Below are 55,892 nucleotides of genomic sequence, written 5' to 3'. Positions count from 1 at the left end.
GATGCCAGACGCCCCACAGCGGCCCGAGGATCAGCGTGCCGCGCAGCGGGCCGTACTTCGGCTGCAAATGCGGGAGGGCGAAATCGCGCCAGCCGGGTTCTTCGGCGAGGCCGGTGGTGAGCACCTGGAGCACGAAACCGAAGACCCACACCAGGATCAGCGACGCGGCAGGGGCCCGGAGCGCGCCGGCGAACGGCAGACTGGCGAGCGTCAGCACGACGGGAACAGCGAAGAGCGCGAGTGCGTACCATCGCCAGTTCACCCGCCATCGCAGCAATCGACCCGCCCACGCGCGCAGCCCGGGACGGCCTTCGGCGAGCGCGGTGACGATGAACGCGGAGAAGATCGGGCCGAGGTACGCGCCGGGGAGCATGCCCAGGATTTGCGTCGTGCCGAGTACCGGCGGGAATCCGAAGTGGACGATGCCTAGACCATTGTCCGAGAGTACATAAGGAAGCCACGCGAGCCAGCTCAGTGCGATGGCGAGCGTGAAGAAAGCCGTGATCGGGCGTCGGGCGACGAGGGCGGTCATGATGGTCCTTTGTGGACGAGTCAGCGGTGGGTGCGGTAGTTCGCGACGAGCGCGATGCCCGAGGCGAGGGTGACGACGCCGAAAACGGTGCTCAGCACCAGGTTGACGCCGAGGGCCGAGGTGATCGCGTTGGCTGCGGCGCTGAGCACCAGCACGCCCCACAACAGCGCCCGGGGAGGTGATTTCGTCATGCCGGGAACGCTACGAACCGGGGCTCGCCAGGACGATCCCGTGCGCGGGAGGATCTAGGTACAGCAGGCTGTACTCCTTCGCTCCGAGGCGGTGCCGGGGCGGATTTCTGGGCTAGGGTTCGGCGGGGTGGGAGGTGCGATGGCAACCGCAGGCGAACCGACGCCGCGTCCGTGGACCGCGCGCGTCCGGGCTGCTCTCGACGCGCTGGAACACCTCGTCGGCGGGATCGGCACCTCGGTGCTGGCGCTGTTGGTGCTGCTCGGCGTGGCCGTGGTCGCGGTGCTGAGCCTCGTGGGCGTCGGTCTGCTGCTGGCCCGGCCGATGCTGCGCGTCGTGCACGCGGTCGCCGACCGGGAACGGATCCGGCTCACCGCGATGAAACCGGACGTCATCAGCCCCGGCCCGGGCCCTGAACGGCTCGGCGCGGCCCTGCGCGAGCGGACGGTGCAACGCGAACTGCTGTGGGTCGCGATCCACGGTGCGGCGGGTTTTCTGCTCGGCTTCATCGCGCTGACGATCGTGCTCAACACCGCGCGCGACGGGCTTTTCCCGCTCTACTGGTACCTGCTCCCGCCGGACGAGGCGACGGCGTCGCTCGGCTGGCCGGTGCACAGCCTGGCGGAGGCGCTCCCGGTGTCGCTGCTCGGCGTCGCGTGGGCGTTCCTCTCGGTCGCGCTGCTGCCCGCGATGGCTCGGCTGCAGGCGCTGCCCGGCCGACGCCTGCTGCCCGCGGGCTCGGACGCTGACGTCACGCTCCGGATCGCCCACCTCACCGCCACCCGCGCCGCCGCGCTCGACGCGCATTCCGCCGAACTGCGCCGCATCGAGCGCGCGCTGCACGACGGCACGCAAAACCGGCTGGTCGCGGTCAATGTCCTGGTCGGCGCGGCCCGCCGGGCAGCCGCCCGGGGTTCGGCAGACGTCGACGAAATCCTCGGCCGCGCGCAGGACGCCACCGAGACCGCGCTCGCCGAACTGCGCGCGGTGGTGCGCAGTATCCTGCCGCCCGTACTGGCCGACCGAAGCCTCGCCGACGCGCTGACCGCGCTCGCCGCGGACTGTCCGGTGCCGTGCACCATCGACGCCGACCTGCCCGGGCGGTATGCCGTTTCGGTGGAGGCGTCGGTGTATTTCGTGGTTGCTGAGGCGCTGACGAACGTCGCGAAGCACAGCGGTGCCAGCCGTGTTGAGGTGGTCTTGCGGCGAGAGGATGACGTGCTGCACCTGTGCATCACCGACGATGGCCGTGGTGGTGCGGCGGAGTCTGGTGGTTCGGGGCTTGGTGGGATGCGACGTCGGATTGAGGCGCTTGATGGAACTTTCGCGCTGGCGAGTCCCGCTGGCGGACCGACGACTGTGACGGTGAGTTTGCCATGCGGATTGTGATCGCCGAGGCGCTTACGAACATTGCCAAACACAGCGGTGCGGAGGTGGTTTTGCGCCGGGAGGACGATGTGCTCCACCTGCGTATCACCGACGACGGCCGTGGCGGTGCGGCGGAGTCCGGTGGTTCGGGGCTTGGTGGGATGCGACGCCGAGTCGAGGCGCTTGATGGAACGTTTGCGCTGGCGAGTCCCGCTGACGGACCGACGACTGTGACGGTGAGCTTGCCATGCGGATTGTGATCGCCGAGGACGACCCGTTGCTGCGCGAGGGTCTCGCGCTGCTGCTGCGGGCCGAGGGTCTCGACGTCGTCGCGACCACCGACAACCCGACCGATTTCCTTGCTGCGGTGGACAAACACGAGCCGGACACCGCGGTCGTGGACGTCCGGATGCCGCCGACGCACACCGACGAGGGGATCGTCGCGGCGGTCGAGGCTCGGCGGCGGCGGCCGGGGCTGGCGGTGCTGGTGCTGTCGGCGTATGTCGAGCAGGCCTTCGCGACCGACCTGCTCGGCAGTGGCAGCGCGCGGCTTGGGTATCTGCTCAAGGAACGCGTCGGACGGGTCACCGAGTTCATGGAAGCGCTGAACCGGGTGGCCGACGGCGGGACGGCGATCGATCCGGAAGTGGTCGCGCAATTGCTGACCCGGACGCGTGCGGATTCCGGGCTGGAACGGCTCAGCCCGCGCGAAAGGGATGTGCTGGCGCTGATGGCGGAGGGATTAGGGAATGGTGCCATCGCGGAACGGCTCGTGGTGACGGACGGCGCGGTCCACAAACATATTCGCAGCATTTTCGCGAAACTGGATTTGGCACCGGACGACAGCGCGGATCGGCGGGTTACCGCGGTCCTGCGTTATTTGGAAGAAGCACGCCGTTGATCCTTCGCGTGCTTCTGAGTGAAGCGGTGAAGGCTTGACGGCATGCGGCCCGGGAGGGGCTGACGGGCGTCCGGCGAGGGCGAAATGGGCAGCGTTCACCGACATTCGGCCGCGCACAGTTCACCCGGACGAGTGCAGTATCGGACGCACCCCGAACGGGCCTAAGCCCACCCGGGCGCGTGAAAACCGCACCGGAGCTGTCCGGTGCGATCTCGGCTGGGACGAGCCCGCCGGTGTCTATTTGCCCGAGCCGGGCTTCTCCTTCGCCGCGCCCTGGGCAACGTCCTCTTCGGACCAGTCGAGCCCGGCCTCGGCGACCACGCCGTCGAAGATCGGGGTGGCCACGGCCTGTTCCGCGCTCACGACGCGCTCACCACGTCGATGATCGCGTCGGCCGCGATCCACTGCGGATCCGCGTCTCTTGCCTGGCCGTCGACCTGGACCGGGACCCAGGTGACCGCGGTCGCGTCGTCGGTGACCGGGGCTCCGGTGACCACCCCGCGCCGGCACAGCTGGCGCCTGCCGGTGCGCTGGCCGACCAGGTAGGTGACCCGGTGGCCGGTGGACAGTTCGGACCGGTGCTGTTCGCCGTCCATGTGTTCCTCCCTGCACGCCACCCTTGTGGGCGACGCTCGCTTCATCGACGCGACTCGCTCCCCTCGGGTCGATGACGCACTCCCGGTCCGTGATCTGGGCCACAGCGACGCAACGGCCGCGGTGAACGCGACACCCGCATCGAGGCAACCCGACCACAGACAGTCATCCCGCTATACCCAAAGTAACAGGTACAGTGGCGTATCCGGTATGTGACCCGGCGATACACTCGCGCGGATGACGTCCTCAGGTACTCCGCCCGACGGGCGGGCCACCCGGTGGGCAGGGCAGCGCGAACGCCGGCGCCGGGAGTTCGTGGAAGCCGGTATGCGCGCGATCGCCCGGTTCGGGCCGGAGGTGTCCACCGAGCAGATCGCCGACGAGGCCGGCGTCGCTCGCACGCGCATTTACAAGCATTTCGCCGACACCGCGGACCTGCAGCGCGCTATCGCGTTGCGGGCGGCGGAAATGATCGGCGCGCAATTCTCGCCGTTGTGGGGAGTTTCCGGCACTCCGCGCGAAATGGTGCACGCGACGATCGGCGCGCATATCGAATGGCTTTCCGAACACCGCGCGCTGTATCAATATCTGATGCGGCAGTCGGTGACTGGGCCGCGCGACGTCGTGGCGGACGTGAAAACCGCGATCGCCCGGCAGCTGACTGTGTTGTTCGAGTACTACCTCGGCCTGTTCGGCGCGGACCAGCGGGTCGGCGAAACCATCGCGTACGGGCTGGTCGGCTTGGTCGAGTCCAGCACCGCGCACTGGCTCGACGCCCCGCGCGGCATCGACCGCGAGGATCTGCGCCAGTTGCTCGCCCGCTGGGTCTGGTCGATCCTCGACGACACCTTGCGCACGGTCGGCGTCGCGCTCAACCCGGACTCGCCGCTGTCCGATCTGGACTACCGCATCCTCGACTGACCGCGCGAAAGAGCCCCTCGCGGGAATCCCCGCAAGGGGCCCTTCTCGGACCAGCGCGTCAGGCCTTCCGGCCGACCCCGCCCGCGATGCACTCCTGGACCTGGTTCAGCGGCTGGTACCGCGGGCCGTCCGGCCACCAGTCCTCGCACAGCACGAGGCCCGGGTCGACCAGTTCGGTGCCGCCGAACATCCGGCCGATCTCGTCCCAGGTGCGGAAAAGGCCGCTGCCCATCGGGCTGTGCGTGAACTTGTCCTCCATCCGCCGGGCGATCTCGCTGTGCTCGGGCGTCTGCGGGTCGAGGAAGTGCGCGACCACCACGAACGACCCGGACGGCAGCGCGTCGACGTAGGTCCGCATCATCTCCTCGTAGTCGTCGCCGAGGTAGTGGTGCAGGGTTCCGTTGTGCAGCAACGCGATCGGCTTCGTCCAGTCGAGGAACTCGCGCGCGGTCTCGTTCTGCAGGATCTGGTCGGGCTTGAAGATGTCCGCTTCGATGAACCGGGTGTTCTCGTTCTCCTCCAGCAGCGCGCGCCCGTGCGCGAGGACCACCGGGTCGTTGTCCACGTACAGCACGCGGGCTTCGGGGATGATCCGCTGCACGACCTGGTGCGTGTTCTCCGCCGTGGGCAGGCCCGAACCGCAGTCGAGGTACTGGGTGACCCTGCCCTGGGTGGCGAGGAAGCGGCAGGCGCGGATGAGGAAGTTGCGGTTGGCCCAGGCGAGGTCGTTGACCTCCGGGGCCACGGTCCGCACCTGGTCGAGCACCCTGCGGTCGATCTCGTAGTTGTTCGTGCCGTTCAGCGCGGCGTCGTACACCCGGGCAATGCTCGCTCGCGTGATATCGACCCCGACCGGGTGCGAACTGGGCGATTCGACGGCCTCGGTCATTTCTGGCGTCACCTCGGATGTGTCGGACGTCTCTTTGGTCTACTCACCGTAGACCTTCCGGGCTGTCAAGCGACCGCCAGGAGGAGGACAACCGGAGTGGGTGACAGATTCTTGATTCATTCCAGAAAATCGGGCAGACTCCCGGGCATGCCGACGACCACGGACTTCGAGCAGCTGCTGCGCGGAGTGCAGTTGCGGATCACGCGCCCCCGGGTGGCCGTGCTCTCCGCCGTGCACGCCAACGCGCACGCGGACACCGAATCCGTCATCGGCATGGTGCGCGCGGATCTCGGCGAGGTGTCCCACCAGGCCGTTTACGACGTGCTGCGCGCGCTGACCGACGCGGGGCTGCTGCGGCGCATCCAGCCGCCCGGTTCGGTCGCGCGGTACGAGGCCCGGGTAGGGGACAATCACCACCACGTCGTGTGCCGCTCGTGCGGTGCCATCGAGGACGTCGACTGCGCGGTCGGGGAAGCGCCTTGCCTCACCGCTTCCGACGCGCACGGTTACGTCATCGACGAGGCCGAGGTCGTCTACTGGGGCCGATGCCCCGCCTGTTCGACGGCAGCAAACTGATTCTGATTTCCGGAAGGATTCCCGTGTCTGACACCCCGAACGCCGAAGTCGGCGAGATGAATGAGGAGACCGCTGGCGGGTGCCCGGTCCACACGGGCCGCTTCGCGCACCCGACCGAGGGCGGCAGCAGCCGTGACTGGTGGCCGAACCAGCTCAACCTGAAGATCCTCCGGAAGCATCCCGCCGTGGCGGACCCGATGGACGACGGCTTCGACTACGCGAAGGAATTCCAGAGCCTCGACCTCGACGAGCTCGCCCGCGACGTCGACGCGGTGCTCACCGACTCCCAGGAATGGTGGCCCGCCGACTTCGGCAACTACGGCCCGCTGTTCATCCGGATGGCCTGGCACAGCGCCGGCACCTACCGGATCGACGACGGCCGCGGCGGAGCCGGCGCCGGGCAGCAGCGGTTCGCGCCGCTGAACAGCTGGCCGGACAACGGGAACCTCGACAAGGCGCGCCGCCTGCTGTGGCCGGTCAAGAAGAAGTACGGCAAGAAGATCTCGTGGGCCGACCTGATGATCTTCACCGGCAACCGCGCGCTCGAGACGATGGGCTTCAAGACCTTCGGCTTCGCCGGCGGCCGCGCCGACGTGTGGGAGCCGGACGAGGACGTGTACTGGGGCCCGGAGCGCACCTGGCTCGGCGACGAGCGGTACAAGGGCGACCGCGAGCTGGAGAACCCGCTGGCCGCGGTCCAGATGGGGCTCATCTACGTGAACCCGGAAGGCCCGAACGGCAACCCGGACCCGATCGCCGCGGCGCGCGACATCCGCGAAACGTTCGGCCGGATGGCGATGAACGACGAGGAGACCGTCGCGCTGATCGCGGGCGGGCACACCTTCGGCAAGACGCACGGCGCGGCCGACGCGGACGTGCACGTGGGCGCCGAGCCGGAAGGCGCCTCGATCGAGCAGATGGGCCTCGGCTGGAAGAACAGCTTCGGCAGCGGCAAGGGCCGGGACGCGATCACGAGCGGGCTGGAGGTCACCTGGACCCCCACCCCGACGAAGTGGAGCAACTGGTTCTTCCACAACCTCTTCACTTACGAGTGGGAGCTGACCAAGAGCCCGGCGGGCGCGCACCAGTGGAAACCGAAGAACAACGCCGCCGCGAACACCGTGCCGGACCCGGAGACCGGTGACCTCAACCGGGCGCCGAGCATGCTGACCACCGACTTGGCGCTGCGCTTCGACCCGATCTACGAGCCGATCTCGCGCCGGTTCTACGAGAACCCGGACCAGTTCGCGGACGCCTTCGCCCGCGCCTGGTTCAAGCTCACTCACCGCGACATGGGCCCGGTCCAGCGCTACCTCGGCCCGCTCGTGCCGCAGGAAGAGCTGATCTGGCAGGACCCGGTCCCGGCCGTCGACCACGAGCTGGTCAACGACGCGGACGTCGCCGACCTCAAGGCGAAGGTCCTCGAGTCCGGCCTTTCGGTCGCGCAGCTGGTGTCCACCGCGTGGGCGTCGGCCTCGACCTACCGGCACAGCGACAAGCGCGGCGGCGCGAACGGCGCCCGCATCCGCCTCGAGCCGCAGCGCGGCTGGGAGGTCAACGAGCCGGACGAGCTGGCGCAGGTGCTGCGCACGCTCGAGGGTGTCCAGGAAGCGTTCAACAGCGCGCAGACCGGCGGCAAGAAGATCTCGCTCGCCGACCTGATCGTGCTGGCCGGCGCGGCGGGCGTGGAGAAGGCGGCGAAGGACGGCGGCGTCGAGCTCACCGTTCCGTTCACGCCGGGCCGCACCGACGCGACGCAGGAGCAGACCGACGCGGACTCGTTCGCGCCGCTCGAGCCGAAGGCCGACGGGTTCCGCAACTACCGCGGCAAGGCCAACGCGCTGCCGTCCGAGTACCTGCTGGTGGACAAGGCGAACCTGCTCAACCTGAGCGCGCCGGAGATGACCGTGCTGGTCGGCGGCCTGCGCGTGCTGGGCGCGAACTACCAGAACTCGGCGGCGGGCGTGCTGACCGACCGGCCGGGCGCGCTGACGAACGACTTCTTCGTCAACCTGCTCGACATGGGCACCGAGTGGAAGCCCGCCGACGGCGAGGGCCCGAACGCGGAGTCCTTCGAGGGCCGCGATCTCGCCACCGGCGAGGTCAAGTGGACCGGCACCCGCAACGACCTGGTGTTCGGCTCGAACTCCGAACTGCGCGCCGTCGCCGAGGTCTACGGCAGCGACGACGCCAAGGAGAAGTTCGTCCGCGACTTCGTCGCCGCGTGGCACAAGGTCATGAACAACGACCGGTACGACCTGGTCTGAGTTTCCTGATCAGCTGATCGGAAAAGGGCTCCTTGCGGGAATTCCCGCAAGGAGCCCTTTTTTCGCATCACCCGGGTCGCGCGCGACGGTCAGCTCTGGACGAGCTTGCCCATCGCGTTGACCTCGTCGACGTCGCCGGTGTTGAAGAACGACCACGGCACGGTCACGAAACCGCTGTCGCCCCAGCCGGAGCCCCAGCTGTTCTCGATCTTCACGCCCTGGTCGTTGTAGGCCACGATGGTCACCTCGTGCCCGCCGACGACCGGGTCGCTGTTCGAGTCGCCGGGCAGGTACGAGTAGTCGCTCGCGGTCGAGGAGTTCAGGTCCATGAAGCTCTGGTGCACGGTGAACCCGATCGCGACCGGCTCGCCCTGGGAAATGGCGTTCTCGATGTCGGACCGCGCCGCGTCGCCGCTCGTGGACAATTGCGTGTAGCCGGACAGCTTGTAGTGTGCGGCATTCGCTTTTTCGTTCTGGTCGGGCTGAGTCGTGTAGTCGAAATCGCCCTGCCAGTAGTCGGATTTGGTGTCGATGCCCTGCTGCTGTTCCATCGGCAGCGCGACGCTCGCCCAGGTGCCCTGGTCGTTGCCCTTGGCGATCTGGGAGTAAATGAACATCGGGGCCATCGGGCCGCCGCTGATGCCCTGCTCGTTCATCAGCACGCCGTAGCCGGTGTAGCCGGTGGCCCAGGTGACGCACGAGCCGACCTGGCCCTGGTCGCCGGGTGCGTTGGCGTACTGCGTGAGGTCGCCGCTGGAGGGCAGTTCGGCGGTGGTGCGCTGGTGCACGGGGAGCGCGGAGTTCGCGTGGGCGTGCATCCTGGACTGCGCGGCCTTGAGCCCGGCGACGTTCAGCCCGAGGCCGTGCTTCTGGTGCTGCGGGTGGTGCTGGGCGGCGGCCGCGGAGGCCGGGGTCGCGCCCATCGCCGCGGCCATGCCGGCGGCGGCGAGCAGGGAAACGAGTGCGGACGTTTTTCTGATCTGCATTCTCATACTCCTTGTGGGCATGCAGAAAAAGAAATCGGAAAGGGTGGGGAGGTGGATCCGACCACAGCAAAGGTAGATCGGCGGAAATTTTCCGGGAACCTACGAAAGGAGGGAACGTATCAACTGCGGTATTTGCGGGGGATCGATCAAGCGGACATTCCGCCCGTTATCGCCGCTATTCCGGCGTACTGGTCCATTATGGACTCGTGGGAAACCCTTGCCCCCGCAGTGGTTTGAACCATTCGGCGAGGTTTTCTCGTAGTGCGCGGACCATTGCCGGGGAGAGAAGCACGCTGCGCGTCGCGTGCGAAAGCCGCCGCAGCGAACCGCCGGGCGATGCGGGTGCGCTGGTGCGGCGGGCTACCGCGAAGTACGTGAGCGCAACCCGCTACGGAGAAACCTCAGTCCGGCAGCGGGGTCGTGCGCGCGCCGTTGAGGAGGGCGTCGATCGCCCATCGGGAACGTGTGTCCGCGTTGCCGGAGAACAGATTCCCGCTCGCCGCGGCGATGTTCGGATGCGTTTCCGGCGAGAGTCCGCGGACGGTTTCGGCGAGCGCGTCGTGCTGCCGTTCCGCGTCCGGGCGGTCCTTGCGGGTGCTGTGCTCGACCGCGCTGGCGGTGGCGACGAGCAGCAGGAGGTCGACCGTCCACGCGGCGGGGCCGGACGGTACCCCGGCTTCGGCGAGCAGGCCGAGCACGGTGTCGACGACGGCGAGGTAGTTCGGTCCGTTCAACGGCGTCACGAGTGCGACGCGGGCGAGCCCGGGGTGCGCGTACAGGACGTCGCGGTAGGTGGACATGACTGTCCACAAGCGACTCCGCCAGTCTCCTTCGGCGGCGCCGGCGGTGGTGGGGACTTCGCCGAGGAGTTCGTCGAGCACCGCGGCGTGGAGTTCGTCGGTGTCGCGGACGTAGACGTAGAGCGAGGCCGGGCCGGTGTCCAGTTCCTTCGCGAGCCGCCGCATGGTGACGCGTTCGGCGCCTTCGCGGCGCACGACGTCGAGAGCGGCCGCGACGATGCCTTCGCGGCTCAGCGCGGGCTTGGCGGGACGTTCCCGGCGGTTGTAGCCACTCGCGGTCATCCGCCCATGGTAGGCGCACGCCGCCCGAACGGTCTGGACCTTGGCCGGTCTACTCGGCGAGCACGCGGTCCAGGGTGGGCTGGACGTCGGTCCGCAGGATCGCGCCTAGGTAGACGGCCGCGACCCGCTGCTGCTTGTCCACGATCAGCGAGATCGGCACCGCGCTTAGCGGGAGGCCGCGCAGCCGCAGGGCGACCCGGCCGGACGGGTCGAAGATCGACTCGTAGCTGAGCCCGAGGTCCTTGACGAAGTCGGCGGCGTACTTCGGGTTGTCGCGGACGTTGAGGCCGAGCACCCGGATCCCGCGGGCGCGGCCGGAGTCGGCGATGGTCTGCAGAGTGCGCGCTTCGGCACGGCACGGCCCACACCAGGCGCCCCAGAGGTTGAGCAGGACGACGTTGCCGGAGTAATCGGCCAGCGACAGGTCCTTGCCGGGTTCGCGCAGGCTCTGGCCCTTGAGGTCCGCTACCTTTTTGCGCTGCTCCACGGGATAGTGGATGGTCGTCTGCCCGCCCGGCGAGACGAATTCGAACGTGTCCGACTGGCTGACCGCGTCCTTCCCGGTCGCGCACGCGGTGAGGGGCAGCAGTGCCAGCAGAAACAGGCGACGGGCGAGGCGCACACGGCATGGTATCGCTGATACCGCGGGCGGCCTCCGCCCCGGTTTCCTAGGCTGGACCTCGTGTGGGAGAGAGCGCGGGACCGGTTGCGGAGCAGGCTGGCCGACGGCTTGGCCCGGTCCGGGCTCACGCTGCCCTGGTGGGTGCCGATGGGGACGACCGCCTTCACGGTGATCGGGCTGATCGTCGCGGTCGGGCAGCGGGCCGGGTCCGCGCTTCCGGTCGCGATCGGCGGGTTTCTGCTGGCCACGGCGTCGACGCTGCTGTGGGTGTGCACCGGGCGGCTCGCGCCGTCGTGGGTGAAGGCGCTCGGGATGCTCGCCGGGATCGGGCTGCTGCTGACGCATCCGGTGGTGCCGGACTTCGCGCCAATGCCGCTGATCGTGCTCACCGGCGAACTGGGGTCCATCGCTTCGGCGCGGGTCGCGTTCGCGGCGACCGGCGGGGCGATCGCGGTGCTCGGGGCGGCCGCGCTGACCGTCGGGCTGGTCGGGTTCCCGGTGTACATGCTCGCGGTGGTGGTCGGGATGGCTGCCGGGTTCATGTTGCGCTGGTACGTGCGTGCGCTGGACGCCGAGCGAGGCAAGCAGGAGGCCGTGCGCGAACAGGCGATGCTCGGCGAGCGGCAGCGGATCGCGCGCGAGGTGCACGACGTGGTCGCGCATTCACTGAGCATCACGTTGCTGCACGTCACGGGCGCGCGGCACGGGTTGCGCACGGATCGCGACGTCGACGAAGCCGTCGCGGCGCTCACCGAGGCGGAGCGGATCGGACGGGCGGCGATGGCCGATATCCGGCGCACGGTTGGATTGCTCGCGCAGGAGTCGGCGGGGACGCGGCCGTTGCCCGGTGCGGGCGACATCGCGGACCTGGTGGCCGAAACGTGCGCGGCCGGACTGGTCGCGGACTACGAACTGAAGGGCGACGTGACCGTGGTCGACAGCACGGTGGGGCTGGGGCTCTACCGGATCGTCCAGGAGTCGCTGGCGAACGTCGTCAAACACGCACCGGGGGAGAAGGCGTTGGTACGACTGGAGATTGACGCGGCGGACGCGCGGCTGACGGTCCGCAATGGACACAACGGCGCGGCGCGCAACGAGGGTGGTTCGGGGTTGGCGGGCATGACGGCGCGAGCGGATCAGCTCGGTGCGCGGCTGGCAGCCGGACCCGAGGGCGGCGAGTGGGTAGTCGACGTGGCGGTGCCGTTGGCGCGCGGGGCCGCGTCGTGACCGCTGCCGCCGGGGAAACGCGGGTCTTGCTCGTCGACGATCAGGAGCTGGTGCGATCCGGGTTGCGGTTGATCCTGCGTCGCCGCGACGGGTTCGTGGTGGTGGGCGAGTGCTCGGACGGCGACGAGGTCCCGGCCGCGCTCGAAGCGGCCGGCGGGGTCGATGTGGTGGTGATGGACCTGCGGATGAAGCGCGTCGACGGCATCGAGGCGACGCGACAGCTGCGTGCGTCCGGCCCGCGCCCGCCGGTGCTCGCGCTGACCACCTTCGATGACGACGAGCTGCTCGCCGGGGTGCTGCGCGCGGGCGCGGTCGGATACGTGCTGAAGGATTCCTCCGCGGAGGACCTGATCCGCGCGGTGCGAGCGGTCGCGATGGGCGAGGCGTGGCTCGATCCGGCAGTCACCGGACGCGTGCTCACGACCTACCGCGAGGCGGCGGTGGATCGCCCGGCGATGCCGTCCGGATTGTTGACGCCGCGCGAACTGGATGTCCTGACCGCGGTGGCGCGGGGTTTGACCGACGCGGAAATCGCCGGAACGCTGGGGATTTCCGCGAGCACGGTCGAGGCGCATTTCGAGCGGCTGTGCGCGAAACTCCGCCTCCGCGACCGGGCGGCGGCCATCGTCTACGCCTTCGACCACGGCCTGGTCACCCCTGGCACAGCCCCTGCTCCGGTCGATCCGGATTCGTTGCGGTTCAGCGTCCTCGGCCCGTTGCAGGCTTGGCGAGGGCCGAACCTGCTGGACCTGGGCCCGGTGCGGCAACAAGCGCTGCTCGCGGCGCTGGTCCTGCGCCCGGGCGAGACGGTCAGCCCCGGGGAGTTGCTCGACGGCGTCTGGGGTTTGGAGCCGCCCGGCACCGGTGGCCGGGTGGTTCCGGTTTACGTGCACCGCCTGCGGAAATGTCTGCGCGGGGCTGGCGAGCGGACGGAAGACTCGGTCATCGGCAGCGACCGCGGCGGATACCGCTTCGCCGGGGAGCGAGCGCAGCTGGACGTCACCGAGCTGACCGACCGGATCTCGGAAGCCGCGACCGCCACCCGAGGCGGTGACCCGGCAGTCGCGGTCGACGCGTACGACGGTGCGCTGGCCCTGTTCCATGGCGAGCCCTTGGCCGGATTGCCCGGCCCGTTCGTCGAGGGGGAACGCGTGCGCCTGACCGAGCGGCGGCTGACGTTGGTGCAGGAGAAAGCCGTGCTGCAGCTGAAGCTCGGGCGAACCGACGACGTCGTGCACGAGCTGTCGGCGTTGCTGGCGGTGCATCCGCACCGGGAACCGCTTGCGGTGTTGCTGATGCGGGCGCTCCACGGTGGCGGCCGCCGGGCGGACGCGCTGGCGGTGCACCGGCGGATACGGGAACGGCTGCGGGCGGACCTGGATGTCGAACCGGGGGCGGAGCTGGACCGGGAATTGCGGGTGGTGCTCAGCTCGGATCGGGGTCCCTCGTGAGTGCGCACGGGACCCTGCACCATGTCGAGTTGTGGGTGCCGGACCTGGCCCGCGCGGTCGCGTCGCTGGGATGGCTGCTGGAAGAGCTGGGATATCAGCGGTTCCAGGACTGGGAGGCGGGACGCAGCTGGCGGCTCGGGCCGACGTACCTCGTGGTCGAGCAATCCCCGGCGCTGACCGCGGACCGGCACGACCGTTGCCGGCCGGGGCTGAACCACCTGGCCTTTCACGTCAAGGACGCGGCGACGGTCGAGCGGTTGGCCGCCGACGCCGCCCGGCACGGGTGGCAGCTGATGTTTCCGGAGAAACATCCCCATGCGGGCGGCGCGGAGCACTACGCCGCGTACCTGCAGAACGACGACGGCTTCGAGGTCGAGCTCGTCAGCTCTGCTGCGCGGTGCTGACCGGAGTGCGCGGGCGGCTTTGGCTCGGGTACTGCGAATCCGCCGAGTCCGAGTCCGAGTCCGAAGAATCCGCGTACTGCGAAGAAGCCGGATAACGCGACGAAGCCTGCGAAGAAGAATCCGAAGAGCTGGAATCCTCCCCGGAGCCGCCCTTCGACGCCTCGCTGAGCTTCGTCATCAGCTGCGTCGCGGCTTCCAGCCCCTGCGTCACCGAAGTGATCAGCTGCAGCAGGTTGTCCGAGTCCGACAGCAAAACCCCGAGCTTCTGCGCGATCTGCCCGCCGTACTGCGTCGCGATCGCCACCGCCTGCGGGATCGCCGCCGCGATGCTCGCGCCGAAGGTCGCCTGCGCGGCGGCGAACGCCTGCGTCATCAGCTGGATGATCTGCCCGACAGCCTCCGAAATGAGCCCGCCGACCTCCTGCTGCGCCTTCGCGACGACCTTCCCGGCTCCGGTGGCCGCCTTGGCCATCGCGATGCCGGCCTGGCCGACAGCCTCGACGCAGTCCGCGTGCTGGGAGCTGTTGTCGCGGTAGCTCGAAGCAGAAGAACCGCTCCACTCCGATGTTTCCGGACCCGTCGACTGCCGGTAGTCGTCCGCGACGGACGACACCTGCTGGCCGCCGCCCTCCATGCCCTGCGAGTGCGACGACACCGAATCCGGGTTGCCCTGCAACTGTTTCAGCGGTTCTTCCAGGAACCGCACCAGTTCGGTGATCATCCCGAACCCGGCGGAGGTCAACGCGGCGAGCGGGTCCTGCGACGCGCCGAGCAGGTCGAGCGCGGTGGTCGCGCCGCCGAGCCCGGCGGACACCCAGTCGTGGTTCTCGACCGCCTTCGTGGTGGTCTTCAGGTCTGCCAGCAGCTGGCCGGAGTCGGTCACGGCAGGTCCTTCCCGGGCAGCGAAGCCGCGTTGCCCTGGTCGCGACGCTCGTAGCTTTCCGCGGCCTGCGTGAGATTCGCGCTCACTTTGTCCACAGTGGACGACGCGTGCGAGACGGCGTCGTTGGTCTTGCCGACCGCTGCTTGCAGGCCGACGGTGAGGAACTGCACGAAGACGCCGAGCGCCTGGTCGCCGAGTCCGGACGGGGCGCTGCGGGCGACATTGCCGAGCCGGTCGGCCAGGTCGCCGACGGTGGCCGCGTGCCGGCGCAGTTGCGCGGGGTCGACCTCGAAGCCGGCGGTCACGAGATGATCCCCGGGTTCGCGAAGTAGTCGTCCTCGCGCGGCGCGGCGGGAGCGGCCTCGACCGGCAGGTTGTCGCGGACGAGCTGGAGTGCCGGGCCGTCGCCGACGTAGTCGGTCATGATGTCCACGACCTGCGCGCCGGCCTGGCGGTGCGCGTCGTGGACGGTGGCGAGGATGAGCCGGGCGAGCGCGTCGGCTTCCAGCGCGCGGGCGGCGGGGCTCAGCCGCAGGTCGGTCAGTGCGCCGCTCGGGCCCACCTCGACCTCGACCTCGCCGCGCGGGGACGCGGCCCGGCCGCCGACGCGGCTGAGGCTCGCGCTCGCGGCCTCGGCGTTCGCCTGCATCCGGGACAGGTTTTTCTGGTAGTCGGCGAGCCAGGCCGCCGAGTCTTGGATCGGCACGGAAGATCCTCCGGTCGTTTTCGGTGCGGTCATCACGGCCGCCGGGCGGCGGTGGCCAGCTCGCCGAGGGCGAAGCGCAGGTCGGCCGGGCGCAGCGAGTTCACGCTGAGCCAGCCGCCCCGCGCGGGGTTGATCCGGACGCGGCCGCGCGGTCCGTCCATCCAGGACAGTTCGCGGCCTGCCCTGGTGCGCCCGTCGCGGGTCGCGCCGAGCTGGCCGCGGCCGGTCAGCGGGACGACGAGGCCGACGAGGCTGTCCAACGCCGCCGGGTCTCCGCCGCTGTCGTGGACGAGGTCGCGCAGCCGGTGCGCGCGCGAGGCGTCGTCCTCGTCGTCGGTGAGTGCCATCGCCTCCTTGACCGCGTGCGCGGGCAACGTGACCGGCATCGTGCGGGCCGCCTCGACCTGCGGAATCTCCGCGAGCACGGCGTCCACCAGCGCGGTCTCGTCCACCCGGCGCACCGACAGCGTGTCGGCCTCGAGCCGTTGCCGGCAGATCAGCGCGGAGGACCGGTAGACGAGTGCGGTGACGGCGGTCGCCCCCTCGGCGTCCGCCACCACCAAATCGACGATGCCGCGGCGTTCGCGCAGTGCGGTCACGGCTTCCGCGGCGAGGCCGTCCGGTCCGGATTCGTCCGCGAGACCGCGCGCTTGCAGCGCTTGTCCGGCGGTGGCGAACAGGATCTCGCGTTCGCCCTCGATCCGGCCGTAAGACGGCACCTGCAACGGAAACGGCCAGCTCGCCCCGGCGTGCACGGCCAGCAGGTCGGCCTCGACAAGTCCGATGTGGACGGTCTCGTCGCCGGCGCGCGGCAGCACGGCGGTCATTCGGCTTGCCGTTCGAGCCGCTGGAACGCTTCCTGCACCCCGGATTCGTGCTCTTGATAGCGCCGGATGCCCGCCTGCAGCGCCTCGTGGAATCCGGTCAGCTCGGTGTCCGCCGCGCCCAGTTCGCCGGTGAGCCCGGCGTGCCCGGCGGCCTCGCGCAGCCGCTGCGCCAGGTGCAGGGCGGGCGGCGCGGTGCCGAGCTGCGGGAGCCGGTCGGCGAGCCGTCCCGCCGAACCGACGAGTTCCCCGGTCTGCTCGCCGAGTCTGCCCAGCGCGGCGACCTGCCGGTCCAGCGCGTTCGGGGCGACCTCGTGGCCGGTCATCGGAAGCTCCTGTCTTTTTCGGCCGTCACAGCCCGATCACCGGGCTGATGGTCTTGTCTTCGGGGTGCAGGAGCGGCTGGTCGAGGACCGGCATTTTGTTCTTGTGCTCCTCTTCCTCCTCCTGTGCGGCTCCCGCGCCGCGGCCGGGCATCATCCCGTTGCCGCTGGCCGCGCGGGCGGCGGCCATCTCCGCCATCGCCGCGTTGCGGGCGAGCAGCGCGCCCTCCATGCCGAGCGCGGAGCGGATCCCGGCGGCCATGCCCGATTCGACCGGGGCCGCGGTGGTCAGCGCGCCCCACGGCATGCCGCTTCCCGCGCCGGTCCCGGCCCCGCCGAGCGGACCGACGTAGCTCGACGCACTGGTCGACTCGTCCGCGCCGTAGGAATCCGCGGTCGTCGCCCCGGCGGGCGGCGGATTGATCGCGTGCGAGCTCTTGTGCAGGCTGGCTTCGTAGCGCTGCATCACGTGCACCGCTTCGGCTTTCTGTTCGGCCGCCGCGACATTCGCGGCGAACATGCTGGCCCCGCCGCCCGCGACCGCGCCGATCGCCGCGCCCATCAACGCACCCGGACCGGCCCCGATCCCGCCCGCTCCGGCGCCGAGGATCCCGCCGATGACCGCACCCGCACCCGCTCCGGCCGCCGCGGCGGCGACCACGCCCCCGGTCGGGTCGCCCGGCGGTTTCGGCATCGTGTTGCGCGCGACGGCGAGCGAATCGCCCGCGTTCTGGGCCGCGCCGCCGACGGTCCCGGCGCGGTCGCCGATCCCGGACGCGCGCTCGCCGAGCGAACCCAGCCGTCCGGAAGCGCGTTCGGCGGCCTGGCCGCTCCAGTTCTCGTGCAGCGTCCCCTGCTGCGACTTGAGCGAATCGGCGTGCGACCGCATTTCCGAACCGTGCCGCTGCCATTCGGCGGCGACCGTGCTGACGTCGCCGACGTCGGCCTTGTCCCACAGCATCTGGTACAGCTGCTGGTGCGTGTAGGCGTTCCAGTTGGTGCTGCCGGGCGGGATCGGGGCCCCGAAGTAGCCCTCCCACACGTTGCGCAGCGCGGACACGACCGGTTTGGCCAGGTCGCCGACCGGTCCTGCCTTGTCGAGTCCCGCGAGCGCCGAGTCCGCCAGGTTCTCCACCCCTGCCGACGCGGCGTCGACCACTGATCCGGATTCGCCGGTCATACCCCCACCTTCGCCTCTGCCCGGCAGGCTGTCGCCAGGCACTCGCGCACGGTAAGGGGCGGCGATGAAATCACGATGAAAGCTGTGATCACCGGGGCGGGACGAGGTCTCCGCTCTCGATCCGGGCGGCGGTGCGGGCGAGCCACGCGGCGTCGTGCCGGAGCCGCGAAACCAGGAAATGCGCCTCGATCATCTGCAGTTCCGGCAAATCGGCGTTGTCGAGCGTCGCGGACAGTTCGTGCTGCTGGTCGCGGACCCGTTCCGCCCGGTCGCGCAGCAGGGTCACCGCGCGGGCGGGCGGCAGTGCGCCGAGGTAGGCCAGCGCGATCAGGAACCGGGAATCGAGGTTCGGGTCGGCGTCGCGCAGTTGCCGTTCGATCCGCTCGCGGAAGTCGGCGAGGCCCGCCTCGGTCAGCCGCACCGGCTGCGGATCGCCGTCGCCGTCCGGTTCGACGAGCCCGTTCCGGGTCAGCGTGCCGACCAGCGTGTACACGGTCGACGTCTTCGGGTTCAGGAACGGATAGCGGGTGCGCAGCTCGCGCAGGAGCGCGTACTGGTGGCGCGGGGTTTCCACGAGCAAGCCCAGCATCGGCAGCACGAGCGGGTTGTCGAGAGCGTTCGTCGGCACCGGACCAGGGTAGCGCACGTTAGTCGTATACGAGTACATTGCTCGTATACGACTACTGGAGGAGATGCTCGTGATCGTCTTTGGCGTGTGGCCCGGCGTGGTCAGCACGGATCTGGTGCGGCTGGAAACCTTCATCGACGCGCCGCCGGAGGACGTCGAACGGACCGCGGAAGCGCTGCGGGACCTCGCGAAGGGCACGGAACGGTTCTACGTGCGGTGCTACCGCAGTTACCGGGGCCCGCACGCGCCGACGCCGCCGAACCCGGTGCCGTATCTCGGCGACGGGCGGGTGGTCGACTACGTGCTCGGCTACAGCAGTCCGGAGGCCGATCCGGACGGGTTCGCCGACGCGGTGCGCGCCGCGGTTCGCGAGGTCGCCGAGTTAGGCGGCGGGAAACTGCAGGTCTGCGAGGAGGTCAACGTGGCCGCGCCGCTGGACGGCGGCAGTCCTGGTTGCTACGAAGCGCTCGGCGCCGGGCTCGCGGCGGCGCTGGACGAGCGGACGCGGCTCGGGGTCGACGTGGCGATCGGGTTCAACGCCGCGGTCGCACTGCCCGGCGATCCGTTCTGGGCCGCGGTGCAGTCGGCAGTGGCTCCGGAGGTGCTGGCTCGGGTCGATTTCCTTGGCCTGGACTTCTTCCCGGACGTTTTCCGTCCAGTGCCAGCCGACGCGTTGGTCGGTGCGGTGACCCACGTCGTGCGGTCGTTTCGCGAATCCGCGTCGGCGATCGGGATCCCGGCGAGCGTGCCGATTCATATCACCGAAACCGGATGGCCGACCGGGTCGGAGAATTCGGAGGAACAACAGGTTCGGGTGATGGAATCCGTGGCGCGCACGGTGCTCGGGTTGGCTGCCGAGATCGGGGTGGATACCTACGAGATTTTCGGGCTGCGGGACGGATTGTCGAGTGGTCCGCGGGAAAACCGGTTCGGGCTGCTGCGCGACGACTATTCCGCGAAACCGGTGTACGAGACGGTGAAGCGGCTGATTGCCGAGCATTCTTCCTGACTTCCGGATTTGCGAAAGGTGGACATTCCGCCGCGCGCAGGACTCGGTTAGTGCCATCTGGCCCCTGGTCACGGGGAAGGCGAGGCCCGATTCTGGATCGGTCAGAGATCACCAGTGCCTTCAGGGAGATACCGTGCGCAGAAAGAAGTTGGTGGCAGGCGCGTTGGGTGCCTGCGCACTGGTCATGGGCGTGGCGCCAGTGGCCAGCGGCTACGTCGGCGAGCAGTTGCCGGACACCGCCCGGCAGCCGGCCGGTGCGGCTTATCGCGACGGCGATTCCGCCTCCGCCACGCTGAAGGACGCCAACGGCAACGAGGTCGGTTCCGCGTGGTTCACCGCCGACAACCGTTCGCACGCCGTCTGGGTCGAGGTGTACCTCACCGGTCATTTCACGCCCGGTTTCCACGGTATGCACGTGCACGAAAAGGGAAACTGCACTGTCGGCGACCCGAAGAACCCGTTCACCGCCGCCGGCGGCCACCTGATGCCGATGGACCACCACACCGGACTGCCGATCGGGCAGCTGCCGTCGGTCCAGGTGCGGTCGAACGGCCGCGGGTACCTCAAGTTCGTGCTGGACACCTTCACCCTGGACCAGCTGTTCGGTCCTGACGGGACCTCGATCATCGTCCACTCGAAGTCCGACAATTTCGCGAACATTCCCGCCGACCGCTACAGCGTCCGGGGCGACCCGAACGCACCCGTGCCGGACGAGAAAACCAAGGCGACCGGCGACGCGGGCACTCGGTTCGCCTGCGGTGTGATCACCCGGGACCAGAACTGACCGAGTCCTTTGTGGACTCAAGTTCAGCGTGGTCCGTGAAGGGCTCCTTGCGGGAATCTGATTCCCGCAAGGAGCCCTTCACGGACCGGCAGCCGGGGTCGCCGAGCCGGCGGCTACTACGATCGGGGCATGTCTAGTCAGCCGGTCACGCTCTCGCGGCCCGTGCGGTTCTTCAGTTTCGCGTCCGCGGCGAGTCTGCGCTGGACCGGCTTCGGCGGGGTGCTGCTGCTGGCCGTCGCGGTGTACGCCGGGGCCGCCGGGATGTCCGGGGTCCTGCCGTTCGCGGGCGGGATCGCCGGTGTCGGGCTGGTGGTGCTGGCGTGGGCGCTGCTGGGCGGGCGCGTCCTTGCCTCGGACCTCCCCGACGCGGGCTGGCTGAAGCGGACGCTCGCGTTGTGGTGCGGGCCGTTGCTCGTCGTGCCGCCGCTGTTCAGCGGGGACGTCTTCAGCTATCTCGCGCAGGGTGCGGTGGCCGCGCACGGGTTCGACCTCAACGTCGTCGGGCCGCAGCAAGCACTGGGCTCGGCGTCGGACATCGTCGGGCGGGTCAGCGTTTACTGGCGCGAGACGCCGTCGCCGTACGGACCGTTGTTCGGCGCGGTCGAGCGGGTCATCGCGCAGGTGTCCGGCGGGAATCCGATCGTCGGGGTCGCGCTGCACCGGCTGATCGAGGTGGCCGGGCTGGTGCTGATCGCGTGGGCGGTGCCGCGCCTGGCGGCCGCGGCGGGGGCGTCGCCGCGGGTCGCGTTGTGGCTGGGCGTGCTGAACCCGCTGGTTCTGTGGCACGTGGTCGCCGGGACGCACAACGACTCGCTGATGCTCGGCCTGATGGTCGCGGGCGTGGCGATCGCGCTGAACGCGCTGGGCGACCGGATTCGCTGGTGGCCGCTCGCGGGCGGGGTGCTGCTCATCGCGCTCGGCGCGGAGGTGAAGGTGCCCGCGCTGGTCGCGCTGGCCGCGGTCGGCACGGCGATTGCCCGGCGGCGCGGGCGGATCGGCGAGTTCCTGCTCGCCGGCGCGGCGATGGTCGTCGTCTTCGCGGCGGTGGCGGCGGCGGTTTCGCTGGCGTCGGGGATCGGGTTCAGCTGGGTGTCCGCGCTGACGACCTCGGGGGAGGTCAACAGCTGGATGGCGCCGACGAACTGGTTCGGCTTCCTCGTCGGCGGCATCGGTTCGTTGTTCGGCGCGCACATCACGCAGACGATGATCGGTGTCGGCAAGATCATCGGGTACGTGCTCACCGCGGCCGCGATCGTCGTGGTGCTGCAGCGGCAGTGGACCGGCCGGATCAACGCGGTCCGCTCGCTCGGGCTGATGCTGAGCGCGGTCGTGGTCTTCGGGCCAGTGGTCCAGCCGTGGTATCTGCTGTGGGCGGTGATTCCGCTGGCCGCGTCGCTGCCCGCCGGACGCGTGCGGTCCGTGGTGATCACGCTCGTCGCGGTGTTTTCGGTCGTGCTTCCGCCGGTGGGCGGCAACTTCAGCGGGCGCGTCGGGTTGCTGGTGCTCGCGTACGTGATCGGGCTCGCGGTGGTGGTCGCAGCGTTCTTCGCGCTGCGGAAATCCTCCACAGTGGACTAGCGCTGGCGCGGCCGGATAGGTTGCGGTCATGGACATCGAGGTGCTCGTGTTCGACGTGCTCGGCACGCTCGTCGACGAACCGGCCGGAATCCGTGCCGGGATCCGGAAATTCGCGCCGTCGCTCGCCGCTGCGGAAGTCGAAGAGCTGCTTCTGGTGTGGCAGAAGCACGTCGAGCAGGAGCAGGGCCGCATCGTCGCCGGGGAACGGCCGTACGTCGCGAGCGATGCCATCGACCGGGAAGCCGCGCAGGCGGTCGCCGACGCGGTCGGTACCGGCGATGTCGCCGAGTTGGCGCTCGCGGCCCGGCGACTGCCGCCGTGGCCGGACACGGTGGACGGCCTCGCCCGCCTTGCCGAACGATTCCCGCTGGTCGGCCTGTCCAACGCGAGCCGGACCGTGCTGCTCGACCTGTGCGCGAACGCCGGATTGCGGTGGCACACCGTGTTGTCCGCCGAGAACGCTCGCACCTACAAGCCCGCCCCGGACGTCTACCGCCTGGCCATCGACGTCGCCGGTCGCGCGCCCGAGCGGCTGCTGATGGTCGCGGCGCACGCGTGGGATCTGCGCGGGGCGCAGGAAGCCGGGTTCCGCACCGCGTACGTCGGCCGTCCGGTCGGCGATCCGCCGGGTCCCGACGATCGGTTCGACTTCCACGCCGACGGGCTTGCGGACCTCGCCGAGCAGCTCGAACACGGTCGCGACTGAACCCAGGACCAGGCATGATCTCGGCGTGACCGATCTCAGCGACTTCGAACAACGGCTCGTCGAAGCGGCCCGCGAAGGCGAACTGCTCGGCGCCGCCCAGATCGACGTCGCGGACCTCGCCGAAACCGAAAGCCCGGACCACGTCGTGCGCGCGCAGGTCCTCCGCGACCTGCTGCTCGGCAGGCACGGCGACCTCGACCCGCGCGGGATCATGCTCGCCAGGGCCCGGATCACCGGTCTCCTCAACCTCGACGGCGTCTCCGCGGCCGCCGGGCTGATGCTGCTGACCTGCGTTTTCGACCAGATTGTGCTCGCGCGCCAGGCAAGGCTGCCGCACCTGTACCTGATCGGCGGGCGGATGCCTGGCCTGCACGCGTCCCGGGTGCGGATCGAGGGAGACCTGCACCTGTCCGACGGCGTGCGGATCACCGGGGACAGCCCGGACGGGGCGATCCGGCTGATCGGCGCGCACCTCGGCGGGAGCCTGCTGTGCCGGGACGCCGAAATCACGAACCCGGCCGGGCTCGCGCTGGAGGCGAGTTCGGCGGAGCTGGGCAGCGGGCTGTACCTGCACCGGGGAACGCGGATCACCGGCTCGTCGGCCGACGGCGCGATCCACCTCAACGGCGCGTGCATCGGCGGTCCGCTGGAGTGTCAGAGCATCAAGGTTTCCAACGATCTCGGGCCGGCCATCGAGGCGGACACCCTGACGGTCGGTCGCAGCATGCTGATCCGCGACTCGGAGTTGAGCGGCAAAGGCGAGATCGGCGCGGTGCGGTTGCAGGGCGCGCAGATCGGCGGGCAGCTCGAGTTTTCCGCGACCACGCGGGTCACGTCGCCGGAAGGACGGCTGCTCGGGCTCTCCGACGCGAAGGCGACCACGGTGTTCATGCCGGACAAACTCGTGTGTCCCGGCGGCAGCACGAGCGCCGAGTGCGACCACCCCGAACTGGCGTGGCTGGACGGGTTCACCTACGCCGCCATCGATCCGTCGTTCGGCTGGCGGCGATGGCTGCACCTGCTTCGCTGCCACACCGAGTACTACGACGCCACCGGTTACCAGAAGCTGGCGGCCGTCGAACGAACCGCGGGCCACGACGGCAACGCGCGCACCATCCTGATCGCGCAGCAGGACGACCTGCGCCGCCGTTCGCCGGAAGCGCTCGGCGGTCGGATGTCGCGGCTGTTCCACTGGATCTGGGGCACGCTGGCCGGATACGGCTACCGCGCCCGGCGTACGGCGGCGGCGTTGCTGCTCGCCCTCGTCGCGGCTGGAGCGCTCGGATTGTGGGCCGGGGCAACGGAAACCCAGCCCGGACACCACGCGGCACAACGCGTCGCGACCGGTGCGGCGTGCTCCCCGGTCGAGCTGATCGGTCTGGGACTCGACCGAGGCTTGCCGATCGCGCCGACCGGCTTGCGGAGCCGCTGCGACCTCGACACGGCGAGTGTCGCCGGGCAGGTGTTCACCGCGGCGATCTGGGGAGTGCAGATCGCGGTGTGGGGACTCGCGACGCTGGCGCTGGCCGGATACACGAACCTGGTGCGCAAAACCGCCTGACCTTCCGCGCTGCTCACAGCAGATCTGCCGTCGGCAGAGAAGGCGGACGCGACGGGTTCCGCGGCGGCAGAGTCGGGGCATGACCAACGAATCGACTCCGCCGATGTTCGACCAGCGGCTCCGGGAACGGTTCCTGAGCCAGCGGGTCCTCGTACTGGACGGCGTGCTCGACGACGACAACGGGACGGTCCTCGCGACCCAGATGCTGTCGCTGGCCGGCGAAGACCCGGTCAAGGACATCGCGCTGTGGATCCACTCGCCCGGCGGATCGGTCCCGTCGATGCTCGCGATCCGCGACGTGATGCGGCTGGTGCCGTGCGACGTTTCGACGCTCGCCCTCGGATTGGCGTGCAGCGCCGGGCAGTTCCTGCTGTCCGCCGGCACTCCCGGGAAGCGATTCGCCCTGCCGCACGCGCGCATCCTGATGCACCAGGGCTCGGCGGGAATCGGCGGCTCGGCCGTGGAGGTCGAGGTACAGGCCGACGACCTGCGCTACACCCGGGACACCGTGCTGGGCCTCACCGCGCAGGACACCGGTCAGCCGTTCGACCGCATTTTCGCCGATTCCCTGCACGACCGGTGGTACACCGCCGCCGAGGCGCAGGACTACGGCTTCATCGACCAGATCGTCGACCGCCTGGAGCAGGTCGTGCCGGTGCGCACGCACGCGATGGGCCTGGGGGTACGCGCATGAGCACCTACACCATCCCGAACGTCGTGACCCGCAGTCCGGGCGGCGAGCGGATCATGGACGTCTACTCGCACCTGCTGTCCGAACGGATCGTGTACCTGGGCACGGCGATCGACTCGGGCGTCGCGAACGCGCTGATCGCGCAGCTGCTGTTCCTGGAGTCGGACAACCCGGAGCAGGAGATCAACCTGTACATCAACTCCGAGGGCGGCGACCCGGCCGCGATGCTGGCGCTGTACGACACGATGCGCTTCATCAAGGCCCCGGTGGCGACGACCTGCGTCGGCCAAGCGGTGGCGACGGGAGCGGTGCTGCTGGCCGCAGGCGCCGCAGGCCGCCGATCGGTGCTGCCGCACGCACGGGTGGTGCTGCATCAGCCCGCCGCACAGGGCCGCGGGACCATCCCGGACCTGATCCTGCAAGCCGACGAGGTGATCCGGGTCCGGACCCAGCTGGAGGAGATCACGTCCCGGCACACCGGCCACGACGTCGCGGAACTCCGGCACGACACCGACCGCGACCGGGTGTTCGACGCGGCCGGGGCGGTGGAGTACGGGCTCGCGGACCAGGTGATCGAAGCACGCCCGTGAGGCGAGGACGCAGGCCGGTTCTGGGGCTCCGGCCTGCGGCTTCGCGCCCCGGTTCGGTGGGCCGCGGGTGGTTCCGCGGGCTGCCGTGAGCGCTGGTGCGAGCTGCGGCTCGACCGCATCGATCTGCCGGTCGTGCGCGGTGATTTCACAGCCTGGCGCCGGTGGTTCGAGAAATTCCGCGGCCCGGTTCAGGCCGCCATCAGCACCGGACCGGCCGGACGCCGCGCCGGTCGCGGTCCGACCACGCTGATCCGCCGCATGTCCCCGGCGATCCCGCTCAGCAGACCGGCCAGGTTGACCCCGAGCGCCCCGGTCACCGCGGCGATCATCTCGCTCGACGGTTCCTTCCGCCCGCGCTCGATCTCGGACAGGTACTGCGGCGAGATCCCGGCCCGCTCGGCGACGTCGACGAGCCGCTCGCCCTGGTTCTCCCGGGCGGCGCGGAGACTGCGGCCGAGCACCTCGCGCCACAGGGGTTCCGCCTCGTCGTCCCGGGCGGGGGCGCGGCGCTGGTGGAAAGGAAGGATGTCCGCCATAGGCCCAGCCTGGCATCCGCCGGGCCCTCGGCGACAGCGGTTCCGCTCAGGGCAGAACGTCACCCCGCGACTTGGTTGCCGAGCATGATCACACCGAGCACCAGCGCGATCGCCGACACGCCGATGCCCACCCCCGACACCGGCTTCCCCGTACGCCGTCCGACGACGCCCACGAGTCCGAAGGCCAATCCGGCCAGTCCGAACGGAAGTGCGAGGTACGCCCGGATGCCGGTCAGGTCGATCGGCAGCAGCGGCACCACGCAGCCCAGCACGCCCAGTACCAGCGACAACACCCCCAGCCAGACGCCGTTCGCCGGAGCGGGTAGCGGGTAAGGGGCGTAGCCCGGGTACTGCTGGACATTCGGCTGAACCGGCCACGGCTGCCCGGGTCCGGCCGGCGGCATTCCCTGCGGACGGGGTTCGTCAGTCACCGGAAGCTCCTCACCGTGCGAAAGAAACGTTGCCACACCTTAGAGCGCGGACGTGCTCGGTAGGGTGCCGGAGGAAGCACCCAGCGACCGACGAGGTGACGCATGGACCGGCGCGAACTGATCGACCAGGCTCTCCGCGGCGTCGAGGCCTGGGAGCGCAAATGGGGTCCGTTCACCCCGTCCCCGGCCAGCGAGCCGGACGTCGATCTCCCCGCGCTGCTCGAGACCTACGCCGCCCGGATGGACGCGTCGTTCCCCTTCTTCCACCCCCGCTACGCGGGCCAGATGCTCAAACCGCCGCATCCGGTCGCGGTCGCCGCCTATCTCGCCGCGATGGTGGTCAACCCGAACAACCACGCGCTCGACGCCTCGCAGGCCACCTCGCCGATGGAGGTCGAGGTCATCGCGGACCTGGCGCGGATGTTCGGGTTCGCGCAGCCGTCGCTCGGCCACCTCACCTCCAGCGGGACGATCGCGAACCTCGAAGCCCTCTGGGTCGCCCGCGAACTGGCCCCGGGCAAGGCAGTCGTCCACTCGCAGGACGCGCACTACACGCACGGCCGCATGTGCCAGGTTCTCGGCGTGGAATCCCGCGCGGTGCGGGCACTTCCCGACGGACGCGTCGATCTGTCCGCTGTGGAAGCCGAAGTCCGCGGTGGCGGGGTAGGCACGGTGGTGCTGACTCCGGGAACGACCGGACTCGGGGCGGTCGACGACATCCAGCAGGCCCTGGCGCTGAAGGAACGGTACGGGGTCCGCCTGCATGTCGACGGCGCGTACGGCGGGTTCTACACCTTGCTGGGCGAGTACGAGGCCTACCGCGCGATCGGCTCGTGCGATTCCGTCGTCGTCGACCCGCACAAACACGGGCTCCAGCCGTACGGCTGCGGCGCGGTGTTGTTCGCGGACCCGTCGGTCGGCCGGTTCTACAAACACGATTCTCCCTATACCTACTTCACCTCCGACGAGCTGCACCTCGGCGAGATTTCCCTGGAATGCTCCCGCGCTGGTGCCGCCGCCGGAGCACTTTGGCTTACCCTGCAAGCGTTCCCGCTGGAACGCGACCGAGGATTGGGTCGATTGCTGGCGGCGTGCCGTCGAGCGGCGAACGACTTCGCCGGGCTGCTCAAGGAATCCGACCGTTTCGCCCTGCACCTCGAGCCCACTTTGGACATTGTCACCTACTGGCCGCGACGGACCCGGATGAGCGAGATCACCGAAGCCGCCAACGCCATCCTCCAGAACGGCATGGCGGACAAGGACAACCCGCTGTATCTGTCCACTTTGCGCGTCGACGCGGAGGCGTTCGCCGCGCTGCATCCGGACGTCGAACGGGACGCCGAGACCGTCACGATCCTTCGGTCGGTGTTGATGAAGCCCGAGCACGAGGCCTGGATTCCGCAGCTCAAGCAAGCGCTCGACCGGTTGGCGGAGTGAGTCCCGGACAGCGGGACTGACCGGTTCGATCCGGACGGACCGCCGGTTACATCGGTGCGCATGGCTGAGCAACCGCGCACCGCAGAGCGGTCGACCTGGTATTACTTATCGATCGTCGTGGCGATCGCGCTCCTGACCGAGAATGCCAACTTCGAGTTCACCCTCGTCGGGGTGGGCCTGCCCGACATCGCCGCCGCCTTCGGAACCGACCAGGTGGCGCTGGTGATGACCGTCGTCTTCGTCGCGTCGCTCGTCTTCCTCCCGATCGCCGGGAAACTCGCCGACACGCACGGCAAAAAGAAAGTCCTCCTGGCCGCGGCCATCATGTTCGGCACCGGCTCGCTGATCTGCGCACTGGCGCCGGTGTACTGGCTTTTCCTCGCCGGACGCGTGCTCCAGTCCGCTTTCGTCGTCGCGTACGTCGCCGGTTACGGCCTCATCCGCGACCTCTTCCCGCCGCGACTGGTGCCGCTCGGCGTCGGCGCGCTCGGGGTCGGCACCGGCGTCGCCGCGTTCGGCGGTCCGCTGCTCGGCGGGTATCTCGTTGATACCTACGGGTTCCGCAGCGCCTTCTGGTTCACTCTCGGCTACGACGTCGTCGTCTCGACAATCGTGCTGCTCGTCGTCCCCGAAACCCGAGTGCGGATCAAACGCCGCATCGACGTCGCCGGCGGCTTGCTGCTCGGCGGCGGGATGGCGGTGCTCGTGCTCGGCTTGGTCGAGAAGGAGTATCTCGCTTACGCAGTGGCGCTTTCGGTGATAATGCTGGTGCTTTTCGTGATTGTCGAGCGTCGCCGCGCCGAACCGTTGATCGATCTGGCGCTGGCGGCTCAACCCAAGGTGTGGCTGACGCTGCTCGCGTCGGGAACCGCCATCTTCGTCACCACTGCCAACAGTTCCGTGCTCATCCCGCAGCTGCTTCGGACTCCGCACGTGCCCGGAGTGTCAGAATACGGTCTCGGCATGAACGCGTTGGAATACGGCGTGAGCTACGGTCTCCCGTTCGGTCTGGTCGGCGCGGCCGCGGGTTATGCCGCCGGATGGGTATGCCGGAGATTCGCGCCGAGAACGGCCTTGCTCACCTCGATCATCGGCACTCTCGGCGGGGTCGTGCTGATCCTTTTCGGACAGTTGAGCGGACCGGTCCTGATCGTGGTGATCGCCGCGCTCATGGGCATCGGACTCGGATTTCTCTACGCCGGAGCCAACAATCTCGTCATCGAAGCCGTGCCCGCGGAGGCGCAGGGCGTCACGACTTCGTTGCTCTACACCGCACTCGGCGTAATGAACACCCTCGGCACCGCAATCGTCGGCTCGATCACCGCTGCCCATCAGGTCCGGCTCAGCTCCGGTGTCTCGATCACCAACGACACCGGATACCAGGCGGCGTACTTCGTACTGCTCGGCGTGAGCGTCCTCGCGCTCTTGCTGACTGTCCTCATGCGACACGGCCGCGCCCCGGCCACCGGCGGAACGGCTGCGGCGGAAAGGCCAGGTCTTGACATCAACACCAGTGTCGATAATATGACACAATCGTAAACATGGGTTGATGCCGTCCGGCCCCATGGAAGGAGACCACCGTGCGCAGCGTCAAACGACTTGCTACTCGGATGTTGGCGGTGATGTCGGCGGGGCTGCTCACGCTGACCGGCGTCGCGAACGCGGCCGATGCCTGGCCCGCGACCGAGGCGGTGGCCGGCCTGCCCGGCACGCCGGTGCCCGCCGACGTGCCGGGAACGGCGTCGGCCAGCGGCGCGCAGTGCCGCGACTACTTCTTCCCGGTCACCGAATCGCCGGAAAGTCCCGCCGTGCTCAAGGAATTCGGCCAACTGTGCACTTCGGACCCGGCGCTGCTCGGCAAGCAGCCGGTGCAGATCCTCATCCACGGCGGCACCTACGACCACACCTATTACGACTGGCCGTACCAGCCGGACCGCTACAACTACGTCCGCTACATGACCCAGCGCGGCTTCACGACGCTGAACCTCGACCGGATCGGCTACGGCCACAGCGACCATCCGCCGGCCGCGAGCATGAACTTCGACGTCGCGGCCAATACGACCCACCAGATCGTGCAGTATCTGCGCCAGGGCGCGCTGGGCAAGCAGTTCGGCACCGTGACGGTCAACGGATACTCGATGGGCGGCCTCACCGCGCAGGTCGAGGCGGGCAAATTCCACGACGTCGACGCGTTGATGGTGCACGCCGTCGGCCACGGGCTGCTGACCCCGCGCTCGACACTGCGGCTCGGGACGTTCGCCTACCCCGCGCTGCTGGACCCGAAGTTCGCGGACAAACCGTGGGCGCTCGATCCGGCGTACCTCACCAGCATCCCCGGCAAACGCGACCTGTTCCACGGTCCACAAGGGACGTATGACCCGGAGCAGCTGCAGGTCGAAGACGCCACAAAGGACACTATGTCCGCGACCGAGCTGGCGGACATCACCTTGCGCACCTACACCGACCAGACGAAGAACATCGACGCTCCGATCCTGTGGTCGCCCGGCCAGTACGACAAGATCTGGTGCGGCACCACCGACGACTGCAACACCGATCCCATGGCGGCGAACGAAGCGAGCTACTACCGGCCGGGCGTGTTCACGAAATACCTTGTGCAGAACACCGGACACGCCACGCTGCTCGGCTACGGCGGCGTCGACTACCTGCGGGAAATCGTGAGCTGGCTCGGCGAACGAGGGATCCGCGGGGTCCAGTGAGCCGGGTGTGCCGCAGTTCGCCGGGGCAGCGGACCGGTAAACTGCGGCGCATGTCCACGGCAGAGCGAGGCAAGGGTTCGCGCAGCGGGTTGCGCCGGACGCTGATGACGTCCGAACTTCTGGACACCGCGACCAAGCTGTTCGCGGAAAAGGGCTACGAGGCCACGAGCCTGCTGGACATCGCGAACGCGCTGAACATTTCCCGGCCGGCGCTGTACCACTACGTCAGCAAGAAGGAAGACCTGCTGGCGATGCTCGTCGAGCAGGTCACCAACGGGTTCGCCGAGGTGCTGGCCCAGTTGAAGGCGCGCGACGACCTGACGCCGTCGGAGAAGATCGCCGACGTGGTCGCGCTGATCGTGCGGCAGCGGGCGGAGCACTCCGACCAGTTCCGGATCCTCGACCGGTCCGAGCCGATCCTGCCGGAGCCGCTGGCCGGGGAGCATCTGGCGGCCAAGCGGAAGATCCTGCGGGAGTTCACGGCGCTGGTCGAGGCGGGGATCGAGGCCGGGGAATTCCGGCGGGTCGACGCGCGGACGGCGGCGTTGTCGTTGCTGGGGATGTGCAACTGGGTTGCTTGGTGGTTCCGGCCTGGGGGAGATGTGGATTCGCTGGTGGCTACCGTGACCGGGTTGGCGACGGGGATGTTGGCGGCTGGGGAGAATGCCGGGCGGGGGCGGCAGGATGCTCGGACTATTGCGGAGATTCGGGGGTTGTTGGATCGGTTGGAGGGGTGAGGTTTCTCCTCCTGCTGGGTCGGGGGAAGAGCGGCTGTGCCGGGGGAAGAGCGGCTGTGCCGGGGGAAGGAGCGGCTGTGCCGGGGGGAAGAGCGGCGATGCCGCGAAAAGAGAGCGGCGAAGCCGCGAAAAGAGAGTGGTTGCGTCGGGCACCCCGAAGTTTGATTGTCACTACGGCGCGGGGGTGCTTGTCAAGGCGGGAAAGATGCCTTGACAAGCACCCCCGCGCCGTGTTTTTGGCTTCGTATCGGGGGCGGGGGAGGTGTGGGTGCCTCGCTCGTTGGGTGCATCGGTGCCGGTTTTCGGGTGGGGCTAGCGCCCCAATGTGGCATTGGGTGCGTCTGACGCACCCAATGTGGCGTTCGGTGCGTGGGACGCAACGGATGTGGCATTGGGGCGCATCGCGTAGGGCGGGTTGAGCTGGGCAGGGCTGGTCGTGAGGGGGACCCTGAGGGAATCAGGGGCTGTGAGGGTGGCCCTCACGAACCTCGCGCCGTGACACTTGTGTCGAAAGTTCGACACAGGTATTGAATTCTGCGCTCGGGCGGCTTACCTTGGCTGCATGACGTTGCCTCCAGCTGCACTACCAGTGGCCCCGTTCGACGAGGTCAGCGTGCTTGCTTATCGGCGTGCCGGGTTGTGGGCGGGGCAGTCCCTGCCTGCTGAACTCCTGGCCGCGGCTCGTCGGCACGGTGGTCGCACCGCGCTCGTTTCCGAGGGTGTGGCGTGGTCGTACGACGAGCTTTTCGACACTGCGTCGCGGTTCGCGGCGGGGCTGCTCGGGTCGGGTGTGGTCCGTCCGGGGGAGCCGGTGGTGTTCCAGATGGGGAACGTGGCGGAGACCGTCGTCGCGTACCTCGGGTGTTTGTTCGCTGCCGCGCCGCCGGTCTGTACTTTGCCGCAGCACGGGACTCGGGAGATCGGGTTGCTCGCGGCGCACGTCGGGGCGCGGACGCTGATCGCGCAGGCCGATTTCCGGGACGGGCGGTTGCGCAAGCAGGCGGAGCAGTTGCTGGCGGACGGGGCCGTCTCCGACGTCGTTGTGTGCCGCGGTGAGGCGCTCGGGGATACGCCGTCGTACTCGCGGCTCGTGGCTGAACAAGCGCGGGAACCGTTGCCCTACTTGGATGTTGACCTTGCCCGGCCCGCGGTGTTCCAGCTTTCCGGTGGGACGACGGGGCTGCCGAAGGTCGCGCCGCGGTTGCACGAGGAGTACGCCTACAACGCTCGGGCCTGGGCGGCCGCGATGGAGATGGACGAGCACTCGCGGGTGCTGTATCCGTTGCCGCTCATGCACAACGCGGGTATCTCGCTCGCGCTGCAGCCCGCGATCCTCACCGGGGCGACGCTCGTTCTCGCTCCCTCCGCGGACGTCGACACGCTGCTCGACCTCATCGCCGAGCACCGGCCGGACGTGCTGCCGCTTGTGCCGCCCGCGCTTGCCGTGCGGCTTCTCGAATCGCCGCGGGCACAGGCGGCGGACCTGTCCTGTCTGCGGGATTTCGTGGTCGGCGGGCAGCGGTTGCCGGTGGAGGTCGCCGAGCGGTTGCGGGACGAGCTCGGCATCCGGATCCGGCAGATGTTCGGGATGGCCGAAGGGATGTTCCTGGTCACGCCCGCCGGCGCGGACGAGGACGTGCGGCACCACACCGTCGGTGCGCCGATCTCCGCGGCGGACGAGATCCGGATTCTCGACCCGGTGTCCGAAAGCGAAGTCCCGGACGGGGAGGTCGGCGAGTTCGCCGCGCGCGGGCCGTACACGATCCGCGGCTACTACCGCGCCGAGGAGCACAACAAGACCGCGTTCACGCCTGACGGGTTTTACCGCACCGGCGACCTGGCCCGGCGGCACGTCAGCGCGAAGGGCGTCAGCTACTCGATCGACGGGCGGATCAAGGACGTCATCAACCGCGGCGTCGAGAAGATTTTCGCCGAGGAGGTGGAGGAGATCATTGTTCAGCATCCGGACGTGGTCACTGCCGCGCTCGTCGCGATGCCCGATCCGGTGCTGGGCGAACGAGCGTGCGCGTACCTCGTGCTCGAGGACGGCGCCGAGCCGCTGACAGTGCAAACGCTTGGCGCGCACCTGCTCAGCCGCGGGCTCGCGAAGTACAAGCTGCCCGAACGCGTCGAGGTGGTCCCGGCGCTGCCGTTGACGAACGTCGGCAAGGTCGCGAAGAACCGGCTGCGCGAGGACGTGCAAGCGAAATTGGCCGAAGGGAGTGCCCGGTGACCCGGCGCGCGAACGTAATCGGGGGCGGACCCGGCGGGCTGTATGCCGCCCGGCTGCTGAAACTCAACGACCCGGGTCTGGAGGTCGTCGTCCACGAGCGGACGGACGCGTCGCGGGCGACGTTCGGGTTCGGGGTGGGGCTCACCGAGGCCACCATGCGCAACCTCGAACAGGCCGATCCGGAGACCGCGGACCGGGTCCGGGCGGTCAGCTACGTCGGGCACGAACTGCGCTTCGACGCTCCTGATCGGTCCGTGTGCCTGCACGGCGCGCGCAATCTCGCGGTCGGCCGGGCGGAACTGCTGCGGGTGCTGCGAGAAGCGGCGACCGAGGTCGGCGTCGAATACCGCGCCGGGTCGCGCGCTGATCTCGGCACCGTGACCGGCGACGTCGTCATCGCCGCGGACGGGGTCGGCAGCGCGACGCGCACCAAACTCAGCGCGGAACTCGGCGTCCGCACCACCCTCGGACGGACGCGGTACGTGTGGTGCGGTGCCCCGTTCGCCGCGTCGTCGGCGTTCTTCGCCGCGGCTCGGCGCGGGCCGGAGCTGTTCGTCACCCACGCTTATCCGTACGCGGAGGACCGCAGCACTTTCCTGATCGAAGTGGACGACGAGACGTGGACGAACGCCGGTCTCGCTGAGTTCGACGCGGCGACCGGCGCCGGCGAGACGGACCGGCAAAGCGTACGGCTGCTGGAAAACGTGCTCTCGGACCAGCTTCGCGGCGGCGAGCTGCTCACGAACCGCACTCGCTGGAGCCGGTTCGTCAACCTCGGCCTCGACCGGTGGCACAGCGGGAACGTCGTGCTGCTCGGCGATGCCGCGCACACCGCGCACTACACGCTCGGCTCGGGCACCAAGCTGGCGCTGGAAGACGCGATCGCGCTGGCCGGGGCGTTGACGGGGGAGAGTTCGCCGTCCGCCGCGTTCGCCGCGTACGAACAGGCGCGACGACCGGCGGTGGAGCGGTTCAAGCAGCTCGCCGGCCGCAGTCAGCGGTGGTGGGATTCGTACCGGTGGCGGGCGGACTGGTCGGCCGAACGGCTCGGCCTGTCCTACATGACGCGTTCGGGCAACATCACGATGGCCGACTACGCCCGATCCGAACCCGAGGTCGTGCGCGCCGCGCTGGAGTGGCTGGGTTCGGCGCCGACCGGCGACCCGGAGGAATGGGTCCTCGCACAACCGTTGCGGGGCAACGGGTTCCAGCTTCCGTCGCGGGTCACCACGCGCGCGGACCTCGGCCCGGTCGAAGAGCTTTCCTGGACCGAACCGGACGTGTGGAGCGAGTCCGCCGACGACGCGGTCGCCCGCGCCGGTCGCGGTGCCGGTCCTCTGCTGCTCACTGCAGCCGCGGACGAGTTCTGGGCAAGGGTCGACCTTGCCGAGCGGCTTCGCCTGCAGACCAGCCGCTGCGTCGGCGTGCAGCTCCCCGAATCCGCGCGGGCCTTCGCGGCGACCTCGATCGGTGCCGGCAGGGCCGATTTCGCAGTCCTTGAAGACTTTCCCAGGAGGAATTCGTGACCAGCACTTCCCGGCGCGTCGGGCTGATCGTGCCGAGCTCGAACGTCACCGTCGAAACGGAGCTGCCGCGGCTGCTCCAGCGGGCGGCGGACGTCGAGTTTTCCTTTCACTCCAGCCGAATGCGCATGCACGCGGTCACGCCAGAGCAGCTGCGCGCGATGAACGCTCAGCGCGAGCGTTGCGTCCTGGAGATCGGCGACGCGCGGACGGACGTGCTGCTCTACGCCTGCCTCGTCGCAGTGATGGCGTCCGGCGTCGGGGCGCATCGGGACACGGAGCTGCGGATCGCCGAGCAACTCGCGCTCGGCGGCGCGGACGCCAAAGTCCTGTCCAGCGCCGGTGCGCTGGTGCGCGCGCTGAAGGATCTTGAAGCCAACCGCGTCGCGCTCGTCATGCCGTACACCGAACCGGTCGCGCGCACTGTGGTCGAGTACCTGGAGGCCGAGGGCTTCACGATCACCGGCTGGCGTGCGCTGGGCGTCGCGGACAATACGGAGGTCGGCTGTATACCGGGCGACAATGTGCTGTCTGCCGCCCGCGAACTCGACCTCCGGGACAGCGACGCGCTGGTGCTGTCGTGCTGTGTCCAGATGCCGTCGCTCGACCTGATCCAGCCCGCCGAGGACGAATTCGGACTGCCCGTGCTCTCCGCCGCCACCGCCGGCGCGTACTCGATCCTGCGCAGCCTCGGCCTTCCGGTCGATCTGCCCGGCGCGGGTTCGCTGCTGCGCGCCGACGCCAAAGTCCAGGCCTGAAAGGAGTATCCGCATGACTGAGAAGCCAGTGCACCGCGTGCGCGGAGTCGACCACGCCGCCTTCCCGACCTTCGACCCGGTCGCCACGGTCCGGTTCTACCGCGATGTGCTCAATTTCCCGATCGTCCACTCGATCTGCGCCGCAGGCTGGGGCCCGGAGAAACACCCGGACTTCATCCACTTCTTCTTCGACATCGGCGGCGGCGACCGTCTGGCCTTTTTCTATTACTTCGACTGGAAACCAGCGGGCGACCAAACCGCCCCGGGCGACGCGTGGGCGCGGTTGCCACACGGCACCCCGAAGTTCTTCGCCGACAGCAGGCATCTGGCGATCAACGTCGCCGACGAGGAAGATCTGCTGGAATACCGCCGTCGCCTGGACGAATCCGAATGGCCGGTGGAAATGCAGGTGATGCACGAAACCATCGAATCCATTTACACCCACGACCCGAACGGCTACATGGTCGAAATCACCCGCGCCTTGCGTCCAGTGACCCCGCAGGAGGACCTCGACGCGGAACTGACCCTGCGCGCGTTGTGCGACGTCGCTTCGGGCGAGGACCCGTCGATGGACAAACTGCTTACGCGCAAAGCAGAACTGATCGTCGAGGAAGCGGCTTCGTGGGAGCCCGCGGGGAAGGAGATGGTCTGACGTGGCGCGTTTCTATGTCCTAGACGTGCCGGAAAACGAAGGCGTCCTCGCCGTGGCCCGCCAAGACGACGGCAATACGGTCGACCGGATCGGCCCGTACTTCCGAATCACGGCCCCGGAAACGATCGTCATCGACCGCCGCGCGACGGGCTGTCGGCACGCCGTCTGGTACAGCGCGATCGCCGGTCTGGAAGGGTCCGTGATCACTCAGCACGACAAGAACGCGCTGCGGATCGAAAGGCGCCCCCATGCCTGAAAACGGCCTAGGCGCGGGCCGCTACCTGGCCCCCGCCTCCCTCCCCGAGGCGACCACCACAACCGCACACCAACTCACCACCTCCGACGGCGCGACAGTCAACGGTCTGCTTAGGACAGTCCCAGGTGCGTCCACAGTGGCGTTCCTGATGCATCCGCGGCAGGATTTCTCGCACCACGTCCTGGTTCCCGAACTGCTAGCCCAAGGCTATGCGGTATGGACCCAAGGCACCCGCACCGTCGGCAATGACCTCACCCTGCTGCACGAACAAGCCCTCCTGGACATGGCAGCCGGACACGTCTTCCTGCGCTCCGCGGGCTTCCCGTCAGTAGTCCTCATCGGACACTCCGGCGGCGCAGCCCTGGCTGCTTTCTACTTACAGCAGGCCGCCCTGCCTCCATCCGCCCGACTCCACTGTGCCCCAAGCGGAAAACCCGTCCCTCTCACTGAGGCCGAAATGCCCGTCGCGGACGGTTTCCTCATGATGGCCCCGCATCCCGGTCAGGGAGCTTTACTGCTGCGCCTGATCGACCCCTCGGTAACCGACGAACAAGACCCCCGCTCAGCTTCACCGGCCTTGGACCCCTACCTCCCCGCGAACGGTTTCGCCACCCCGCCAGAATCCTCGACGTACTCCGCGGATTTCATCACGGCGTACCGCTCGGCCCAATACGAACGCGTCGCCCGAATCGACGAACGAGCCCGGGAACTGGCAGAGAAGTCGGCCACCGCGCGGCGTCGCTACGCCACCTCCAAAGACCCAGAGGACCGACGGAGCGCCCTGGCGACCGGAGTGCTAACCGTCTACCGCACCGACGCAGACCTGCGTTCAGTCGACCTGTCGCTGGATCACAACGACCGCCCATACGGTTCACTATTCGGCCGCCGCCCGGACCTGACCAACTACGGCGTGCTCGGCTTCGGCCGCCTGACGACCCCGGACTCGTGGCTGTCGACCTGGTCGGCAATCTCGAGCAACGCCGACTTGGCCCGCTGCCTGCCGGACGTGAAGGTGCCGACGCTGCTGGTCGAACTGACTGGCGATCAGGCGTGTTTCCCCGCCGACGCCAAACGCTTCCACGACTTGAGCGGCGCGTCAGACGCCACACATGTTCGGGTGCCAGGCAGGCATTTCGGCGCCCCTCTGCACGAGGGCATGACCTCAGGCGCAACCCTCGCCGGAGCGGAAATGGGGCGGTGGCTGGGGGAGCGCTTCCCGGTAGGCACGCTTGCGGTGAGGTAAGCCGGGCTGTTGCTCCCGGTGGGTTCGCTCGCGGCGAGGTGAGTTGGGCTGCCTTCTCCTGCTGGGTTCGCTCGCGGTGAAATGATCCGGACTGCTGCTCCTGGCGAGTTTGCTCGCGGTGAGGTGAGCCGGACTGCCGCTTCCGGCGGGTTCCGCTCGGGGTGAGGTAAGCAGGGCCGCTGCTCCCGATGGGTTCCGCTCGGGGTGCGGTGAGCCGGGTTGCGGCTCCTGACGGGTTTCGCTCGCGGCGAGGTAAGTTGGGCCGCCTTCTCCTGGCGGGTTCGCTTGCTTACCTCGAATTCTTTCTTCTGTGCGCCGGTCTTTTCCCGCAGGGAGGACCGGCGCACTTTCGCTTCCCCGAGGGCTTGCGATCCGGCCGTTGCGATCCGGAGGCGACGGGAGTCCCGGCCGCCGGTACAACACCGGACGGTCGTTGATCCTGCCGACTGGCCACCGATATCCAAGTCGATTGCATACAGTCGCCTGACCACGCGCCGATAGTCGATTGCATACCGTCGACGGGCGGCGCGCGGACACGGCAGGCCCGGAATGGATTCTGCCGATCGAATCCGGTCGAATCCGGCAGCTCATCTACCGGAGACAGTAAGCAGGATTCCAGTCGCCTGTCCGCCTGTCCGCCTGTCCGCCTGTCCGCCTGTCCGCCTGTCCGCCCGTCGCCCGTCGCCTGTCCGCGAGCCGCCAGTCGCCTGTCTGTCAGTCGCATGTCTGCCGGTCACCTGTCGACCAGCCGCCGGTATCCTGGTCGATTGCATACAGTCGGCTGCAGTCTGCGGGCAAGCAACATCCGGCAATCGACACCTCGCCGCAGCTGACACCTCTCTCGCTGCAGTCAAACCCCACTGCAGCCGACACCTCTCTCGCCGCAGTCGATACCCCGGCAAGAACCCCCGCGGATTGGCGCAGTGCATTGGCGCGCGGAGACCGCTCACGCGCCCGCAACCCCGGTTCCGCACCCACGCCGTCTCAAGGCCACCCCAACTGTGACCCTCATCAACAACAAGCGCCAACAACATACCGCGTATGCAACTATTGCGAAGGCCGACAAACAGCACCAACACGCAGACCAAGGAGACGCGGGCTCATGCCACTAGCACTGGTAGCGCTGGCCATCGGCGCGTTCGGGATCGGCACCACCGAATTCGTGATCATGGGCCTTCTCCCCGAGATCGCCGCCGAATTCGGGGTGTCCATCCCGTCCGCGGGCCTTCTGGTGACCGGGTATGCGCTCGGGGTCGTCGCCGGAGCGCCGGTGATGACGATTCTCGGCACGAAGATCAATCGCAAGACCATGCTCATGCTGCTCATGGGCCTGTTCATCGCCGGGAACCTGCTGTCGGCGGTCGCGCCCGCGTTCGGGGTCATGCTCGCTGGGCGGATTGTCGCGTCGCTCGCGCACGGGGCGTTCTTCGGGATCGGCTCGGTCGTCGCGGCGGAGCTCGTCGCGCCGGACAAGCGCGCTGGGGCGATCGCGATCATGTTCACCGGGCTCACGGTCGCCAACATCGTCGGCGTGCCGCTCGGGACGTTCGTCGGGCAGGCGGTCGGGTGGCGGGTCACCTTCGGGATCGTCGCGGCGCTCGGCGTCGTCGGGCTCGTCGGCGTCGCGAAGCTGGTGCCGGACCTGCCCCGGCCCGAAGGGGCGCATTTGCGCAAGGAGCTCGCCGCGTTCCGGAACGTCCAGGTGGTGCTCGCGATGGCCATGACGGTCCTCGGTTTCGGCGGGGTCTTCGCCGCGATCACCTACATCGCCCCGATGATGACCGAGATCGCCGGGTACTCCTCGGGCGCGGTGACCTGGTTGCTGGTGCTGTTCGGCATCGGCATGTTCCTCGGCAACCTGACCGGCGGCCGGTTCGCCGACCGCAAGCTCATGCCGATGCTCTACGTCAGCCTCGGCGGCCTCGCGATCGTTCTCGCGCTGTTCACCGTCACCGCGCACAGCAAAATCCTCGCCGCGGCAACGATTCTGCTGATCGGCGCGCTCGGCTTCGCCACTGTGCCGCCGCTGCAGAAGCGCGTTCTCGACCAGGCGCACGGCGCGCCGACGCTCGCCTCCGTCGTCAACATCGGCGCGTTCAACCTCGGCAACGCGCTCTCCGCGTGGCTCGGCGGCGTCGTGATTTCCGCCGGATTCGGTTACACAGCACCAAACTGGGTCGGGGCCGCGCTCGCCGGTTCCGCGCTCGGCCTCGCGGTCTTGTCGGCCGCCCTCGAACGCCGACCGCGCGTCACGGCACCCGAACCTCTTGTCCAGCACTGAGAAAGGCAATACCGATGAAGATCCGCCTCAACAACGGCGTCGAAATCCCGCAGCTCGGCTTCGGCGTATTCCAGGTCCCGGACGACCAGACCACGGCCGCGGTGGCCAGCGCTCTCGAAGCTGGCTACCGCAGCATCGACACCGCCGCGGTCTACGGCAACGAAGCAGGAGTCGGCCGCGCCATCGCCGAGTCCGGGATCCCGCGCGAGGACCTCTTCGTCACCACCAAGCTGTGGAACGAAGACCAGGGCTACGACTCCACCCTGCGCGCCTTCGACGCCAGCCTCGCGAAACTCGGTCTCGACTACGTCGACCTGTACCTGATCCACTGGCCGACCCCCGCCCGCGACCGCTACCTCGACACTTGGCGCGCCCTGGAACACCTCGCCAAGGACGGCCGCATCCGCGCCGCGGGCGTGTCCAACTTCCAGCCCGCGCACCTGCGCCGCCTGCTCGACAACAGCGGCCTCGTGCCCGCGGTCAACCAGATCGAGCTGCATCCCGGCCTGCAGCAGGCCGAACTGCGCGCCTTCCACGCCGAGCACGGTATCGCGACTGAAGCGTGGAGCCCGCTCGCTCAAGGCGCGGTTCTGACCGACCCGGCGATCGTCGAAATCGCCGCGCGCACCGGGAAATCCGCCGCGCAGGTGGTGCTGCGCTGGCACCTGAAGCTCGGCAACATCGTGATCCCGAAGTCCGTGACGCCCGCCCGGATCCGGCAGAACCTCGACGTCTTCGACTTCGACCTGACCGACAGCGACCTCGCCGCCATCGCCACCGCCGACCGCGGCCTGCGCACCGGGCCGGACCCGGATCAGTTCAACTGACGGACCGCCGCGAGGCAACGGAAAATCGCTCCCTCGACGCCGCATCGGGTGCACACCAGGCACTCGATGCGGCGTTTTGTGCATGCTGAGCCCGGGGTTCGGCTCGGTCTCGGTCGGGGCGGGATGTGCAGTCTGGTCGGGCGGAGATGCGCAGCCTTGGACCGGGCGACGTGACCGCCGAGGCCGAGATGTGCGGCATTTGGATCTGGTCGCCGTGTTGGCTGGGGCAGAGTGAGGCGGGGCGTGGATCTGTTGGCTGGGGTGGAGTTGTGCAGCGCCTGGACCGGGCAGCGGTGTCCGCCGGGGTGGAGTTGTGCGGCACATGGAACTGGTGGCAGTGTCGGCTGGGGCCGGAGTTATGTGGCATTTGGGCCGGGCAGTTGTGCCCGGCGGGTGGGGTGGTGCGGCGCCTGGGCCAGGTCGCCTTGGCAGGTGGGGCGGAGTTATGCGGCACTTGCGCCGGGCGGGCGGGTCAGCTGGAGCCGGAGTTATGCGGCACTTGGACCGGGTAGCTGTGCCCGCCGGAGTGGAGCGGTGGGGCACCTGGACCGGGCCGCAGTGTCAACTAGGGCGGAGTTATGCGGCGCTTGGCCCTGGTTGCCGTGTCGCCCGGGGCGGAGTGGTGCGGCACGGGGCCGGGGCAGCCGTGTCGGTTGGGGCGGAGATTCGCAGCACCCCCGACCGGGCAGCCGTGTCGGCGAGCGAGCACCCACCTGTCCGAAACACCCCCGAAATCGCGGCCCGTCCGTCTAGTTCCGTACGAGCCGGGTCGCCGTGACCCCGTTCGGGAAAGCCGTTCGTTCCGCCACCGAAAACACTGTCGGATCGAACCCTCCCTCCACCATGGGGATGCCCGCACCAGCCACCACTGGGTAGCTCTTCAGCACGATCTCGTCGATCTCCGGCAGCAGCGCGCCGGCGAGTTTGCCGCCGCCGCAGAGCCAGATGTCTTTTCCGGTTTCCTCCGTCTTCAGGTCTCTCACCAGGCCGACCGGATCGCCGGGGACGACGGTTACTGCTGGGTCGAGGTCCGGTTTCAGGGTGCTCGACACGACGTACTGGCGAAGGTGCGCATAGGGACTGGGGACGCTCGGATCGAGTTGATGGGTCGCGCGGCCCATCAGGACAGTGTCGAACCGGCGGTTCGGCGCACCTTCGACACCGGCAGCGGCGCGGAAGGCGGTCGGGATGGTTTCCGGGTACAGCGTGTTCATGAATCCCATGTAAGCGGCGGTCTGCTGGGCGTCGCCCTGCGGGAAGAAGTCGAACTCGCCCGCGGGGCCGGCGATGCGGCCGTCGAGGGTGACTGCGATGTAGTACACGAGCTTTCGCATCTGGTAACTCCGTCTGTAGTACTATGGATGAAGTGGTTTGAAACGTACTACTACAGCTGGAGTGGTGTCAAATGGTGCGGAGGAACGACCAGCGGCGGGCTGCGCTCGTCGACGCGGCGATCGAGGTGCTGGCGCGCGAGGGAGCGCGTGGGCTGACGTTCCGGGCGGTCGACGGGGAGGCTGGCGTGCCCGCGGGCACCGCGTCGAACTACTTCGCCAATCGTGACGAGCTTTTCACGCAGGCTGGGGCTCGGGTGTACGAGCGGCTGCAGCCGGAGGACGACTCGCTGCCGCCGGGGCTCGGGGACCGGGAGTCGTATGCCCAGCTGATGCGTGAGCTGGTCGGTCGGATCGCGGCGTTTCGCACCGGGTATCTGGCGTTGCTGGAACTCCGCCTCGAAGCCACTCGACGGCCGGAGTTGCGGAGGGTGCTGACGGAGCGGGTCCGGGACGACGTCGAGGGGAACGTCGCGTACCACCTGGCGTCCGGGCTGCCCGGCGACGCCACCGCGGTCAAGCTGCTGATTCTCGCGCTGAACTGGCTGATCGTCGAACAACTGACCTTGCCGGACGTTTTCTCCGAAGCGGAACGGGAACACTTGATCACCGAGGCGGTCGAACGGATCATCGGCCCCGAATAAGGACTATCCGGGAGAAAAAGAACCGTTTCCCGGCCCGCTCTCGACCGCTAATTTAGGTTTGCCTATCGTAATCTGCGTGCAGTGGGCAGACGCGGTTCCGAACCTGATGATCGGCTTGCGCGAAGGGCTGGAAGCGGGCCTCGTGGTGAGCATCCTGCTGGCCGCGCTGCGCAAGATCCGGCGGCCGGAAGACGATACAGCGGGGCCGGTTTCGACCGCTCCGGTGTGGCTGGGCGTGCTGGGCGCGGTGACCGTCGCGGGCAGTTTCGCCACAATTCTCACCTTTTCCACCGATGTCCTTTCTTCCCGGGCGCAGCAGATCGTTGGCGGCTCGTTGAGCGTGCTCGCGGTATTCCTCGTCACCGGCATGGTGTTTTGGATGCGGCGTACCGCGATGGGGCTTTCCGCACAATTGCGCGGCGAAGTCGAACGCGCGGTGGCGATCGGCGCGGGCGCGCTTACGCTCACTGCGTTCCTGGCGGTCGGCCGGGAGGGCCTGGAGACCACGCTGTTTCTCTGGACGGCGGTGAAAGCGTCCGGTACCACGGTCGCGCCGTTGACCGGAGCGGCGCTCGGGCTCGGCCTCGCGATCCTGCTGTGCTGGCTGCTCTACCGCCGCGCGGTAAAGCTCAACCTCGGCGTTTTCTTCAGCCGCACGGCCTTCGTGCTGATCGTCATCGCGGCGGGCGTTCTGTCCTATGGCCTCGGCGACCTCCAGGACGGGGGCGTGCTGCCCGGCCAGAGCTGGGTCGCCTTCGACCTCACCGGCACGCTCGATCCGAACTCGTGGTGGGTTTCGCTGATCAGCGGCGTCACCGAGTTGACGCCTCGGATGACCGTCCTGCAGGTGACGGCCTGGCTCGGTTACCTCGCCGTCGTGCTCCCGCTGTTCGTCAAGGCCGGTCGGCAGCCCGTCGAGCGCAAGCCGGAAAGCGAACCTGCGCCGGCGGGGAAGTGGGAACGGCTGGCGGGCAAGCACACCGCGATCGTCGCGGGCGCGCTGGTGCTGGCACCGGTCGCGGTGGCTGCGTTGGTGATCGCCGTGCTTCCCCAAGCCGCAACGGGTTCCACAATCTCCGTATCCGAGCACGATTGCGCGCCGGAGTGGAAGTCGGCGCAGGCCGGTACGCAAAGCATCACGGTGACCAACAAAACCGCGAAGGCAGGCGAGATTCGGCTCGACGACAGCAGCGGCGGGATCGTCGCGGAGATCGAGACGATCGGCCCGGCCACGAGTGCCACGATGTCCGCGACGCTGGCCGACGGTTCCTACACCTTCCACTGCCTGATGTCCGGACAGGCGACCACTGCCTCGGCTCCGGTGCAGGTCAGCGGCGGGGCGGCGAACGACGGTCCGGTTCCGGTCAAGCCGGTCACCACTGAGGATCTCACCGGCCCGAATCAGAAATATCTCGCTTACGCAGCCCAGCAACTCGGCACGGTGTCGAGCGCGGTGGGCACGATCCGCGCGGATCTGGCCGCGAACAACACCGATGCGGCGAAGAAGGATTGGCTGACCGCGCAGCTCGCGTGGGAGCGAGTCGGTGCGTCCTACAACAGTTTCGGCGACGCGGGTACCGCGGTCGACGGCCTGCCCAACGGGTTGCCCGCCAACACAGCTGATCCCGGCTTCACCGGGTTGCACCGCTTGGAGTACGGCCTGTGGCACGGCCAGGCTCCGGCGTCTCTGGTCCCGGTCGCCGACCAGCTCACCCAGGATCTCGCGGCCCTGCGCGGAAAACTCGCCACTGACGACGTCGCGGGCGATCCCACGAAGCTGCCGATCCGCGCGCATGAAATCCTCGAAGACGCGATCCGCGATCATCTGTCCGGAATGGACGACCAAGGCAGCGGAACCGCTTACCCCGCAACGGATGCCGACGTCGACGTCACCCGTACAATCCTGGCTGAGCTGACTCCGCTGCTCAATGAGCGCGCGCCCAATCTGGTCCAGACAGCGGAAAAGCAGCTCACCACGTTGCACGAGGCGCTGGTCAACCACGCGCCCACCACTCTCGCCCAGCGGCAGGCGGTGAACGGCGCGGCCGGAGCTGTCGTCGAGACGCTGTCCGCGGTGCCCACTCTGCTCGAAGTTCCTCCGAGCCACTGATCGGCTGGTGAATCCCGAAGTGACGAACGTCAATCGCCGCAACTTCCTGAAAGGCGCGGCCGCCGGAGCGGCAGGCACCGCGCTCACCGGAGGCGTGCTGATCGGCGGCGCCCAGGCCGACGAACGCTCCGCCGGCGCCGCGCCGACCCCGGCGACGGAGTATCCGTTCCACGGCGCCAACCAGTCCGGCGTGCTCACTCCGGCTCCGGTCGAAAAGCAGGCTTCCGCCGCCTTCGTGGCATTCGACCTGCTCAGCGGCTCGAAGACGGACCTGATCGCGCTCCTGCACACGCTCACCGACCGCGCCCGGTTCCTCACCGCCGGCGGCACGCCGCCGAATCTGGGCGTCGGACGGCCGCCGTCGGACAGCGAGGTGCTCGGCCCGTCCGTCGTCGCCGACGGTCTCACCGTCACGGTTTCCTTCGGCTCGAGCCTCTTCGACCGCGTCGGTCTCGCTGCGCGGAAACCGAAAAAGCTGACCCCGATGAAGATCTTCCCGGACGACGCGCCGGAAGCCGCCTGGATGCACGGGGACCTGCTGATCCAGTTGTGCGCCAACAATCCGGACACCGTGCACCACGCGCTCCGCGACCTCACCCGGCACACCCGCGGCGCGATGCAGTTGCGGTGGAAGATGCACGGCTACAACCCGCCGCCGCGGCCGTCCGGCGCGGGCCGGAACCTGCTGGGGTTCAAGGACGGCACGGCGAACCCGGTCGGCGGCGAGGCGAGCGGGCTGGTGTGGGTCGACGATCCGGCCGAACCCGCGTGGGCGCGCGGCGGCAGCTACCAGGTGGTGCGGCTGATCCGGATGCTGGTCGAGTTCTGGGACCGGGTGTCGATCAACGAACAGGAGAAGATGTTCGGCCGCCGCCGCGATTCGGGCGCGCCGCTGGACGGCAACGCCGAGACCGACAACCCGGACTACGCCGCCGACCCGAAGGGCGCGGTGATCCCGTTGACCTCGCACATCCGCATGGCCAACCCGCGCACGCCCGCCACCGACAACCAGCGCCTGGTCCGCCGTTCCTACAACTACGACCTCGGCGTGGACGCGAACGGGGAACTCCAGGCCGGGCACGTGTTCGTCTGCTACCAGCAGGACGTCCGGCGGCAGTTCGAGACGGTGCAGCAACGGCTGGCCGGCGAACCGCTGGTGGACTACGTCCAGCCGTTCGGCGGCGGCTATTTCTTCACGCTGCCCGGCGTCCGCGACCAGGCCGACTGGTACGCCAGCGGACTGTTTGGTTAGGCTAACCTTGCTTCGAGTGGTCGAGGTGCGGTGCAATGAGGTATGGACCTGTACTCGATCGGCGAGGTGTCGGCGCGCTTCGACGTGCCGGTGTCGACGCTGCACTACTGGGAGAGCTGCGGCCTGATCGAGCCGCGCCGCCGCTCCGGCTGGCGGTTCTACGACCGGGACCAGCTCTACCGGATCGCGCTGATCCGCACCTGGCGCGAAACCGGCCTGCTGAGCCTCGACGACATCGCGGCGCTGCTCGGCGTCCACGGCCAGTCCGACGACTGGCGGAGCACGGTGACCGCCCGGATCGGGTCGATCCAGGAACAGGTGACGCGGCTGCTCGACGCGCAGGCTTATCTGCACCACCTCATGACGTGTCGGCACGACGGTCCTCTGGACGAGTGCCCTGGGTTCCGGGCCGGGGTGGAGCTGCCGGTCGCCAAAGCAACCAAGTAGCCGGTGCCATCGTGGCACCGGATTTTTCCGAGGTGGCACCACCCTCTGACCAGGGGTTTCGCTATCTGCAGTGCCATAGTGGTGCCAAACTGAGCCATGGTGGCTTGTGGTGGTGCCAAGCGTGTGCCATAGTGGTGCCATGGACTTGACCACGTACGTAAGCAACCTCGGGCGGGAATTCGCGACGCTGGCCGAGGCCGGCGGCGAAGAGGGACGCGCGCTGGTCGAGCGGCTGACCGGATCGCTCGAATCGGCGATCCGGATGACCCTCCTGGACACCCTGTCCGGCGCCGTCGACGAGATCACCCGGGACCTCGCGCCCGGCTCGGTCGAACTGCGCCTGCGCGGCCGCGACCCGAACTTCGTCGTGACCGCGCCGCCCGCCGAACCCGCTCCGGCTCCGGCGCCCGCGGCGGAACCGGCTCCGGAGGCCGAACCGCTGTTCTCCGAGGACGGTCCGTCCGCGCGGATCAACGTGCGGCTGCCCGAACAGCTCAAGGCCGCGGTCGAGGAGGCCGCCGCCAAGGAAGGCCGTTCGGTCAACGCCTGGCTCGTCCGGGCGGCCACCGCGGCGCTGCAGCAGCGGCCCGAACGCGAGCAGCGGTTCGAGCCGCCCGGCGGCACGTTTTCCAAGCAGAGCTTCACCGGCTGGGTCCGGTAGCTCTCTCTTCTTCGCGCACTCCTTCACCCGTCTCTGACCTGCGGAGACGGCACACCTATCCGAAATGTGGGGACAACCATGCCTAAATTCGACACGCCCGACCCGATTTCCGTCACCCTCGACCTGGGCGTCGGCCAGGTCCGGTTCGCCGCGAGCGACCGTGCCGACACGGTCGTCGAGGTCCGGCCGACCGACGAGGCGGACTCGTCCGACGTGAAGACCGCGAAGCAGGTCCGCGTCGACTACAGCAACGGCACGCTGCACATCACCGGCCCGAAGATGCGGGCGTTCGACTTCTCCCGCAAGACCCGCTCGGTCGACGTGACGGTCGAACTGCCCACCGGCTCGCGGGTCACCGCCGAGGTGCAGGCGGGTGCGTTCCAGGGCACCGGGCAGCTCGGACAGTCGCGCTTCAAGACCGCGGCCGGGAACGTCAGCCTCGACCGCACTGGTCCGCTGCGCGTCGACACCTCGGTCGGGCACGTGACGGTCGAAGGAGTCGCGGGCGACGCCGAGGTTTCCACGTCGTCCGGGAAGGTCCGGCTCGGGCAGATCGACGGGACCGTGGCGGTCAAGAACTCCAACGGCGAAACCACGATCGAGTCCGCCGGCGCCGAGGTCCACGTGCGTGCGGCCAACGGAGACATCACCGTCGAGCACGCCGGTTCCGGGGTCGACGCGAAGACGTCCAACGGGGCGATCCGGCTCGGCGAGGTCGTGCGCGGTTCGGTCCTGCTCGAGAGCGCGATCGGCGACCTGCGGATCGGCATCGCTGAGGGCACCGCGGCGTGGCTCGACGTGAAGACCAACTTCGGCCACGTGCGCAACCAGCTGGAGACGTCGGCCGGCGCGGGCGAGTCCAAGGAGACCGTCGAGGTCCGCGGGCACACGGCGTTCGGCGAAATCGTCATCCACCGCTCCTGACTCACATCTGAGGGGAAACCTATGTCCAGCAACCATTCCCGGCCCGCGATCGCCGCGACCGGACTCCGCAAATCCTTCGGCGACCACGTCGTGCTCGACGGCATCGACCTCACCGTCGCCCGCGGCACGGTCTTCTCGCTGCTCGGCGCGAACGGCGCGGGCAAGACCACCACGGTGAAGATTCTGTCCACTTTGATCAATGCCGACGCCGGTGCGGCGCAGGTCGCCGGGTACGACCTCGTCGCGGAAGCGGACGGGGTGCGGGCTTCGATCGGGGTCACCGGGCAGTTCTCCGCCGTCGACAATCTGCTGACCGGCGAGGAAAACCTGCTGCTGATGGCGGATCTGCACCACCTCGACCGGACCGCCCGGCGGCAGCGCACGGCGGAGCTGCTCGAACAGTTCGATCTCGTCGAAGCGGCGAAGAAGCCGGTGTCGACGTACTCCGGCGGCATGCGGCGCCGGCTCGACCTGGCGCTGACGCTGGTCGGCAGCCCGCAGGTGATCTTCCTCGACGAGCCGACCACCGGCCTCGACCCGCGCAGCCGCCGGGCGATGTGGGAGATCGTGCGCAAACTGGTGGCCGGTGGGGTCACGATTTTCCTTACCACGCAATACCTCGAAGAGGCCGACGAACTGGCGGATCGGATCGCGGTGCTCGACCATGGGCGGATTGTCGCTGAGGGCACAGCGGAAGAGCTGAAGCGCCAGATTCCCGGCGGACACGTCCAATTGCGCTTCGAGGAAGAGGCGGATCTTGCGGAGGCGCAGCGTGCGCTGAGCGAGGCGTCGCGGCAGCACGACGCGCTGGTGCTGCGCGTGCCCAGCGACGGGAGCCTGCAGTCGCTCAAGGCGTTGATCGACCGGCTCGACGCGTTGCCGGTGAAGGTCGGCGAACTGTCCGTGCACACCCCTGATCTCGACGACGTTTTCCTTGCCCTGACTGGCAACCCCACTGACGAAAAGGTGACTTCCCGATGACTGCTCCCGTTCTCGCCGGCCCGGATCTGCGGTTCCACCCGGTGCGCGATTCGCTGACCATGCTGCGCCGGAATCTCAAGCACATGCTCCGGTATCCGTCGCTGACGATCATGCTGGTCGGCATGCCGGTCGTGTTCCTGCTGCTGTTCGTCTACGTTTTCGGCGGCACTCTAGGCGCGGGGTTAGGCGGTGCGGGAGGAGGCAGAGCCGAGTACGCCAATTTCGTCGCGCCGACGATTCTGCTGATGACCATTACCGCCACCGTGCAGGGAACGGCGATTTCGGTGGCGATGGACCTGACCGAGGGGGTCATTGCCCGGTTCCGGACCATGCACATCGCGCGGGTTTCGGTGCTGACCGGGCACGTGCTCGGCAGTGTGCTGCAAGCGTTGTTCGGGCTCGTGGTGGTCACCGGGGTCGCGTTGCTGGTCGGGTTCCGGCCCGCCGCCGGGGTCGGTTCGTGGTTCGCCGCGGTCGGATTCCTGGTGGTGGTGGCGCTTGCGTTGGTGTGGCTGTGTGTCGCGCTCGGACAGGTGAGCAAGAGCGTCGAATCGGCCAGCAATACGCCGATGCCGTTGCTGCTCCTGCCTTTCCTCGGCAGCGGGTTCGTGCCGACCGACTCGATGCCGGGCGCGCTGCGGTGGTTTGCCGAGTACCAGCCGTTCACGCCGATCATCGAGACCCTGCGTGCGCTGCTGCTCGACAAGCCGCTGGGCAACCACCTGTGGTTCGCGCTCGGCTGGTGCGCCGTGATGGGCATCGGCGGCTACCTCTGGTCCAAGAAGCTTTTCAATCGCGAATACGCACACTGAAGGGGGCATGGGGGATGACTGGCGAAGAGATCGTGCAAGGGGTTCCGATGGGGCGGGCGCGAGGATGCCCGTTCGATCCTCCGCCGTCGCTGACCGCGGTGCGGGACCGGGCTCCGCTGACGCGGATGGCGTTCCCGGACGGGCACGTCGGCTGGCTGGCCACCGGGCACGCGGAGGTCCGGGCGATCCTGGCGGACCAGCGGTTCAGCAGTCGGTACGAATTGTGGCACTACCCGTTTCCCGGGATGGAGCAGTTCCCGGAATTGCCGCCAGCTCCCGTGGGGGACATGACGGGACTCGACGCGCCGGAGCACACGCGGTTCCGGAAACTGCTGACGGGCAAGTTCACGGTGCGGCGGATGCGGTTGCTCAGCGACCGGGTGGCCGAGGTTTCCGGCGAGTATCTGGACGCGATGGAGAAGGCCGGGCCGGGGGTCGATCTGCTCGAAGCTTACGCGTATCCGGTGCCTGCGGTGATGATTTGCGAATTGCTCGGGGTGCCTTATTCGGATCGGGCCTCATTTCTCGGGTACGCCGCGGCGATCAGTGATGTTGATCTTTCCGACGCGGAGAGGATGACTGCTTATGGACAGCTGCAGGAGTATGTGGCTTCGCTGGTACCGGCTAAGCGGGCCGCGCCCACGGACGATTTGTTCAGCGACCTAACCGGCAGCGATCTGACCGACGAGGAATTGGCGGGGCTGGGGACGTTCCTGCTGGCGGCTGGGCTGGACACCACGGCGAACATGCTGGCGTTGGGGACTTATGCGTTGCTTCGCCATCCGGAGCAGTGGGCGGCGGTGCGGGATGAGCCGGAGGCTGCTGGCGGGGCGGTTGAGGAGCTGATGCGGTATCTGTCCATCGCGCATACCGGGGTGCGGGCGGCGCTGGAGGATGTCGCGGTCGGCGGGCAGGTTATCCGGGCTGGGGAGTCGGTGGTGCTGTCGGTGCAGGCGGCTAATCGGGATCCGCTGAAGTTCGAGCGGCCGGATGAGCTCGATGTGCGGCGGGGTGCGGTGGGGCATGTCGGGTTCGGGCATGGGATTCATCAGTGTTTGGGGCAGCAGTTGGCTCGCGTGGAGATGACGGTGGCGTTGCCTGCGTTGGTGCGGCGGTTTCCTGAGCTGCGAGTGGCGGGGGAGGTTGTTTTGCGGCCTGAGTTGCAGAATATTTACGGGGTTTCCCGGATTCCTGTTGCTTGGTGAGTCTGGGTTGCGTTGGCTCCCTCGCTTTTGATTGTTTAACACTGGCTCGGCGCTATCAAGGGCGCCTTCGGCGTCGCTGCGCGATGACCGCTGGCACGGCCACCCTTGACAGCGCCGAGCCAGTGCTAACTGCGGCGGGGGCGAGGGGATGGGGGTGGAGTGGTCGTCTTGGTGAGTTATGGGGGTTGGTGGCTGTTGTGATTGTGGTTGACGCGGATGTGGTGTGTGCGGGGGTTCGGGAGTTGGGGGTTTCGTTTGGCGGGGTGGTGATGGTGCATTCGTCGTTGTCTGCGTTGGGGGAGGTGGGTGGCGGGGCGGATGCGGTGGTGCGTGGGGTGTTGCGGGCGGTGGGGCCCGAGGGGACGGTAGTGGTGCCTGCGTTTACGCCGCAGGTGGCGGATCCGTTTCCGGAGTATGTGGGGGCGGGGGACGTCGAGGTGGACGAGGCGCGGGGGAGGGTGCCGCTGTTTCATGAGGGGCTGGCGACGCCGATGGGGGCGATTCCCAACGCGGTGCTGGGGTGGGAGGGGAGCTGCCGCAGCCGGCATCCGCAGGCGTCGGTAGCGGCGGTGGGGGCGCGGGCGGCGGAGGTTGCTGGTCGGCAACCGTTGGCGTATGCGGTGGGGCGGGGGTCGCCGTTCGAGTGGTTGTATCGGGAGCGGGCGCGGATCTTGTTGCTCGGGGTCGGGCACGACCGGAACTCGTTCTTGCACTACGCCGAATCGCTGGTCCCGCATCATCGGCGGAAGGTTCGGCGGTTTCCGTACCTGGTGGACGGGGAGCGGGTGTGGGTGCGGACCGACGACGTCGGGGACGACAACGGGCGCTTCTTTCCTCAGGTCGGGGCGGAATTCGAGGAGACGGGCGGCGTCCGGCGGGGGAAGATCGGAAGCGCGGAGTGTCAAGTAATGGACTGTGTACCGTTCGTAGGGTTCGCGCGGCGCAGGCTCGCGGAGCTGCTTCGGTGAAGCCGGCACCTATACTCGGGCGTTGTGACTGAAGGGTTCTCGCAGGTGCTGGAGCGTTGCCGGGCGTTCCTGGAGGAGCGGCAGCCGTCGACGCCGTGTCTGGTCGTGGACCTTGACGTGGTGCGCGGGAACTGCGAGCGGCTCGGCCAGGCGTTGCCGGAAGCGCGGATGTATTACGCGGTCAAGGCTAATCCGGCGCCGGAGGTCGTGCGGGTTCTTCGGCAAGCGGGCGCTGGGTTCGATGTCGCGGGGCGCGAGGAGATCGAGTTGTGTCTCGCGCAAGGGGTGCGGCCCGAGTTGCTGTCCTATGGCAACACGGTGAAGAAGGCTCGGGACATCGAGTTCGCCCATCGCGTGGGGGTGGGGCGGTTTACCTTCGACAGCCTCGAGGACCTCGAGAAGATCGCGGAGTTCGCGCCCGGAGCGACGGTCTCGTGCCGGATTCTGGTGGACAGTCCTGGATCGCAGACGCCGTTCGGGCGCAAGTTCGGCTGTGCTCCCGAGATGGCGGTCGACCTGCTGGTTCGGGCGGCGGGGCTGGGGCTGGATCCGGAGGGGGTCGCGTTTCACGTTGGGTCGCAGCATGTCGATCCGCGGGCTTGGGAAGTCGGGATCGCTGCCGCGGGCGAGGTGACTCGTGCGGTTGCGGAGCGCGGGGTTTCCTTGCGGGGCTTGAATATTGGCGGTGGGTTTCCCGTTGGGTATTTGACTGAGCCGCCTCCGTTGGCGGAGTACGCGGCGGTTATTCGCGACGCCCTCGGGCGGCATTTCGCGGTGGCGCCTGAGTTGTCGTTCGAGCCGGGGCGGGCGGTGGTGGCGTCGGCTGGGGTGATTCGCAGCGAGGTCGTGCTGGTGTCCCGCAAGTCCGCGGCGGACGAGAAGCGTTGGGTGTACCTCGACATCGGCCGGTACGGCGGGCTCGCCGAGACGGAGAACGAGGCGATCGCGTACCGGTTGGTCGCCGCGCATGACGGCGGTCCGGATGGGCCTGTCGTGGTTGCGGGGCCGACGTGCGACGGGGACAACGTGCTTTATCAGCGCACGCCGTATCGGTTGCCGTTGGCGTTGCGGGCTGGGGATTACGTCGATATTCCGGACGCTGGAGCGTACACGCAAAGCTATTCTTCGGTGTCGTTCAACGGGTTTCCGCCGCTGCGGTCATACTTCATCGGAGGGGAGCACGGCGGGGTCGGGGAATTCGCTGGACGGCATGTGCTGGCTGAGTTCTCCGGGGTGTCCGCGGAGCTGCTCGACGATCCGGCGTTTCTGTGCGAGAGCTTGGAACGGGTGCTGGACAAGGCCGGCGCGACGGTGTGCGAGCTGACGTACAAGCAGTTCGAACCCCACGGGGTGACGGCGATGGCGTTGCTGTCGGAGTCGCACGCTTCGATCCACACGTATCCGGAGCGCGGGTCGGCGTTCGTGGATGTGTTCACGTGCGGGCACAAGGCGGATCCGGAGCAGGCGGTTCAGTTGTTGCGGGACTTGCTCGGCGCGAGCGTTTCGCGGGTCACCACTATCCACAGAGGACAGGAAGACAGTTGAACATCGAGGAACCAGTCGGTGCGGGACTGACCCGGACGTGGCACGTCTCGGACGTGCTGGTCGACACGCGAACTGCCTATCAGCACCTGGTGATCGGCAAGACAGCGCAGGGGATTTCGCTGTTCTGCGACGACGAGCGGCAGAGCACCGAGTTCAGTCAGCTGGTATATCACGAGGCGCTGCTGGTTCCGGCGTTGCTGCTGGCGTCCACTGTGGACCGGGTGTTGGTGGTCGGGTCCAGTGAAGGCGTGGTGTGCCAGATCGCGGCCGAGGCGGGGGCTTCGGTCGATCACGTGGACATCGACGCCGAGGCGGTTCGGCTGTGCGCGGAGCATCTTCCGTACGGGTACACGTCGGCTGAGCTGGCTCGGGCGGAGCGTGGCGAGGGGCCGGTTCGGGTGCATTACGTTGATGGGTGGGAGTACGTCCACACCTGCGCGGAGAAGTACGACGTAGTGCTGGTCGATCTTCCGGATGAGCAGGACGGCACCGATGCTCAGCACAATCGGTTGTACGGCAAGGAATTCCTGGAGCAGTGCCGCTCGTTGCTGACGCCTGGCGGAGTGGTGGCGTATCAGGGCGGGTGCCCGACGTTGTGGCGGAACTCCACCTTGGTGAAATGCTGGCGCCGGTTCGAGGAGGTCTTCCCGACGCCGGTTTACTTCGGGTCACCGGAGCACGAATGGGCGTTTTTCTTCGGGACGGACGTGGAAGCGCCGCTGGAGACCATGGTGGCGCGGTTGGAGACACTGCCGTACCGGCCGGTGTCGGTCGACGCGCTGACGTTGCGCGGGGCGACGGTTCCGCCGATCAGCCTTCGCCGGTGACGGATGTGTGGACGTTCGCGCTGATCACTCCGGACGGAGTGGTCAGTGACGCGTTCGATTCTATTGTGGATCTGGTGCAGCGCAATGGCTTCGTCGTGGTGACGGGTCGGGTGCTTCAGCTGGATCTGCCGACGATGATGCGGGTGTACCGGGCGTCGGAAGCGGTTGATCTGGAGAACGACCCGTTCGCGCAGCTTTACGGTTCGGGAGCGGCGTGTTTGCTCCTGCTGCATCGTGCCGACGGGGACGCTTGCGCGACGTTGACGCGCTGCAAGGGCGCGACCCGGCCGGACGCCGCGGAGCCGGGGACGGTGCGGTACCTCGGGGAGAACGTCATCCTCAATCTCTTGCACTGCCCGGACGATCCAGCCAATGCGCTGCGCGAACTGTCCATTTTGGTCGGTCCGGAGACTGCTGAGCGGTACCGTGCGGAGGCGGTGTCCGGCGTGCTGCGCGGGGCGGCGGCGGTGCGCGCCAGTCTTCCCGCGACCCACGGCTGGGAGGCGATTTCCTACCCCGCGGCGGTGAATCGCATCCGGCGGCGGATCGCGCAGCAGTTCGCGCCTGCCGATGCGGGCCTCCGAGCCGCCCTGGAAGACGAGCATCACCAGATCGCTGAGTGTCGGACCAGTAGCGAACGTCAGCGGGCAGCGGAGCGATCGAATCCGTCGATCCAGCGGCGGCTCACCACTCTCGGCCTCGGAGAACTAGCCGGAGCGCCGCCGGAACAGGCTGTGCTTGCCGAGCGCGGCATCTTCGTTTCGCAGCTCGAGAGGCTGGTCATCGACACCCACGACACGTGATCAATGCCCGGAGAACCACCCCGGCAGATCCAGCCTTGCCGACTCCGGCGAAGCGACCTTCCGCAGATCCTCCTCCATCGACCGCAGCCGCCCGGCTCCCAAGGTCTCAGCCCACTCAGCCCGCAGCCGGTCGAAGATGTGTGCGGACTTGGTCAGGCAGTCGAGACCACGGTCGGTCAGGCGCACCAGCATGCGGCGGCCGTCCTCAGGGTCGCGTTCCCGGTGGACGTATCCGAGCCGTTCCAGGGTGTCGATCGTCTTCCCCGCGGCCTGCTTGGT

General features: G+C 68.6%; 60 protein-coding genes and 1 pseudogene (2 of these 61 cut by a window edge). 42 read left to right on the top strand and 19 right to left on the bottom strand.

All coding sequences use genetic code 11. The annotated features are described in order from the left end of the window. Positions 1–532, bottom strand: partial view of a CPBP family intramembrane glutamic endopeptidase gene (locus DMP23_RS26950; RefSeq protein ID WP_337822916.1) — the 5' portion only. It extends 332 nt beyond the left edge of the window; 532 of the gene's 864 nt are visible here — the first part of the coding sequence; the start codon lies at positions 530–532; its stop codon lies off the left edge, out of view. A 20-nt stretch (positions 533–552) separates the two neighbouring features. Beyond that, complete coding sequence (locus DMP23_RS26945) at positions 553–723, bottom strand: hypothetical protein (RefSeq protein WP_158691536.1); 171 nt, start codon at positions 721–723, stop codon at positions 553–555. A 139-nt stretch (positions 724–862) separates the two neighbouring features. Here DMP23_RS26945 and DMP23_RS26940 point away from each other — a divergent pair, with 139 nt between their 5' ends. The 3 genes from DMP23_RS26940 to DMP23_RS26930 are packed head-to-tail and all read left to right on the top strand — an operon-like array spanning position 863 to position 2,990. Then, a complete protein-coding gene (locus DMP23_RS26940) occupies positions 863–2,110 on the top strand; it encodes a sensor histidine kinase (RefSeq protein WP_337822915.1) in 1,248 nt (415 codons plus the stop codon). After that, complete coding sequence (locus DMP23_RS26935; protein WP_337822914.1) at positions 2,098–2,349, top strand: sensor histidine kinase; 252 nt, start codon at positions 2,098–2,100, stop codon at positions 2,347–2,349. The genes DMP23_RS26940 and DMP23_RS26935 overlap by 13 nt, the downstream gene beginning before the upstream one ends. After that, the gene (locus DMP23_RS26930; RefSeq protein WP_043839448.1) at positions 2,337–2,990 is read left to right on the top strand and encodes a response regulator; all 654 of its coding nucleotides are present in this window, start codon (positions 2,337–2,339) and stop codon (positions 2,988–2,990) included. The genes DMP23_RS26935 and DMP23_RS26930 overlap by 13 nt, the downstream gene beginning before the upstream one ends. A gap of 237 nt (positions 2,991–3,227) precedes the next feature. Here DMP23_RS26930 and DMP23_RS26925 read toward each other — a convergent pair whose 3' ends face one another. Both DMP23_RS26925 and DMP23_RS26920 read right to left on the bottom strand, forming a co-directional pair. Then, on the bottom strand, positions 3,228–3,353 hold the full coding sequence (locus DMP23_RS26925) for a hypothetical protein (RefSeq protein ID WP_337822913.1): 126 nt from the start codon (positions 3,351–3,353) through the stop codon (positions 3,228–3,230). Continuing rightward, entirely contained in the window at positions 3,350–3,586 is a 237-nt protein-coding gene (locus tag DMP23_RS26920) for a hypothetical protein (protein WP_037820561.1), read from the bottom strand. Before DMP23_RS26920 ends, DMP23_RS26925 begins: the two co-directional genes overlap by 4 nt. A gap of 235 nt (positions 3,587–3,821) precedes the next feature. Between DMP23_RS26920 and DMP23_RS26915 the strand changes: the two genes are divergently transcribed. Further along, positions 3,822–4,505, top strand: coding sequence for a TetR/AcrR family transcriptional regulator (locus DMP23_RS26915; RefSeq protein ID WP_037820558.1), 684 nt, complete (start codon positions 3,822–3,824; stop codon positions 4,503–4,505). Positions 4,506–4,563: 58 nt separating this feature from the next. On the opposite strand, the gene DMP23_RS26910 is transcribed toward DMP23_RS26915, so the two are convergent. Then, positions 4,564–5,394, bottom strand: a complete 831-nt coding sequence (locus tag DMP23_RS26910) for an SAM-dependent methyltransferase (protein ID WP_037820552.1) — start codon at positions 5,392–5,394, stop codon at positions 4,564–4,566. Between the two features lie 147 nt (positions 5,395–5,541). On the opposite strand from DMP23_RS26910, the gene DMP23_RS26905 reads away from it, so the two are divergent. Both DMP23_RS26905 and katG read left to right on the top strand, forming a co-directional pair. After that, positions 5,542–5,970: a Fur family transcriptional regulator gene (locus DMP23_RS26905; RefSeq protein ID WP_037820549.1), complete on the top strand. Its 429-nt coding sequence runs from the start codon at positions 5,542–5,544 to the stop codon at positions 5,968–5,970. Positions 5,971–5,993: 23 nt separating this feature from the next. After that, entirely contained in the window at positions 5,994–8,237 is a 2,244-nt protein-coding gene (katG, locus tag DMP23_RS26900) for a catalase/peroxidase HPI (protein WP_337822912.1), read from the top strand. Between the two features lie 89 nt (positions 8,238–8,326). Here katG and DMP23_RS26895 read toward each other — a convergent pair whose 3' ends face one another. From DMP23_RS26895 to DMP23_RS26885, 3 genes are all read right to left on the bottom strand, one after another. After that, on the bottom strand, positions 8,327–9,223 hold the full coding sequence (locus tag DMP23_RS26895) for a C1 family peptidase (protein ID WP_037820547.1): 897 nt from the start codon (positions 9,221–9,223) through the stop codon (positions 8,327–8,329). Positions 9,224–9,624: 401 nt separating this feature from the next. Continuing rightward, positions 9,625–10,305: a TetR/AcrR family transcriptional regulator gene (locus tag DMP23_RS26890; RefSeq protein ID WP_037820546.1), complete on the bottom strand. Its 681-nt coding sequence runs from the start codon at positions 10,303–10,305 to the stop codon at positions 9,625–9,627. Positions 10,306–10,354: 49 nt separating this feature from the next. Beyond that, a complete protein-coding gene (locus tag DMP23_RS26885) occupies positions 10,355–10,927 on the bottom strand; it encodes a TlpA family protein disulfide reductase (protein WP_337822911.1) in 573 nt (190 codons plus the stop codon). 60 nt (positions 10,928–10,987) lie between these two features. On the opposite strand from DMP23_RS26885, the gene DMP23_RS26880 reads away from it, so the two are divergent. From DMP23_RS26880 to DMP23_RS26870, 3 genes are read left to right on the top strand one after another with little or no spacing between them, the layout of a single operon-like run. After that, entirely contained in the window at positions 10,988–12,154 is a 1,167-nt protein-coding gene (locus DMP23_RS26880) for a sensor histidine kinase (protein ID WP_337822910.1), read from the top strand. Continuing rightward, a complete protein-coding gene (locus DMP23_RS26875; RefSeq protein WP_337822909.1) occupies positions 12,151–13,605 on the top strand; it encodes a BTAD domain-containing putative transcriptional regulator in 1,455 nt (484 codons plus the stop codon). The genes DMP23_RS26880 and DMP23_RS26875 overlap by 4 nt, the downstream gene beginning before the upstream one ends. Continuing rightward, positions 13,602–14,009, top strand: coding sequence for a VOC family protein (locus DMP23_RS26870; RefSeq protein WP_337822908.1), 408 nt, complete (start codon positions 13,602–13,604; stop codon positions 14,007–14,009). The genes DMP23_RS26875 and DMP23_RS26870 overlap by 4 nt, the downstream gene beginning before the upstream one ends. Here DMP23_RS26870 and DMP23_RS26865 read toward each other — a convergent pair. The 7 genes from DMP23_RS26865 to DMP23_RS26835 all read right to left on the bottom strand — a co-directional run bounded on the left by DMP23_RS26865 (position 13,987) and on the right by DMP23_RS26835 (position 18,553). Then, positions 13,987–14,892: a hypothetical protein gene (locus DMP23_RS26865; RefSeq protein ID WP_337822907.1), complete on the bottom strand. Its 906-nt coding sequence runs from the start codon at positions 14,890–14,892 to the stop codon at positions 13,987–13,989. The genes DMP23_RS26870 and DMP23_RS26865 overlap by 23 nt on opposite strands. Next, on the bottom strand, positions 14,889–15,197 hold the full coding sequence (locus DMP23_RS26860) for a type VII secretion target (protein WP_037820537.1): 309 nt from the start codon (positions 15,195–15,197) through the stop codon (positions 14,889–14,891). The genes DMP23_RS26865 and DMP23_RS26860 overlap by 4 nt, the downstream gene beginning before the upstream one ends. Further along, positions 15,194–15,598, bottom strand: a complete 405-nt coding sequence (locus tag DMP23_RS26855; RefSeq protein ID WP_043839644.1) for a YbaB/EbfC family nucleoid-associated protein — start codon at positions 15,596–15,598, stop codon at positions 15,194–15,196. The genes DMP23_RS26860 and DMP23_RS26855 overlap by 4 nt, the downstream gene beginning before the upstream one ends. Before the next feature lie 32 nt (positions 15,599–15,630). After that, the gene (locus DMP23_RS26850) at positions 15,631–16,425 is read right to left on the bottom strand and encodes an ESX secretion-associated protein EspG (RefSeq protein ID WP_337822905.1); all 795 of its coding nucleotides are present in this window, start codon (positions 16,423–16,425) and stop codon (positions 15,631–15,633) included. Then, a complete protein-coding gene (locus tag DMP23_RS26845) occupies positions 16,422–16,748 on the bottom strand; it encodes a hypothetical protein (protein WP_037820534.1) in 327 nt (108 codons plus the stop codon). The genes DMP23_RS26850 and DMP23_RS26845 overlap by 4 nt, the downstream gene beginning before the upstream one ends. 25 nt (positions 16,749–16,773) lie before the next feature. Next, positions 16,774–17,925, bottom strand: a complete 1,152-nt coding sequence (locus DMP23_RS26840) for a WXG100 family type VII secretion target (RefSeq protein WP_043839425.1) — start codon at positions 17,923–17,925, stop codon at positions 16,774–16,776. A gap of 88 nt (positions 17,926–18,013) precedes the next feature. Next, entirely contained in the window at positions 18,014–18,553 is a 540-nt protein-coding gene (locus DMP23_RS26835; protein ID WP_337822904.1) for a PadR family transcriptional regulator, read from the bottom strand. Positions 18,554–18,623: 70 nt separating this feature from the next. On the opposite strand from DMP23_RS26835, the gene DMP23_RS26830 reads away from it, so the two are divergent. From DMP23_RS26830 to DMP23_RS26800, 7 genes are all read left to right on the top strand, one after another. Then, the gene (locus tag DMP23_RS26830; RefSeq protein WP_337822903.1) at positions 18,624–19,562 is read left to right on the top strand and encodes a hypothetical protein; all 939 of its coding nucleotides are present in this window, start codon (positions 18,624–18,626) and stop codon (positions 19,560–19,562) included. Positions 19,563–19,695: 133 nt separating this feature from the next. After that, positions 19,696–20,346, top strand: coding sequence for a superoxide dismutase family protein (locus DMP23_RS26825; RefSeq protein WP_337822902.1), 651 nt, complete (start codon positions 19,696–19,698; stop codon positions 20,344–20,346). A gap of 129 nt (positions 20,347–20,475) precedes the next feature. Further along, positions 20,476–21,924 carry a polyprenol phosphomannose-dependent alpha 1,6 mannosyltransferase MptB gene (gene mptB / locus DMP23_RS26820; protein ID WP_337822901.1) on the top strand — a complete coding sequence of 483 codons (1,449 nt, stop codon included), beginning with the start codon at positions 20,476–20,478 and terminating at the stop codon, positions 21,922–21,924. A 28-nt stretch (positions 21,925–21,952) separates the two neighbouring features. After that, complete coding sequence (locus DMP23_RS26815; RefSeq protein ID WP_337822900.1) at positions 21,953–22,630, top strand: haloacid dehalogenase type II; 678 nt, start codon at positions 21,953–21,955, stop codon at positions 22,628–22,630. Between the two features lie 25 nt (positions 22,631–22,655). Beyond that, on the top strand, positions 22,656–24,191 hold the full coding sequence (locus DMP23_RS26810) for a hypothetical protein (protein WP_337822899.1): 1,536 nt from the start codon (positions 22,656–22,658) through the stop codon (positions 24,189–24,191). Between the two features lie 79 nt (positions 24,192–24,270). Further along, entirely contained in the window at positions 24,271–24,885 is a 615-nt protein-coding gene (locus DMP23_RS26805) for a ClpP family protease (protein ID WP_037820577.1), read from the top strand. Then, entirely contained in the window at positions 24,882–25,472 is a 591-nt protein-coding gene (locus tag DMP23_RS26800) for a ClpP family protease (protein ID WP_009073577.1), read from the top strand. The genes DMP23_RS26805 and DMP23_RS26800 overlap by 4 nt, the downstream gene beginning before the upstream one ends. Before the next feature lie 188 nt (positions 25,473–25,660). On the opposite strand, the gene DMP23_RS26795 is transcribed toward DMP23_RS26800, so the two are convergent. Beyond that, positions 25,661–26,008, bottom strand: coding sequence for a helix-turn-helix domain-containing protein (locus DMP23_RS26795; RefSeq protein WP_043839420.1), 348 nt, complete (start codon positions 26,006–26,008; stop codon positions 25,661–25,663). 59 nt (positions 26,009–26,067) lie between these two features. Then, positions 26,068–26,439, bottom strand: coding sequence for a hypothetical protein (locus DMP23_RS26790; RefSeq protein WP_275295327.1), 372 nt, complete (start codon positions 26,437–26,439; stop codon positions 26,068–26,070). Between the two features lie 102 nt (positions 26,440–26,541). Between DMP23_RS26790 and DMP23_RS26785 the strand changes: the two genes are divergently transcribed. The 12 genes from DMP23_RS26785 to DMP23_RS26730 all read left to right on the top strand — a co-directional run bounded on the left by DMP23_RS26785 (position 26,542) and on the right by DMP23_RS26730 (position 41,103). Beyond that, complete coding sequence (locus tag DMP23_RS26785; RefSeq protein WP_337822898.1) at positions 26,542–27,876, top strand: pyridoxal phosphate-dependent decarboxylase family protein; 1,335 nt, start codon at positions 26,542–26,544, stop codon at positions 27,874–27,876. A gap of 60 nt (positions 27,877–27,936) precedes the next feature. Then, positions 27,937–29,415: an MFS transporter gene (locus DMP23_RS26780; RefSeq protein ID WP_337822897.1), complete on the top strand. Its 1,479-nt coding sequence runs from the start codon at positions 27,937–27,939 to the stop codon at positions 29,413–29,415. Positions 29,416–29,456: 41 nt separating this feature from the next. Then, positions 29,457–30,593, top strand: a complete 1,137-nt coding sequence (locus DMP23_RS26775; protein WP_337822896.1) for an alpha/beta hydrolase — start codon at positions 29,457–29,459, stop codon at positions 30,591–30,593. Between the two features lie 50 nt (positions 30,594–30,643). Next, positions 30,644–31,330, top strand: coding sequence for a TetR/AcrR family transcriptional regulator (locus tag DMP23_RS26770; RefSeq protein WP_337822895.1), 687 nt, complete (start codon positions 30,644–30,646; stop codon positions 31,328–31,330). A 562-nt stretch (positions 31,331–31,892) separates the two neighbouring features. After that, positions 31,893–33,563 (top strand): AMP-binding protein, encoded by a 1,671-nt coding sequence (locus tag DMP23_RS26765; protein WP_337822894.1) that lies wholly within the window; start codon positions 31,893–31,895, stop codon positions 33,561–33,563. After that, positions 33,560–35,089: an FAD-dependent monooxygenase gene (locus tag DMP23_RS26760; protein WP_337822893.1), complete on the top strand. Its 1,530-nt coding sequence runs from the start codon at positions 33,560–33,562 to the stop codon at positions 35,087–35,089. The genes DMP23_RS26765 and DMP23_RS26760 overlap by 4 nt, the downstream gene beginning before the upstream one ends. After that, positions 35,086–35,844 (top strand): maleate cis-trans isomerase, encoded by a 759-nt coding sequence (locus DMP23_RS26755; RefSeq protein WP_043839406.1) that lies wholly within the window; start codon positions 35,086–35,088, stop codon positions 35,842–35,844. The genes DMP23_RS26760 and DMP23_RS26755 overlap by 4 nt, the downstream gene beginning before the upstream one ends. Before the next feature lie 13 nt (positions 35,845–35,857). Next, a complete protein-coding gene (locus DMP23_RS26750) occupies positions 35,858–36,496 on the top strand; it encodes a VOC family protein (protein WP_337822892.1) in 639 nt (212 codons plus the stop codon). A gap of 1 nt (position 36,497) precedes the next feature. Beyond that, positions 36,498–36,752, top strand: a complete 255-nt coding sequence (locus tag DMP23_RS26745; RefSeq protein WP_337822891.1) for a hypothetical protein — start codon at positions 36,498–36,500, stop codon at positions 36,750–36,752. A 136-nt stretch (positions 36,753–36,888) separates the two neighbouring features. Then, entirely contained in the window at positions 36,889–37,995 is a 1,107-nt protein-coding gene (locus tag DMP23_RS26740) for an alpha/beta hydrolase (protein WP_337822890.1), read from the top strand. A 1,102-nt stretch (positions 37,996–39,097) separates the two neighbouring features. Then, positions 39,098–40,276 (top strand): MFS transporter, encoded by a 1,179-nt coding sequence (locus DMP23_RS26735; RefSeq protein WP_337822889.1) that lies wholly within the window; start codon positions 39,098–39,100, stop codon positions 40,274–40,276. 14 nt (positions 40,277–40,290) lie between these two features. After that, positions 40,291–41,103, top strand: a complete 813-nt coding sequence (locus DMP23_RS26730; RefSeq protein WP_337822888.1) for an aldo/keto reductase — start codon at positions 40,291–40,293, stop codon at positions 41,101–41,103. A gap of 749 nt (positions 41,104–41,852) precedes the next feature. Here the strand turns inward: DMP23_RS26730 and DMP23_RS26725 are convergent. Further along, positions 41,853–42,437, bottom strand: a complete 585-nt coding sequence (locus DMP23_RS26725; RefSeq protein WP_336158109.1) for a dihydrofolate reductase family protein — start codon at positions 42,435–42,437, stop codon at positions 41,853–41,855. A 71-nt stretch (positions 42,438–42,508) separates the two neighbouring features. Here DMP23_RS26725 and DMP23_RS26720 point away from each other — a divergent pair, with 71 nt between their 5' ends. The 14 genes and pseudogenes from DMP23_RS26720 to DMP23_RS26655 all read left to right on the top strand — a co-directional run bounded on the left by DMP23_RS26720 (position 42,509) and on the right by DMP23_RS26655 (position 55,613). Then, complete coding sequence (locus DMP23_RS26720; RefSeq protein ID WP_043839390.1) at positions 42,509–43,078, top strand: TetR/AcrR family transcriptional regulator; 570 nt, start codon at positions 42,509–42,511, stop codon at positions 43,076–43,078. A 76-nt stretch (positions 43,079–43,154) separates the two neighbouring features. Continuing rightward, positions 43,155–45,188, top strand: a complete 2,034-nt coding sequence (gene efeU, locus DMP23_RS26715) for an iron uptake transporter permease EfeU (RefSeq protein WP_337822887.1) — start codon at positions 43,155–43,157, stop codon at positions 45,186–45,188. A 19-nt stretch (positions 45,189–45,207) separates the two neighbouring features. Beyond that, on the top strand, positions 45,208–46,440 hold the full coding sequence (gene efeB, locus DMP23_RS26710; RefSeq protein WP_037812184.1) for an iron uptake transporter deferrochelatase/peroxidase subunit: 1,233 nt from the start codon (positions 45,208–45,210) through the stop codon (positions 46,438–46,440). Positions 46,441–46,482: 42 nt separating this feature from the next. After that, positions 46,483–46,887, top strand: coding sequence for a MerR family transcriptional regulator (locus tag DMP23_RS26705; protein WP_336158112.1), 405 nt, complete (start codon positions 46,483–46,485; stop codon positions 46,885–46,887). A 139-nt stretch (positions 46,888–47,026) separates the two neighbouring features. Then, positions 47,027–47,548, top strand: a complete 522-nt coding sequence (locus DMP23_RS26700) for a YlcI/YnfO family protein (protein ID WP_037812082.1) — start codon at positions 47,027–47,029, stop codon at positions 47,546–47,548. Positions 47,549–47,626: 78 nt separating this feature from the next. Beyond that, positions 47,627–48,472: a DUF4097 family beta strand repeat-containing protein gene (locus DMP23_RS26695; protein WP_337822886.1), complete on the top strand. Its 846-nt coding sequence runs from the start codon at positions 47,627–47,629 to the stop codon at positions 48,470–48,472. 21 nt (positions 48,473–48,493) lie between these two features. Further along, entirely contained in the window at positions 48,494–49,453 is a 960-nt protein-coding gene (locus DMP23_RS26690; protein WP_337822885.1) for an ATP-binding cassette domain-containing protein, read from the top strand. Next, positions 49,450–50,265, top strand: coding sequence for an ABC transporter permease (locus DMP23_RS26685; protein WP_043839379.1), 816 nt, complete (start codon positions 49,450–49,452; stop codon positions 50,263–50,265). The genes DMP23_RS26690 and DMP23_RS26685 overlap by 4 nt, the downstream gene beginning before the upstream one ends. Before the next feature lie 14 nt (positions 50,266–50,279). Then, positions 50,280–51,470, top strand: coding sequence for a cytochrome P450 (locus DMP23_RS26680; RefSeq protein ID WP_337822884.1), 1,191 nt, complete (start codon positions 50,280–50,282; stop codon positions 51,468–51,470). Positions 51,471–51,658: 188 nt separating this feature from the next. Further along, positions 51,659–52,438: an aminoglycoside N(3)-acetyltransferase gene (locus DMP23_RS26675; RefSeq protein ID WP_337822883.1), complete on the top strand. Its 780-nt coding sequence runs from the start codon at positions 51,659–51,661 to the stop codon at positions 52,436–52,438. Positions 52,439–52,462: 24 nt separating this feature from the next. Beyond that, positions 52,463–53,530, top strand: a pseudogene (locus DMP23_RS26670) (type III PLP-dependent enzyme); the annotation flags it as partial. A gap of 75 nt (positions 53,531–53,605) precedes the next feature. After that, positions 53,606–53,983, top strand: coding sequence for an adenosylmethionine decarboxylase (speD, locus tag DMP23_RS26665; RefSeq protein ID WP_337824453.1), 378 nt, complete (start codon positions 53,606–53,608; stop codon positions 53,981–53,983). Further along, positions 53,980–54,810 (top strand): spermidine synthase, encoded by an 831-nt coding sequence (locus DMP23_RS26660; protein WP_337822882.1) that lies wholly within the window; start codon positions 53,980–53,982, stop codon positions 54,808–54,810. Before speD ends, DMP23_RS26660 begins: the two co-directional genes overlap by 4 nt. Then, on the top strand, positions 54,807–55,613 hold the full coding sequence (locus DMP23_RS26655; protein ID WP_337822881.1) for a nucleoside-diphosphate kinase: 807 nt from the start codon (positions 54,807–54,809) through the stop codon (positions 55,611–55,613). Before DMP23_RS26660 ends, DMP23_RS26655 begins: the two co-directional genes overlap by 4 nt. Here DMP23_RS26655 and DMP23_RS26650 read toward each other — a convergent pair whose 3' ends face one another. Further along, positions 55,614–55,892: the 3' portion of a MarR family winged helix-turn-helix transcriptional regulator gene (locus tag DMP23_RS26650; RefSeq protein ID WP_337822880.1), read on the bottom strand. 192 nt of this gene lie beyond the right edge of the window; 279 of the gene's 471 nt are visible here — the last part of the coding sequence; its start codon lies beyond the right edge, outside the window; its stop codon occupies positions 55,614–55,616. It lies immediately after the preceding gene.

Origin of the sequence: Amycolatopsis sp. A1MSW2902 (genome assembly GCF_017312175.1) — a bacterium.
GTDB lineage: Bacteria > Actinomycetota > Actinomycetes > Mycobacteriales > Pseudonocardiaceae > Amycolatopsis > Amycolatopsis nivea.
Note: the sequence above shows the minus strand (reverse complement) of the source record. Positions and strands in the feature narration are given on the sequence as shown.

Coding starts and splice junctions, on each gene's coding strand:
- DMP23_RS26940 (WP_337822915.1), top strand. CDS start 863: ATGGCAACCGCAGGCGAACCGACGCCGCGTCCGTGGACCGCGCGCGTC.
- DMP23_RS26905 (WP_037820549.1), top strand. CDS start 5,542: ATGCCGACGACCACGGACTTCGAGCAGCTGCTGCGCGGAGTGCAGTTG.
- DMP23_RS26695 (WP_337822886.1), top strand. CDS start 47,627: ATGCCTAAATTCGACACGCCCGACCCGATTTCCGTCACCCTCGACCTG.
- DMP23_RS26930 (WP_043839448.1), top strand. CDS start 2,337: ATGCGGATTGTGATCGCCGAGGACGACCCGTTGCTGCGCGAGGGTCTC.
- DMP23_RS26815 (WP_337822900.1), top strand. CDS start 21,953: ATGGACATCGAGGTGCTCGTGTTCGACGTGCTCGGCACGCTCGTCGAC.
- mptB (WP_337822901.1), top strand. CDS start 20,476: ATGTCTAGTCAGCCGGTCACGCTCTCGCGGCCCGTGCGGTTCTTCAGT.
- DMP23_RS26765 (WP_337822894.1), top strand. CDS start 31,893: ATGACGTTGCCTCCAGCTGCACTACCAGTGGCCCCGTTCGACGAGGTC.
- DMP23_RS26720 (WP_043839390.1), top strand. CDS start 42,509: ATGGTGCGGAGGAACGACCAGCGGCGGGCTGCGCTCGTCGACGCGGCG.
- DMP23_RS26920 (WP_037820561.1), bottom strand. CDS start 3,586: ATGGACGGCGAACAGCACCGGTCCGAACTGTCCACCGGCCACCGGGTC.
- DMP23_RS26935 (WP_337822914.1), top strand. CDS start 2,098: ATGCGGATTGTGATCGCCGAGGCGCTTACGAACATTGCCAAACACAGC.
- DMP23_RS26890 (WP_037820546.1), bottom strand. CDS start 10,305: ATGACCGCGAGTGGCTACAACCGCCGGGAACGTCCCGCCAAGCCCGCG.
- DMP23_RS26680 (WP_337822884.1), top strand. CDS start 50,280: ATGACTGGCGAAGAGATCGTGCAAGGGGTTCCGATGGGGCGGGCGCGA.
- DMP23_RS26690 (WP_337822885.1), top strand. CDS start 48,494: ATGTCCAGCAACCATTCCCGGCCCGCGATCGCCGCGACCGGACTCCGC.
- DMP23_RS26800 (WP_009073577.1), top strand. CDS start 24,882: ATGAGCACCTACACCATCCCGAACGTCGTGACCCGCAGTCCGGGCGGC.
- DMP23_RS26805 (WP_037820577.1), top strand. CDS start 24,271: ATGACCAACGAATCGACTCCGCCGATGTTCGACCAGCGGCTCCGGGAA.
- DMP23_RS26845 (WP_037820534.1), bottom strand. CDS start 16,748: ATGACCGGCCACGAGGTCGCCCCGAACGCGCTGGACCGGCAGGTCGCC.
- DMP23_RS26730 (WP_337822888.1), top strand. CDS start 40,291: ATGAAGATCCGCCTCAACAACGGCGTCGAAATCCCGCAGCTCGGCTTC.
- DMP23_RS26705 (WP_336158112.1), top strand. CDS start 46,483: ATGGACCTGTACTCGATCGGCGAGGTGTCGGCGCGCTTCGACGTGCCG.
- DMP23_RS26700 (WP_037812082.1), top strand. CDS start 47,027: ATGGACTTGACCACGTACGTAAGCAACCTCGGGCGGGAATTCGCGACG.
- DMP23_RS26780 (WP_337822897.1), top strand. CDS start 27,937: ATGGCTGAGCAACCGCGCACCGCAGAGCGGTCGACCTGGTATTACTTA.
- DMP23_RS26840 (WP_043839425.1), bottom strand. CDS start 17,925: ATGACCGGCGAATCCGGATCAGTGGTCGACGCCGCGTCGGCAGGGGTG.
- DMP23_RS26725 (WP_336158109.1), bottom strand. CDS start 42,437: ATGCGAAAGCTCGTGTACTACATCGCAGTCACCCTCGACGGCCGCATC.
- DMP23_RS26785 (WP_337822898.1), top strand. CDS start 26,542: ATGGACCGGCGCGAACTGATCGACCAGGCTCTCCGCGGCGTCGAGGCC.
- DMP23_RS26770 (WP_337822895.1), top strand. CDS start 30,644: ATGTCCACGGCAGAGCGAGGCAAGGGTTCGCGCAGCGGGTTGCGCCGG.
- DMP23_RS26750 (WP_337822892.1), top strand. CDS start 35,858: ATGACTGAGAAGCCAGTGCACCGCGTGCGCGGAGTCGACCACGCCGCC.
- DMP23_RS26850 (WP_337822905.1), bottom strand. CDS start 16,425: ATGACCGCCGTGCTGCCGCGCGCCGGCGACGAGACCGTCCACATCGGA.
- DMP23_RS26910 (WP_037820552.1), bottom strand. CDS start 5,394: ATGACCGAGGCCGTCGAATCGCCCAGTTCGCACCCGGTCGGGGTCGAT.
- DMP23_RS26945 (WP_158691536.1), bottom strand. CDS start 723: ATGACGAAATCACCTCCCCGGGCGCTGTTGTGGGGCGTGCTGGTGCTC.
- DMP23_RS26685 (WP_043839379.1), top strand. CDS start 49,450: ATGACTGCTCCCGTTCTCGCCGGCCCGGATCTGCGGTTCCACCCGGTG.
- DMP23_RS26735 (WP_337822889.1), top strand. CDS start 39,098: ATGCCACTAGCACTGGTAGCGCTGGCCATCGGCGCGTTCGGGATCGGC.
- DMP23_RS26915 (WP_037820558.1), top strand. CDS start 3,822: ATGACGTCCTCAGGTACTCCGCCCGACGGGCGGGCCACCCGGTGGGCA.
- DMP23_RS26795 (WP_043839420.1), bottom strand. CDS start 26,008: ATGGCGGACATCCTTCCTTTCCACCAGCGCCGCGCCCCCGCCCGGGAC.
- DMP23_RS26895 (WP_037820547.1), bottom strand. CDS start 9,223: ATGCAGATCAGAAAAACGTCCGCACTCGTTTCCCTGCTCGCCGCCGCC.